Origin of the sequence: Escherichia sp. WS568 (assembly GCF_046486085.1) — a bacterium.
Taxonomy (GTDB): domain Bacteria; phylum Pseudomonadota; class Gammaproteobacteria; order Enterobacterales; family Enterobacteriaceae; genus Escherichia; species Escherichia coli.
The window spans coordinates 230687-287075 of record NZ_JBJQMC010000001.1 but is presented as its reverse complement, the minus strand read 5'-3'; the positions used below and the strand labels follow the sequence as shown (position 1 = coordinate 287075).

The window sequence follows — 56389 nt, the reverse complement described above, 5'->3', positions numbered from 1 at the left end:
AAACATTCCACTTTCGCTGCTTTATTATTTTCAATAACCTGCAAAATAGTCATCTCTTCCGGCACCACAAACTCTTTACCGGAACGGGCAAGCACCAGGGTAAATGCATCGCCGGTTTTGTCTTCAATCGCAAATTGTTCAAAGTGCATCGTATCGACGGCGATGTCCAGACGCGCAGCTTCACTTCTTACCGCCTCATTTAGCGCCTCGGGGCCACAGGTATAAACATGTGTGCCAGGTTCGATATCCGTCAATAATCGCGCTAATTCCAGTCGTGTTCCGGTTGATGAGTGATGAAAATGAACTTTCTCAGCCTGCGGATGCTGGACTAGCTCATCACGAAATGCGCAACTTTCTGGATTTCGTGAGCAGTAATGTAACTGCCAGTCGACGTCGCTGTATTGCATCTCTGCCAGGTGCGACAGGAAAGGGGTGATACCAATGCCTCCCGCGATAAACAGATGCTTTCTGGCCGAGGGAATTAGCGCAAACAGGTTATTAGGCGTTGAAATCGTTAACCGATCGCCCACTTTTACCTGCTGATGCAAAAAGCGGGAACCGCCGCGCGAGTTTTCCTCCAGCCGAACGGCAATCTGATAACAAGAGGTGTCATGCGGCGAACTCAGTAGTGAATACGCATTGCTGTACTCGTTATCACCATCGCTCATCTGCACAATGACGTGACTTCCTCCGGTAAACGCAGGTAATGGTTTGCCATCGGTTGCCACCAGCGTGAAGCGTTTCACCTGTTCGGTAAGCGGTTCAATTTGGTTCACCTGTACTTCAAACATTTGATAGTCTGACATTGCTGTACTCCATCAAAAATCAGCCCAGCGGCGGAAAATACCGCCGCTGATGTCATTAGTCCTTAAACACCTGCGCCAGCAGATTATGGAAATGGGCGATACCATGTTCGGAAATTCCGCTACCGCTACTGTCGGCCATGATGCGCCCCTGACCACGATAGCCACGCGATTTCAGCCCTTTCTGTACGCTTTCAACCAGACGTAAATCTTCCGGACGGAACACATCGCGATACCACTCAATCAGCGATTTTTGCTCGTCGGTTAACTCTTCATTGGTGAAGTAAATATCGTAGTTTTGCAGGGTAGTTTCAGAATCCACTGGGAATTCATAAATGGCCGTCATCATCCCTTTGATTGGGGTGACGTTCAGCATCGTGCACGGCCACAGCCAGAAACCGTGGAATGCCGCATCCGTGCCCTCTTCGAATTTGAAAGACTGTTCGGACGGTTTGGCGAAACCGTATTGCAGCGTCCAGTTACCGTGCATGGTGTGCCAGTAACGATCAACCTGTACGGAGTCGGAGAAACCTGGATGCGCCGGACCACAGTGATAGCACTCGAGATAGTTATCGACAATGTTCTTCCAGTTGGCAGGCGTGCGGGTGGTAAAGCGGGCCGCCAGTTTCAGGTCGTGGACTTCCGGGCAGGCTTCCAGCACTTTCGCCCCCAGACCGGGTAACTGATCTTCTACGCTGGTGGCGTTAGGGTCCATGTTGATGAAGACGAATCCGGCATATTCTTCCAGACGCACCGGAACCAGTTGCGCTTTGTCGCTATCGAAATTGGCGACGTTTTCGCAGTTACGTGCATGGGCCAGGTTGCCATCGAGTTTGAATGCCCATGCGTGATATGGGCAGGTAATCACATTTTTCGCTTTTCCTTCACCGCTCAACAACTGATGACCACGGTGCGGACACACGTTATAGAACGCGCGCAAAACCTTATCACGACCGCGTACCAGCACAATGCTTTCGCCAATGATCTCACGCGTCACATAATCATTGGCATTCGCCAGTTCGCTGCTGTGAGCGACGCAAATCCAGCTTTTGGCGAAGACGCTCTCTTTTTCGTGTTCAAAGGCGTTCTGATCGGTATAAAAACGGGCAGGAATGGTCCACGCCTCTTGCGGGTTAGCGCAAAAATTTTCGGGTAGTACAAAGTCAGGGCTCAGATTGCTCATAGGGATACCTTTATCGTTAGGATGATGGCGCTCAGTTGTCGCCTTTGAATACGGTTCCCGCAGGGAGCACTGGTGTTTTTTCCAGGGCTTCAACCGGTGTCTGCGGGAGATAATATTCAACTTGATGAGCCGGAATGTCGGCGTAATCCTGTTTCAGCCAGCGAATAAATCCGCCGACTTTCACCAGTAAAATGACGAGGAACGGAAGGGCTGTGAGTACGACGGTGGTTTTCATCGTTTCCAGCGACGCGCCAGTGAAAAGAATTGAAAGCGGGATCAGGGTAATTACCACGCACCAGAAAAGACGCAGCCCACGGTCAGGATCGTCACCTTCCTGGAGATTACGCGTACTGGTCGCCGCCATGGTGTAGGCCACTGCATCCATATGCGAGGCAAGGAAAATAATCATCACGCCCAGGTATGCGGCGAGGAACAATTTACCGGCTGGCAACGACATCAGAACTTGCTGCACAGCTGTCTCGCCGCCCAGTGTTTCCAGCACCTGTGGGACGTTGATTACGCCATTGATAAACTGGTGAATGGCATAGCTTTCCATTACGCCGAAGAAGAACCAGCAACCGACGGTGCTGCCGAGGATCAGTCCCCAGATAACTTCTTTAATCTTACGACCGCGGGAAACGCGGGTGACAAACATTGCTACGCCAGGGGTGTATGAGATCCACCACAGCCAGTAGAAAACGGTCCAGTTGCGGGTAAATGAACCATCGCCAAGCGGATCGGTGAATAAGCTCATTTGCAGGAAGTTTTGCGTGGTCAGGCCGATGGCATTGATGATGCTGTTGGTAATAAATTCGGTTGGGCCGACAATGAGCACCAGTAATGGCAGCAGGAACGCGCCCCAGCCAACCATTTTGCTCAGACGTTGCAAACCGTTGTTGATACCAATCCATGAGCTTAGGCAAAAAATGCCGCCGGAAAGCAGGATCACAAATGCCTGCACGGTGAAATTATCGGGTAAACCGGTCAGCGCGGAAAGCCCACGGGTAAAGGTTGCTGCGGTGACAACAAGGGAAATGGTCAGTGCGCCGACAGTGGCGATCAGGAACATCAAATCGACCAGTTTTCCCCACGGGCCTTGCGGGCGAACGCCGGTAATCGCGGCAATAATGCCGGAAAGACTCAGACCTTTGTTTTTCCGCACATGAAAGTGATAAGCCATGATTAATGAGGCCAGCGTATAAGTTGCCCAGGCGCTGATGCCCCAGTGGAAGAAGGAGTAAGGGACGCTAAATTCGAGTGCCTGTTGTGAACGCGGTGCGATATTTAATCCAGGTGTTTGATAATAATAGGCCCATTCAGCAACCCCCCAATAAAGCGTAGAAGAACCTAAACCGGCACAAATAAACATAAACAGCCAGGAGAGCGTGCTGTATTCCGGTTTTCCTTCGCCAAGACGAATATTGCCGTATTTACTGGTGGCTAAATAAATCACCAGTCCCATTGCCAGCAAAACCAATACCTGTACGGCGGAACCTAACGTACGCGTAACAAAAGTGTATATAGCGTTGGCCGCGTCGGCCGATTGTTGTGGGAAAAGGCTTAATGCAGCTGCGATGAAAAGAATGGCCACCAGACTGATGCTTATCAGCGGCACATCTTTTTTCTTAACATTGCTCATCATGAGTCATCTCCTGGGCATAAAAGCCCGTCTCTGGCTTTTGCCAGTTGTAATTATTTGCAGGGTAATGAGTTGTATGTCGTGATTAACAAATTGATTATTTGCATGTTACATAAATTAAACAATTAAGAATACGGAAAGCCATAAAACACGAAACGGAAACAATAAAAGGTGAAATGACGCAGGTTATTTACTGCAAAGAACGAATAAAAAAACCGCGTCAGTGACGCGGTTCAAATAAACTGGTTTGACCTTAACGCAAAATAATTTTGCAAATCGCGTCGGCAACCTGTGGCGTGGTGGCATTGCCTTTCATATCAGGTGTTTTCGGCCCGTGAGCAATCACTTCTTCAATCGCGGCCAGAATACCGTTATGCGCTTGCTGGAAACGCTCATCGCCATTGCCGAGAAAATCGAGCATCATTGCACCGGCCCAAATTGTGGCGATAGGGTTAGCAATGTTTTTCCCGTAGATATCCGGCGCGGAACCGTGGACTGGCTCGAAGAGCGACGGGAAAGTGCGTTCCGGATTCAGGTTGGCGGATGGGGCAATGCCAATGGTGCCGGTGCAGGCCGGGCCAAGATCGGAAAGGATATCGCCAAACAAATTGGACGCCACCACCACATCGAAGCGTTCCGGCTGCATCACAAAACGCGCGCAGAGAATATCAATATGCTGCTTGTCCCAGCAGATCTCCGGGTAATTCTCGGCCATTGCTTCCACTCGCTCATCCCAGTACGGCATGCTGATGGCTAAACCGTTCGATTTAGTTGCAGAAGTTAGCGTCTTACGTGGGCGGCTTTGTGCAAGTTCAAAGGCATAACGCAAAATGCGATCGACACCACGACGCGTAAATACCGATTCCTGAATGACGACTTCATGCTCTGTACCTTCATTCACTCTACCGCCGAGCGAGGAATATTCTCCTTCGGTGTTTTCCCTGACCACGTAAAAATCGATGTCGCCAGGCTGTTTTCCCGCCAGCGGGCAGGGAACGCCAGGAAAGAGACGAACCGGGCGCAGGTTGACGTACTGGTCGAACTCACGACGAAATTTCAGCAGCGAACCCCACAACGAAATATGGTCCGGAACGGTATCCGGCCAGCCGACGGCACCAAAATAGATGGCGTCGAAACGGCTAAGTTGCTCATGCCAGTCGTCCGGCATCATTTTACCGTGATGGCTGTAATACTCGCAGCTCGCCCACTCCATTTGCTCAAAACTCAAGGCGAAGCCCCAGCGCTCAGCGGCAGCCTTTAACACGCGAATCCCTTCAGGAAGGACTTCTTTGCCAATCCCGTCTCCCGGGATCGCAGCAATACGGATCGTTTTCATCATTGGGTTCTCACTTCCTGACCATCAAAATTGACAACATCACCATCCTATAATTGACTGAAAAGGAATTAATCCCTGTAACTGGTGAAACATAAAACACGAATCATGAATAATTTACCGCTGCTGAACGATTTGCGCGTCTTTATGCTGGTGGCTCGCCGGGCTGGTTTTGCCGCCGTGGCAGAAGAATTGGGCGTTTCTCCGGCGTTCGTCAGCAAGCGCATCGCCTTGCTGGAGCAAACGCTAAACGTGGTGTTGTTACACCGCACCACCCGCCGCGTCACCATTACCGAAGAAGGAGAGCGGATTTATGAATGGGCGCAGCGGATTTTGCAGGATGTCGGTCAGATGATGGACGAACTTTCTGACGTGCGTCAGGTGCCACAGGGGATGCTGCGTATTATCAGCAGCTTTGGTTTTGGACGACAGGTGGTGGCTCCGGCGTTATCAGCGCTGGCGAAGGCGTATCCGCAACTGGAATTACGTTTTGATGTGGAAGACCGGTTGGTCGATTTGGTCAATGAAGGTGTCGATCTCGATATTCGCATTGGCGATGATATCGCCCCTAATTTAATCGCCCGCAAACTGGCGACCAATTATCGCATTCTCTGCGCGTCACCGGAATTTATTGCGCAACATGGCGCGCCGAAACATTTAACCGATCTTTCTGCATTGCCGTGCCTGGTCATTAAAGAGCGCGATCATCCTTTTGGTGTCTGGCAATTACGCAATAAAGAAGGCCACCATGCGATTAAAGTTACCGGCCCACTGTCGTCTAATCATGGAGAAATTGTCCATCAGTGGTGTCTCGATGGGCAGGGGATTGCTCTGCGCTCCTGGTGGGATGTTAGCGAAAACATTGCCAGTGGTCATTTAGTGCAAGTGCTACCGGAATATTACCAGCCAGCGAACGTCTGGGCCGTTTATGTTTCAAGGCTGGCGACGTCAGCGAAAGTGCGGATAACGGTAGAATTTTTACGCCAGTATTTTGCCGAGCACTACCCGAATTTTTCACTGGAGCATGCCTGATTAATGATTCAATTATCGCGTTGATATCGGGTTAAAACCTGATTTTCTCCTTTCTAAGCAGCTACAGATTGGTTAGCATATTCACCTTTAATCGCGCATGATCGAAAGATAATTAAAGAGGTTAATGTGTTCGCTGAATACGGGGTTCTGAATTACTGGACCTATCTGGTTGGGGCCATTTTTATTGTGTTGGTGCCAGGGCCAAATACCCTGTTTGTACTCAAAAATAGCGTCAGTAGCGGTATGAAAGGCGGTTATCTTGCGGCCTGTGGTGTATTTATTGGCGATGCGGTATTGATGTTTCTGGCATGGGCTGGAGTGGCGACATTAATTAAGACCACCCCGATATTATTCAACATTGTACGTTATCTTGGTGCGTTTTATTTGCTCTATCTGGGGAGTAAAATTCTCTACGCGACCCTGAAGGGTAAAAATAACGAGGCCAAATCCGATGAGCCTCAATACGGTGCCATTTTTAAACGCGCGTTAATTTTGAGCCTGACTAATCCGAAAGCCATTTTGTTCTATGTGTCGTTTTTCGTACAGTTTATCGATGTTAATGCCCCACATACGGGAATTTCATTCTTTATTCTGGCGACGACGCTGGAACTGGTGAGTTTCTGCTATTTGAGCTTCCTGATTATTTCTGGTGCTTTTGTCACACAGTACATACGTACCAAAAAGAAACTGGCTAAAGTGGGCAACTCACTGATTGGTTTGATGTTCGTGGGTTTCGCCGCCCGACTGGCGACGCTGCAATCCTGATGCTTTCAGCCCGCGTTGTCGCGGGCTTCCCATCTGTAATCCTCCCTGATTTTTCTCTGATACGGTGCTAAATAGTAACCAATAAATGGTATTTAAAATGCAAATTATCAGGCGTACCCTGAAACGGCTGAAATAAACCGTTTTCAGCGCATTCACCGAAGGAGGGAAAAGGATGCTGCAAATCCCACAGAATTATATTCATACGCGCTCAACGCCTTTCTGGAATAAACAAACTGCGCCTGCCGGAATATTCGAACGTCATCTTGATAAAGGAACGCGCCCGGGGGTTTACCCACGCCTTTCCGTTATGCATGGGGCGGTCAAATATCTCGGCTACGCTGATGAACACAGTACAGAGCCTGATCAAGTGATCCTTATCGAAGCGGGGCAGTTTGCGGTGTTCCCTCCAGAAAAGTGGCACAACATTGAAGCCATGACTGACGATACTTATTTCAACATTGACTTCTTCGTTGCCCCTGAAGTCCTGATGGAAGGTGCGCAACAACGGAAAGTCATTCATAACGGGAAATGAATCATGGGCAAAGCAACGTATACCGTGACCGTCACCAATAACAGCAATGGCGTTTCTGTCGATTATGAAACAGAGACGCCGATGACTTTGCTGGTGCCAGAAGTGGCGGCTGAAGTGATAAAAGATCTGGTGAATACCGTGCGTTCTTATGACACGGAAAACGAACATGATGTTTGTGGTTGGTAATTATCACTGATCGTTGATGGCGCAATTTCTGCGCCATCGCAAAAAAATCCTCCGTGATGCTCGTCACAAATCTTGCCCTCCCGATGTTGTGCTATGCTTTTTATCAGCGACTAACCCGCTAATGCAAAACAGATAAGTGAGGAAACAATGGGCATTCTGTCATGGATTATTTTTGGGCTTATTGCCGGTATTCTGGCGAAGTGGATCATGCCAGGTAAAGATGGTGGTGGATTCTTTATGACTATCCTGCTGGGGATAGTCGGTGCCGTAGTCGGCGGATGGATCAGCACGCTGTTTGGCTTTGGTAAAGTCGATGGCTTCAATTTTGGCAGCTTCGTGGTTGCCGTTATTGGCGCGATTGTCGTGCTGTTTATCTACAGAAAGATTAAAAGTTAACGCGTAAATTGCACAAAGGCTGCACACAGGCAGCCTTTGCTATTTTCTAGATGTGACGTTACCACCATCCCAGCTCAGTGCCGAGTACGACAATAATCGCCACACCCATCATAATAATCGTTGTTTTTTTCATCTTTATGCTCCCGGGGCAGCATAGCCGCCAATAAAAAACCATGCTAAAAATACGACCGCTGTAATAAAGATTACAACCGGAAAAATAATACCGATTCGCATGTTATCACCAATCAAAAGGATGTGAATACGCCTCAGGAATGTAGCGCTGGATGCGCGACAAAAGGTGTTTTCTGTTTGTGTTTTTTCTCCTGATACATCGCGATATCGGCAGCATGCAGGGCACTGTCTGCATCGGTCGTTTCAGGATCGACTTCTACTATGCCAAGACTGGCACCGGGATAATACAAATCAACATCACCTAAGTGATATTCTCCACGTATTTGCTGTTGAATACGTTCTCGCAGCGACGAAATATCCGTATTCTCGTTGTTCAGTGAAACAACCAAAAACTCATCACCGCCGAGACGACCAATAACTTCGCCATTTTGCTGGAGCGTATTAAGGCGCTCGCCAACCTGAATGAGAAACAGATCGCCACTATTATGACCAAAACGATCGTTGATTAATTTGAAGTTATCCAGGTCGATAAACGCGATCATTATCTTATGGTTAAGATGCCGGGCGAGAGAAAACAGCGTCGTCAGATTTTCAAAAATCGCCCGCCGATTCGGTAGCCCGGTTAACGAGTCGGTATACGATTGCGCTATCAGTGCGGCATTGGCTTCGCGCAGCTGTTCTACCAGCGCCTCTTTTTGAATATATTGTGCAATCAGTCCGGCGAATAACTGCAAAACCTGTTCCGCGCGTTCACTCCACTGGCGCTTCTCACTGCTGGCGGCGCAAAGCGTGCCATAGAATGATCCATCCGGTAAGTGAATTGGCGTGCTCAGAAATGTGGTGATGCCAAGATTGCGTGCCGCAATACAGTCGCCCCAACGGTCGGGGACTTCATCGCTGAAAAAGCAGTTTTCATCAATGGCGCGTTTGCATAACGAATAATCCCACGAGACGGTAAAATTCTCCGGGATGTGCATTTTCTGGCTGTTACGGGCAAACATTATATGCTGCAGGCGCGCTTCGACATCCACTTTGGTCAGGTAGGTTGATTCCATATCAGTGACCATTTCCAGCATCTCCAGAAGCTGTCGGACCAGGCTTTCCAGTGACTGTTCTTTGGCAAGGGATTGCGAGACGCGGGCGATAATCTGATCTGACACGAAACAACTCCAGGATACGGCGGGTAAATGCTGATTATTTAATCTTTGCAGGCATGATAAAACATCATCAACAAAGATGAAACAAGGCGTAATATGATTTGAGTGAATGTAATAAAAATAGTGCTGCAAAACAAAACGATACCGCGATACTCTAAGCCTGGATAAATATGTGAGATCAATAAATGAAAATTATCAGTTTTGTTCTGCCTTGCTTGCTGGTTCTGGCTGGTTGTTCAACCTCTTCTCAGCCAGAAGCACCTAAACCGCCGCAGATTGGTATGGCAAATCCGGCGTCGGTCTATTGCCAGCAGAAGGGCGGGACGCTCATTCCAGTGCAGACAGCGCAAGGGGTCAGCAACAATTGCAAATTACCGGGCGGTGAAACGATTGATGAATGGGCATTGTGGCGACGGGATCATCCGGCTGGTGAAAAATAACCGCCGGATGCTGTACTAAAATCATAAGCTACGTAGCCAGTCGGCCAGCACCAGCGCATGGTTCTGCGTGGTGTTTTTTGCTGAGTAGAGCAGGGTCAGCGGCTGTTTTTTGGCGATGTTTGCCAGCCGCTTTCCTTCTTGCTCGTGTTGCGCCAGTTCTGCAAGATATTGCTCGCGAAAGGTTGCAAAATCGACGACTTCGCCGTGAAAGGCTTTGCGCAGTTCCGTTGACGGCGTGATTTCTTTATCCCACTCATCAAGGGCTAAATCGGTTTTTTTGATACCGCGCGGCCAGAGGCGGTCGACCAGTACGCGATAACCATCGCTCTGTTCAGCCGGATCATAAACGCGTTTGCACTGAATATTCATCGTGTTTGTTCTCCCTTTCACGCATGATTTGTCACGTCACTATAGCACCGGATATTAGCGAATTTCTTTGTCTCTCCCGGCGCAAAGTCCGAAAATCGCCATCAGTAGTGAAAGTATTGCAACACCCATCAGTGGTACGGACCAGTCACCGTTAGCATCGTGTATTTTACCCATCAGCGGCGGCCCACAGGCTGCCAGCAAATACCCGACGGATTGTGCCATCCCCGAGAGTGCCGCCGCCTGATGCGCAGAACTTGCCCGCAGACCAATGAACGTCAACCCCAGTATCATTGTTGCGCCGGAACCAAAACCGAAAAGCAGAGTCCAGGTGATCGCGTGTGCTGGCATAAAGCAGAGCCCAACCGCGCCCACTGCGCACATCAAGGCAACGAACGCTGCAATACCACGCTGATCTTTCACATGATGTAAGAAAAGTGGGATCAGCAAACCGGGAGCTGCTGTGGCTAGTTGCAGCAAACCATGCAGTGAACCCGCCTGTGCTTCGCTATAGCCGTGACTGATGAGGATCGCCGGAAGCCAGCCAATAATCACGTAATAGACGAGTGAGTTGATCCCAAGAAACAATGTTACCTGCCAGGCAAGCGGCGAACGCCAGATACCCCGAGTATGTAAGGCGCGTGAGGTACTCAAATTTGCATGTTGTTGACTTCGCCACTGTGGCAGCCATAAAAAAAGAGCCAGCAGAGGAAAACACATCAGCATGAGCAACGCGCCTCGCCAGCCAAAACCGTTCAAAGCCAGCGGCACTACCATAGCCGATCCCAGTGCCGCCGCAGCTCCCATTGTCAGGGAATATGCGCCGGTAAGTCTGGCGACGGAATGAGGGAAATCGCGTTTAATTAATCCTGGCAGTAAGACATTACCTAATGCAATCCCACCGCCAATGACCGCTGTACCGCCAAATAATAAGTAAGGCGAAGGGAGAGAGCGAATTGCGATACCTGCACAGATCAAAAGTAACGCGGCAAACAGGCTACGTTCCATACCAAAACGTCGCGCCACCGGGGCGGCCAAAGGTGAGATTAGCGCAAAGGCCAATAATGGCAGGGTGGTCAATAAGCCGGTTTGCGCTGTCGTCAGCGAGTAAGCGGAACGAATCGTATCCAGTAACGGTGCTGCGCCGGTAAAGGTGACGCGTAATGTTGTGGCAATCATCAGAATACCAGCGATAAGGACAATCCTGTTTTTGCCGCTTAATGAAGTTGAACAGGTCATATGCTTCTCATTGTTACAAACGAGGCTGTACCTTACCGTTTTTATTGTTATGTTGAATCAAGCTAAAATGACAAATTATCGCTAAATTCGGACAAAATGATGCACAGGTTGAATCTCAATGGCTATGAACCCGACCGACACCATGAGGCCGCGGTCGCATTTTGTATTCACGCCGGAACGGATGAGTTAACCAGTCCTGTACATCAGCACCGCAAAGGGCAGTTGATACTGGCGCTACATGGTGCAATTACCTGTACGGTGGAAAATGCTTTGTGGATGGTGCCGCCACAATATGCGGTTTGGATACCGGGCGGGGTGAAACATAGCAATCAAGTGACAGCTAACGCTGAACTCTGTTTTCTGTTTATCGAGCCCAGCGCAGTGACAATGCCGACAACATGTTGCACATTGAAAATATCGCCCTTATGCCGGGAATTAATTTTAACCCTGGCAAACAGGACGACGACTCAGCGTGCTGAGCCGATGACCCGCAGATTAATTCAGGTCCTGTTTGATGAACTCCCTCAGCAGCCACAACAACAGCTGCACCTGCCCGTTTCTTCTCATCCTAAAATCCGCACGATGGTGGAGATGATGGCGAAAGAGCCCGTCGAGTGGGGCTCATTGGGGCAATGGGCTGGCTTTTTTGCGATGAGTGAACGCAATCTTGCCCGGCTGATAGTGAAAGAGACGGGGTTGAGTTTTCGCCAGTGGCGTCAGCAGTTACAGCTGATTATGGCGCTTCAGGGATTAGTGAAAGGCGATACTGTACAGAAAGTTGCTCATACGCTGGGGTATGATTCAACAACGGCCTTTATTACTATGTTTAAGAAAGGCCTGGGGCAAACGCCAGGCCGATATATTGCGGGATTAACTACTGTTTCCCCACAATCAGCGAAACCAGACCCGCGGCAATAAGCGGGCCAACCGGTACGCCGCGAAACAGCGCCACGCCTAAAACAGTGCCCACCAGCAGCCCGGCGACCAGTTGCGGCTGGCTGCCCATTAACGTCACGCCGCGCCCCCCCAGCCAGGAGACAATAACGCCGACTGCAATTGCCACCAGCGATTTCCAGTTCAGAAATGAGTGAATCAGGGTTGAGGGCGGTAGCGTCCCGCTGGCGATGGGAGCCATAACGCCAATCGTCAGAATGATTATCCCGATACTTAGCCCCTGTTTTTCAATCCACGGGAAAAAGGTGCTTAACGGTGTGACGCGGACAATGATCAACACCAGAATTGAAACGGCGACAGTGGTGTTATGACTGATAAAGCCCAGCGCAGCTAACCCGAGCAGGATCAGCAAAGTGACATCAAACATCGTGGTTTCCTTGCCAAAAAATAATAAGCCTGCTTACTTTACGCTTGCTGCAGGCAGGAAGTAGAAAATCTTTACGTTTTTTGCATAAAAAATCAGACGAACTGTCATCAAACTGCCATTTGTGTACGTTAACAATAACGTGAAAACAGCTATCTCCCGGGGGCATACTATGAACGATCAAATGTTCGTCGAGACACTGATTATCACGTCATCGTTTTTTGCCATTGCTGCTGTGCTGGTTTTGTCCGTTCTGCTTATTGAACGGACAGGCTAGTTACGCAGTGCGGCGGAAATTGACCAGTTCTGGTTGCGCAATACGCAAATAATCCGCGGTTTTCAAAATAACGGATTTATCCAGCATGCCTGCATTGAAGGCGATTTCATCAAATCGTTCGAAGAGTAGGGGGTCGGCAACCAGTTTGAGTTTTGGATGGAAGCTGAAAGGGGGGATCGCGCCGAAGACACAGCCTGTGAGTTCATCGACTTCCGCTGGGCTGGCCAACGAAGCGCGTAATCCGCCTATATGGCTGGCGAGTTGGCTCAGATCGGCCTGTTGATCGGCAGCGAGGATCGCCAGAACATGTTGATTTACGCCATTGCCTTTGACTTTACATACCAGTGCCTTAGCCCCCTGGCCTAAAGCGGTGCCACGAATTTCTGACACCGCTTCACATTTACCTACCGCTTCATGGGTAACGACGCGGAAGTTAGCACCTTCTTGCGATAATAAAGCGATTAACCGCTGATGCGTCACGCTTCCTTTAGCCATTTCAGTCATTTCATGCTCCTGAGATTACAAGCAAACAACTACAGAAGGTTATCATGAACGGCTGTTTTTGTTCTGCTTATTGACATATAAACGCTCATCGGAAGCTTTATACGCATCATGTAACGTATCGTTTTCTTTCATCGCGTAAATACCGGAAGAGAAGCCGATCTCTTTCTGCGGCGCGATATGTTGCAGACGTTTTTCGATACGTTCAGGCAGTTGTGCTGCAATTTGCGGTGTCGAATCGACAAGAATGATGCAGAATTCATCGCCACCGAGTCGGATGGCATAATCACTTTTACGAATCGATTGTTTAATCGCCTGAGCTAATAACGTAATCGCTAAATCCCCCTCCTGATGACCAAGGGTGTCATTTATTTGCTTTAACTTGTCCATGTCAATTGCAATAAACATCACCGAAGAACCGGATTGCACCAGTTTCTGCAACCGCTGCTCCAGTTCAGGGGTTAAAATTTTGCGATTATAGAGTCCAGTCATCGCATCACTAATATTTTCTCGCGACACATTTTGGTATAAACGGAAGTGCATCCGCACCATATTCAGCAAAATTAACGCCGTCAAAATCCAGAACAGAACGCTTTTCCACGAAGACGTGATAAAGTAAAGAATATCAATGGATAACGAGACACGAATGCCGCCCGGTAAGTCATGGACGTAACTGACATACTGGAACAGATTATCTTCGCTCTGGTTGATGATAATGTCGCGCCCCGAATCGGTATCAGTTAGCGTGACATTGAGAAAACGCCAGAGGAGAGGGCGGTCATGAGTGTAAAAGATATTCCGCAGATTGTTTTTGTTAATATCCAGCAGCACAATCCCTTTTAGCTGCCCTGCGACATATACCGGCGTCAGCAAACTCATCACGTTCTGTTTAGTACGCTGATCCTGGTAAATGCTCGATAATACGGTACGCCCGGTAAATACCTTTTCAATATCTTTGCGATCGATGCCAATACTTCCTGACTGCAGGAAGGACCAGTTATTCATCGCAAAGTACTCAACATTAACCGGCTCATAAAAATAGACATAGCGGTCATTGAGATCGAGATAATAGTGAAATTTCTCTTCGGCCATCCCAAGACCTGAACCGTAATCATCCTGGTGGCGGTTGCCTTCCACTGCCTGATCAAAAGCGGGTAATAGTGCAGCAGCTTCCACAATTGTGTCGCAGTCAGTGGATGCGGTTTGTAGTGTGCCGCGTAAGCCAGGGTATTTATGGGCAGTCAGGTTTAAGCCATGGGTATTATTGGCAGACTCAAAAGCCTCGCAGATGGCTCGCCGCTGTTCTGGCGACACTTCCGACTGCTCAGCAGCGAGAGCGCGCATCACATGCGCGGCAATACTCTGATTCTGATACTTATCATAAAGAAAGGAGGAGTCTGCTCTCTGCACGATATAGCGCAGATAGGCACTCATTGCTCTGTCACTGGCGACAAGTTCAAAAATAAGGAAGGAAGATGTCAGCACAATGACACTTGCGGCGATAAAATGCCGGAGCATTCTATGGTGCAATTTCATGATAAATGGCACTCCTTCGGTTAGTGAAACGAGAAAACCAGATAAAGTTCGATTGCGGCCTGGCACAGGGGCGCTAATTATACTCATCTCTGCGCCGCTGGGGAGGGGAAATTTAGGGGTAATAGTAATAAATTGTATGCAAAAGCCACGCAAAAAGCATGGCTCTGAATATTTTTGCACTTAAATATGATGAATAATCACTTTGTTGCCCCCCTCGCTTTTCGCTTCGCGTAAGGCTTTATCTGCTTCCGTCATGACAAGCGAGATATTATGCGTGTCACCCGTTGAAAAAACCGTGCCAATACTGATGGTCATTTGTTCAGGAACATCATATCTGTTACTAAAGCCGGTCAGGAGTTCGACATTTTTACGCATACGTTCCGCAATGATTTTTGCCTGGGCACTATTGAGTTCGGTAAATAGCAAGCCAAACACCTCACCCTCCAGTCGCGCTAAAATATCATCGGGGCGGATGCTTTGCTGGATAATATCGACAATTGATACCAGCACTTTATCACCCACACGATGTCCCCATTGGGCATTGATGCGTTTGAACTGATTAATATCAACCAGCATGACACAAAAGTCCTTAACAACAGGTCGCGACAATAATGACTCTACGCTGTTGAAAAAGTAGCGCCGATTATAAATATTGGTCAGCACATCATGAACTGCCAGTTTGCTGGAGAGTTGCAGTTCCTGAAAAATGTTATAAATCAGAAAAGACACAACAAACAGTTTACTGGAAACTTCAATCCCGCGACTGATATACCAGATGGTGTAATTATACTCATCCAGAGTCAGTAGAAGTAAGTTGCAGCATAGCGATGCCAGACATAATAATGCTATTAACGGCCATAGTTCGCTGGCTAATCGTGTACGCATGATAATAAAGAACAGTAAAAATGCCCACAAACAAACCAATATTTTTGTATAGTTGATTCCCCAGGTCGCAGTATGGTTGTCCGGACAGTAATCGACGACATACAAAGAATAGTCAGCGTTATAACTACTCAGATTGTGTGCCAGAAGGGGAAAAACTAAAAAAGGAATCAGCGCCAGCAACAGAATGCCAGTTTTTTTCTTATTGTTGTCAAGGATGTTGTCTTTCCCATAACAAAAGAGCGCCAGCGAGGTTAAACAAATGAAACTGAGTTGGCGGAAAATATAGAAAATAGAAACATCATTCGACTTTGTCTGGATCAGTGTACTGCCGTTGATTGGTTTATGGATAATTACAATGGTTTCAACTAAATAGATAAGGCCACTTAAAAATGCAAGGCTTAAAATGAGTGTTGGTAAAATTTGTTTGTTAGTGAAATACTTCATTAACATGAAAAGAAAAATGACGGCGTTAAGGAAAAACAAAGCCACAACAACCATCAGGTAATTCATCTGTGGGATGAGTTTTACATTCGTGTTTTCGTTATATAAAGTAGTAATGCAAAATAAAATTAACGTCAGCAATAAGCTGAAAACAAAAAAGCCTTGAGCTTTTAATTTTTGTGTACCCATAGAAGCCATAAAAAGGAGAGCAATGTGAGTGCTGGATTTTATTGATGGCAGAGATATATAGTTTTGACCAGGATCAATTTTCGTTGACGATAAAAAATAATTAAAGAATAACCCCAGGGAAATACGTGTTGACCGAATCATTTTTCCGAATGATTGTTTTCTGGAACTAAATTGTGTAAAGGTTATGCTGTCATATTTAAAGCGATTGTAAGCTAATGTATGTAATAAATGAGATAATTTACAGTGAGCTAAAAATCAGCCAGGCGATAATGACCCGGCTGACAGTTTTAGTCTTTAGCTGTTGCATTTTGTTTATGAAACAGTTCACGGAACACCGGATAAATATCATCCTGGTCGCGGATATGCTGCATCGCAAAGTTGTCGAAAGTAGATTGCAGATGCTCATATTCTCGCCACAGTGTCTGATGCGCGCGACGTGTAATTTCGATATAGCTGTAATAACGAACGACGGGTAATATTTTTTTCGCCAGAATTTCATGGCAAAGCGGAGAGTCATCGGCCCAGTTATCGCCGTCTGATGCTTGGGCTGCGTAAATATTCCACTGTGCCGGGTTATAACGCTCTTTCACTACCTCATCCATCAGTTTCAGGGCGCTGGAAACAATGGTGCCGCCAGTTTCCTGCGAGTAGAAAAACTCATGTTCATCGACTTCTTTCGCCTGAGTATGGTGGCGGATGTAAACGACTTCCACGTTCTTATACGTTCTGCTAAGGAACAGATACAGCAGAATATAAAAACGCTTAGCCATATCTTTAGTGGACTGATCCATTGAACCCGAAACGTCCATCAGGCAAAACATCACTGCCTGGCTGGAGGGATCGGGCCGTTTTTCGTAGTTCTTGTAACGTAAATCGAAGGTGTCAATGAAAGGGACGCGTTCAATTTTGGCACGTAATTCTGCAATTTCTTTGCGCAGACGTTCCTCTTCCAGCAGTTGCGCAGGTTCACTGTTGCTGATGATGGCCAAATGCTCTTCCAGCGCATGAAGTTCCCGCCGCTTGCCCGCCGTCATGGCTGTGCGTCGTGCCAGTGAGTTCTGCAATGAACGCACAACGCTGATATTGGCCGGAACGCCGTTAGCGGTATAACCCGCACGATGCGTTTTATATTCGGTCAGCTGGCGTTGTTGGTTTTGTTTCAGATTCGGTAAGGCCAGATCTTCAAAGAGCAGATCAAGATACTCATCTTTCGAAATCTGAAAGACAAATTCATCCTGACCTTCACCATCCTGGCTGGCCTGGCCCTGACCACTGCCGGAACCTCCGCCGCCACCCTGGGGACGTTCAATTCGGTCGTTCTGGACGAAATGGTCATTGCCCGGATGCACGCGGTGGCGCAGACCGCCACGCCCCTGATGAAACATCGGTTCGCTAATATCTTCCGTGGGAATGGATACGGACTCGCCGCTGTCGACGTCAGTCACCGAACGCTTATTAATGGCCTCGGAGATCGACTGTTTAATTTGCGCTTTATAACGGCGTAAAAAACGCTGGCGATTCACCATGCTTTTGTTTTTGCCGTTCAGACGCCGGTCAATAAACCAGGTCATATGCCCCCCGTACTACATTTGCCAACGGTATGCTACGCCTGTGTTGCCGCTTCTCTGGCCCACGGTTCGCTGTCGTTGTAGGCCCGGTAGCATGTGTACCGGGCCAGGGTTGTTAAGACGATTTACGTACGCGCAAATACCATTCGCACAGTAAACGCACCTGTTTACGGGTGTAGCCTTTTTCCATCATACGGTCGACAAAGTCGTCATGTTTCTTCTGCTCGTCGGTTGACGTTTTGGCGTTAAACGAAATAACCGGCAACAGCTCCTCGGTATTGGAGAACATTTTCTTCTCAATAACCGTGCGCAGTTTTTCATAGCTGGTCCAGTTCGGATTGCGTCCGCTGTTATTCGCTCTGGCGCGCAGTACGAAGTTAACAATCTCGTTGCGGAAATCTTTTGGATTACTGATCCCCGCCGGTTTCTCGATTTTCTCCAGCTCGGCGTTAAGAGACTCGCGGTCAAACAACTGCCCGGTATCCGGATCGCGATACTCCTGATCCTGAATCCAGAAATCCGCGTAGGTAACATAACGGTCGAAAATGTTTTGCCCATATTCGGAATAGGATTCAAGGTAGGCCGTCTGGATCTCTTTGCCGATAAACTCGGCATATTTCGGGATCAGATAACCTTTCAGGAACTCCAGATAGCGTTCTGCCTGCTCTTGTGGGAACTGCTCGCGCTCGATCTGCTGTTCCAGGACGTAGAACAGATGGACCGGGTTTGCCGCCACTTCTACATGATCGAAGTTGAACACGCGGGAGAGGATCTTAAACGCAAAACGCGTCGACAGACCGTTCATCCCTTCATCGACACCGGCGTAGTCACGATATTCCTGATACGACTTGGCTTTGGGATCAGTGTCTTTCAAACTTTCACCATCATAAACCCGCATCTTTGAATAAATGCTGGAGTTTTCTGGCTCTTTCAGACGCGAAAGAATAGAAAAACGTGACAGCGTTTCCAGCGTGCCAGGGGCGCAGGGGGCGTGAGTCAATTCACTGTGATTAAGCAATTTCTCGTAGATTTTGATCTCTTCGGAAATGCGCAAGCAATACGGCACCTTCACGATGTAAACACGGTCGAGGAAGGCTTCGTTGTTTTTGTTATTACGGAAAGTGACCCATTCGGATTCGTTCGAGTGCGCGAGAATAATCCCGTTGAACGGCAGGGCGGAGATACCTTCCGTCCCGTTGTAGTTACCTTCCTGGGTGGCGGTTAACAAGGGATGCAGCACTTTTATCGGTGCTTTAAACATCTCGACAAATTCCATGATCCCCTGATTGGCGCGGCACAGCGCACCGGAATAGCCGTAGGCGTCCGGGTCATTCTGCGCGTAGTGTTCGAGTTTACGAATATCGACTTTCCCTACCAGGGCGGAGATGTCCTGGTTGTTCTCATCACCGGGTTCCGTTTTGGCGATAGCAATTTGTTGCAGAATTGACGGCCAGACCTTCACTACCCGGAACTTAGTGATATCGCCACCAAATTCATGCAGGCGTTTTGCCGCCCACGGCGACATGATGGTGCCGAGATAACGGCGAGGAATGCCATACTCTTTTTCCAGAATCTGCGCATCTTCCTGCGGATTGAAAAGACAGAACGGATGATCGTTGACCGGGCTCCGCTCACCGTTAGCGCTTAATACATAGATCGGCACGAGCTGCATTAATGATTTCAGTCGTTCAGCAAGCGATGATTTACCCCCACCCACAGGCCCCAGCAGATACAGGATTTGTTTCTTCTCTTCCAGCCCCTGAGCCGCGTGTTTCAGATAAGAGACAATCTGTTCAATCGCGTCTTCCATGCCGTAAAACTCTTCAAACGCCGGATAACGTGCAATGACCCGGTTAGAAAAGAGTCGAGAAAGTCTGGGTTCCTGGGCTGTATCGACCATGACAGGCTCACCAATAGCCATCAATAGCCGCTCAGCCGCGTTGGCATAAGCACTGCGATCTTGCCGACAAGTGGTAAGAAACTCCTGCAGTGTGAACTCTTCGTCCTTGGCAGCTTCATATCGCTGGCGATAGTGATCGAATATATTCATGGTATGCCGTCCTTTCGTTTTTTAGCACAGGTTAAGAGCCGTTCATATGAATAGTAGAGGCTCCCGGAAGAGGTAAACTGAACGACGTCTCTTGCTAAAACACAGCAACTCTCATGCCATTTTATCGACGATGAGAACAACGTGCCCGGTGATACACCTTCAAAATTAAGCGTAGATGGCAAATGGAAAACTTGCCTGCACGGCTTTCTTAATTTCAATGGCATATCAACAACTCATCCATAAATTTTGCATAATTAATGTAAAGACCAGGCTTGCCGGTAACGCTAAATTCATTTGGCTGTAAGCGTGGTGTCATCTGCGTCAGGAAAATTAAACAGTTACTTTAAAAAATGAAAACGTAAAAAGGTTGGGTTTCGATGTATTGACGGGTAAACTTTGTCGCCCGCTAAACATTTGTTTAAGGAATGATTAATTGTGACCAAACTCAAACTTCTGGCACTTGGAGTGCTTATCGCAACGTCTGCAGGCGTAGCGCACGCTGAAGGTAAATTTTCCCTGGGCGCAGGCGTAGGTGTCGTTGAACACCCATATAAAGATTACGATACCGATGTTTACCCAGTACCGGTAATCAACTATGAAGGCGATAACTTCTGGTTCCGTGGCTTAGGTGGTGGTTACTACCTGTGGAATGACGCAACGGACAAACTTTCAATTACCGCTTACTGGTCGCCGCTTTACTTCAAAGCTAAAGACAGTGGCGATCACCAAATGCGTCACCTGGATGACCGTAAGAGCACCATGATGGCTGGTCTGTCTTATGCTCACTTTACCCAGTACGGTTACCTGCGTACCACCCTGGCTGGCGATACCCTGGATAACAGCAACGGCATTGTCTGGGATATGGCCTGGTTGTATCGTTACACCAACGGCGGCCTGACCGTGACTCCGGGTATTGGTGTGCAGTGGAACAGCGAAAACCAGAACGAATACTATTATGGCGTATCGCGCAAAGAGTCCGCTCGCAGCGGTCTGCGTGGCTATAACCCGAACGACAGCTGGAGCCCTTACCTGGAGCTGAGCGCCAGCTACAACTTCCTCGGCGACTGGAGTGTTTACGGTACCGCGCGCTACACCCGTCTGTCTGATGAAGTTACTGACAGCCCAATGGTGGATAAATCCTGGACTGGCCTGATTTCTACCGGGATCACCTACAAATTCTGATAATGCATCTTTCCAGGGCATTTTGTGCATAAAAACAGGGCGTCATGCCCTGTTTTGCATTACGGTGGTGCAATACCTGGGAGGAAGCAATGCAACAAAAAATGATTCAATTTAGTGGCGATGTCTCACTGCCAGCCATAGGGCAGGGAACATGGTATATGGGCGAAGATGCCAGTCAGCGTAAAACAGAAGTTGCTGCACTACGCGCGGGCATTGAACTCGGTTTAACCCTCATTGATACCGCCGAAATGTATGCCGATGGCGGTGCCGAAATGGTGGTTGGGGAAGCATTAACCGGCCTGCGTGAGAACGTCTTTCTCGTCTCTAAAGTCTATCCGTGGAATGCTGGCGGGCAAAAAGCGATAAATGCATGCGAAGCCAGTTTACGCCGTCTCAATACTGATTATCTCGATCTCTACTTATTACACTGGTCTGGCAGTTTCGCTTTTGAAGAGACTGTCGCAGCGATGGAAAAATTGATCGCCCAGGGAAAAATCCGCCGCTGGGGCGTTTCTAACCTTGATTATGCCGATATGCAGGAACTCTGGCAGCTGCCGGGGGGGAATCAGTGTGCCACTAATCAGGTGCTTTACCATCTCGGTTCACGAGGGATTGAGTACGATCTACTTCCCTGGTGCCAGCAACAGCAGATGCCGGTGATGGCTTACAGTCCGTTAGCCCAGGCCGGGCGGTTGCGCAATGGGCTGTTAAAAAACGCGGTAGTCAACGAAATTGCACATGCTCACAATATCAGCGCGGCACAAGTATTGTTGGCGTGGGTGATCAGTCATCAGGGTGTGATGGCGATTCCAAAAGCGGCCACGATTGCCCATGTCCAACAAAATGCGGCTGTGCTTGAGGTCGAACTTTCATCAGCGGAATTAGCTATGCTGGATAAGGCATATCCGGCACCAAAAGGAAAAACTGCGCTGGATATGGTGTGATGTTGATACGTGCCGGATGCATCGCACCCGGCACACAACATTAACGCAAATTAACGTTTCGCAACGCGAATGGATTGCGCCAGATGTGCAGGTTTCTCTTTGGTGACTTTTTGCGTTTCTGAGGCGTAAGCTGTTTCTACACAAACAAAGGTCTTGTAGCCATCATCCGGCATATCGCCCATGCTAACTGAAAGCGCCGGTCCTGGGTTCCAGCCTACAACGTTCAGATGATGCTGGTGGCCTACGGCGATAATACGATTCAGCGCTTCGTCATTAATTACGCTGCAATCTTGCGGATTCAGATACACGCGATCGGTACGGTCAGGGAAGGTCTGAATACCGTCGGTCAGTACATCTTCTTTCGCGTCATTCACTTTATCAATGAAGCGATCGCCCAGTCCACTGACGCTTACCTTAGTGATATCACCCACGTTAAAGTAGGTATGCAGGGCAGAGGTGGTTTCAAATTCGCCGTGTGCTTCAAGATCGATTTCACAGGCTTTACCCACGCGGAAATGCGCTAATAGCGTAAAGTCGTGTAGCCAGAATTTTTTCGTCTCTTCGCTTTGTGTCAATTCAAAAGTCAGCGCTACGCCATCAGCATCTTCACGATGTGATTTCAGCGTCCACGGCAGGTTGCGGGCAAAACCGTGCGCAGGCAGACCTTGTTGTGCAGCCGGACCAAACCACGGCCAGCAAACCGGTACGCCACCGCGAATAGCGACGCCATTTTTGAACGGTGTGTTATTGCTCAACCACAGAACTTCTTCTTCACCCGCAGGTTTCCATGAGAGAAGGTGTGCGCCCTGTAATGCAAAAGAGGCTTTTACCTGGGGATGATCGACCACAATGAGGTCCAGTTCATCCAGTTTACGACGGGAGAGGACAGGGGAGATTTGTTCGATGACCGGAAGGGCAAAAATTTTCTTAATCATGACGCAGTCCTTTAACTTCATTTTATCAGGTAAAAAAAAGAGCGACCGAAGTCGCTCTTTTTAGATCACAGTGTCATCTCAACTTATTTGGAGATGTGAGCGATCAGGTCCAGAACTTTGTTGGAGTAACCGGTTTCGTTGTCGTACCAGGATACCAGTTTCACGAAGTTGTCGTTCAGAGCGATACCAGCTTTAGCATCGAACACGGAAGTGCAAACTTCGCCGTTGAAATCGGTAGATACTACGTCATCTTCGGTGTAGCCCAGAACGCCTTTCATTTCGCCTTCAGCAGCAGCTTTAACGGCAGCTTTGATCTGCTCGTAAGTTGCAGCTTTTTCCAGACGAACGGTCAGGTCAACTACGGATACGTTCGGGGTCGGAACGCGGAACGCCATACCAGTCAGTTTGCCATTCAGTTCTGGCAGTACTTTACCTACAGCTTTAGCAGCACCGGTAGAGGACGGGATGATGTTCTGGGAAGCACCGCGGCCGCCGCGCCAGTCTTTGTGAGACGGGCCATCAACGGTTTTCTGAGTAGCGGTAGTAGCGTGAACGGTGGTCATCAGACCTTCGATGATGCCGAAGTTATCGTTGATAACTTTAGCCAGCGGAGCCAGGCAGTTGGTGGTGCAGGAAGCGTTGGAAACGATGTCCTGACCAGCATATTTGTCGAAGTTAGCGCCTTTAACGAACATCGGAGTGTTGTCTTTAGACGGACCAGTCATAACCACTTTCTTCGCACCAGCGGTGATGTGTTTACGAGCAGTTTCGTCAGTCAGGAACAGACCAGTTGCTTCAGCGACAACGTCAACACCAACTTCGTCCCATTTCAGGTTAGCCGGATCACGTTCAGCGGTAACACGGATTTTTTTACCGTTAACGATCAGATGACCGTCTTTCACTTCAACGGTACCGTCGAAACGGCCGTGAGTGGAGTCATATTTCAGCATGTATGCCATGTAATCAGCGTCTAACAGGTCGTTGATTGCAACGATCTCGATGTCAGAACGTTTCTGAGCAGCACGGAAAACAATGCGACCGATACGGCCAAAACCGTTGATACCTACTTTGATAGTCATATATTCCACCAGCTATTTGTTAGTGAATAAAAGGTTGCCTGTAAAATTACAAAAACCTTACGCAGCGTCAAGCGGAATCGTGTCAATCATTGCGACAAATCAATCCTGTGCCTAAGCATTACGCGACTGACTCGCCTCACTCTTCCTTTGGGCTTGAGACCACATGGGGTCGGCGTCCCGAATTTTAAAGGGCAATTACGATAAAAATGTGATTTTCATCACGATTTAGGTGCAGCCATTTCGTCGAGATCAAGTTTAGGACAAAATTTTGCCAGTTGGTGTTAATGTTTTGTTAGAATCAGTCACGTAATGTGAGCACGATTAAAGTGAGATGTGAGCAAATGGCTAATAAACCTTCGGCAGAAGAACTGAAAAAAAATTTGTCCGAGATGCAGTTCTACGTGACGCAGAATCATGGGACAGAGCCGCCATTTACGGGTCGTTTACTGCATAACAAGCGTGACGGCGTATATCACTGTTTGATCTGCGATGCCCCGCTGTTTCATTCCCAAACCAAGTATGATTCCGGCTGTGGCTGGCCCAGTTTCTACGAACCGGTGAGTGAAGAATCCATTCGTTATATCAAAGACTTGTCACATGGAATGCAGCGCATAGAAATTCGTTGCGGTAACTGTGATGCCCATCTGGGGCATGTCTTCCCCGACGGGCCGCAGCCAACGGGCGAACGTTATTGTGTTAACTCTGCCTCTTTACGCTTTACCGATGGCGAAAACGGCGAAGAAATCAACGGTTGAAAAAACGATTCAGCAACTTATTCCACAGGAGCGGAAAAATTATGAATCTTGATGACATTATCAACAGCATGACGCCTGAGGTATACCAGCGTTTGTCGACCGCCGTTGAATTGGGGAAATGGCCTGATGGCGTTGCGTTGACCGAGGAACAAAAAGAGAACTGCCTGCAACTGGTGATGCTGTGGCAAGCCCGCCATAATACCGAAGCACAGCATATGACAATTGACACAAATGGTCAGATGGTCATGAAGAGCAAACAACAGTTAAAAGAAGATTTTGGTATCTCAGCAAAGCCAATTGCCATGTTTAAGTAAGTGGTTTGTCCCCTTTTTGCCGCGGTTATAAAGGGGATAGCCAACAATAACCCCACGACTCATCTCAATTATCTCGTCACGACCAGGCAAAGCCCCAGTCCGGTCTCTTGCAGTCGCGTTCACGCCTGAATGACTTCTCCTGAACTTAAGTCTCAGACCTATTTGGCCGGTAATCCCTCTCAAATTTGCTCATTTTGCGTTCCGCCTTCCATCAACCTGTAACAGCTCCAGCCATTTTCTGCGTAATTGTGATCTGAGTTGTAAAACGCAGATCATTATCTGTGTTTTACAGATTTAATGTTGACCTCAAAAATCATGTGGGTAAGTATGATGACCATCTAAGCAAAACAAAACACAGAGGATGACGCAATGAAAGCACTGGCTCGGTTTGGCAAAGCCTTTGGCGGCTACAAGATGATCGATGTGCCACAACCCATTTGTGGCCCGGAAGATGTCGTGATTGAAATTAAAGCCGCGGCAATCTGCGGCGCAGACATGAAGCACTACAATGTCGATAGCGGTTCTGATGAGTTTAACTCTATCCGCGGCCATGAGTTCGCAGGTTGTATTGCGCAGGTTGGTGAAAAAGTCAAAGACTGGAAAGTGGGGCAACGCGTCGTGTCAGATAACAGCGGTCACGTCTGCGGCGTTTGTCCGGCCTGTGAACAAGGTGATTTTCTGTGTTGTACAGAAAAAGTAAACCTTGGTCTGGATAACAATACCTGGGGCGGTGGTTTTTCCAAATATTGTCTGGTTCCTGGTGAAATTCTCAAAATTCATCGTCATGCGTTGTGGGAAATCCCTGATGGTGTTGATTATGAGGACGCAGCCGTACTTGACCCTATCTGCAATGCCTACAAATCCATCGCGCAGCAATCGAAATTCCTCCCTGGTCAGGATGTAGTCGTCATCGGCACTGGCCCACTCGGACTGTTCTCCGTACAAATGGCGCGGATTATGGGGGCGGTAAATATCGTCGTCGTTGGTCTACAAGAAGATGTGGCGGTCCGCTTCCCGGTTGCAAAAGAACTGGGTGCGACGGCAGTAGTAAATGGTTCTACCGAAGATGTGGTGGCACGCTGCCAGCAAATTTGTGGCAAAGACAATCTGGGGCTGGTGATTGAATGCTCCGGTGCCAATATCGCATTGAAACAAGCCATCGAAATGCTCCGCCCGAATGGGGAAGTGGTACGCGTTGGAATGGGCTTCAAACCTCTTGATTTCTCGATTAATGACATTACCGCCTGGAACAAAAGCATCATTGGGCATATGGCCTATGACTCCACCTCATGGCGTAACGCTATCAGGCTATTAGCCAGCGGCGCTATCAAAGTCAAACCGATGATCACGCATCGTATCGGCCTGTCGCAATGGCGCGAAGGGTTTGATGCGATGGTCGATAAAACCGCAATCAAAGTGATCATGACTTACGACTTTGATGAATAACTACTCTCCTGAAGGAGCGTTATCGCATGGAACAGATAACAAAACCGCATTGTGGTGCTCGGCTGGATCGCTTACCGGATTGCCGCTGGCATTCGTCAATGTTTGCTATCGTCGCGTTTGGCTTGCTTGTCTGCTGGAGTAATGCCGTTGGTGGCTTGATCCTCGCGCAGCTGAAAGCGTTGGGCTGGACAGATAATTCCACCACTGCCACATTCTCAGCAATCACGACCGCCGGAATGTTTCTCGGTGCGCTGGTTGGCGGCATCATCGGTGACAAAACCGGTCGCAGAAATGCGTTCATCCTCTATGAGGCCATTCATATTGCCTCGATGGTGGTCGGTGCTTTTTCACCGAATATGGATTTCCTTATTGCCTGCCGTTTTGTGATGGGCGTTGGGCTGGGAGCTTTACTGGTGACGCTGTTTGCTGGTTTCACCGAATATATGCCCGGTAGAAATCGCGGAACGTGGTCCAGTCGGGTTTCTTTTATTGGCAACTGGTCATATCCGCTCTGTTCATTGATTGCGATGGGACTCACGCCGCTGATTAGTGCAGAGTGGAACTGGCGAGTACAACTGCTTATCCCTGCAATATTGTCGCTTATCGCTACGGCGCTGGCCTGGCGCTACTTTCCTGAATCCCCGCGCTGGCTGGAATCGCGCGGACGGTATCAGGAAGCCGAGAAAGTCATGCGGAGTATAGAAGAAGGCGTCATACGCCAGACGGGAAAACCTTTGCCGCCCGTGGTTATTGCTGATGACGGTAAAGCGCCACAAGCGGTGCCGTATTCAGCCTTACTGACAGGAGTATTACTGAAACGCGTGATATTAGGTTCTTGTGTGCTGATTGCCATGAACGTTGTGCAGTACACACTAATTAACTGGTTGCCAACAATATTCATGACCCAGGGGATTAATTTAAAAGACTCGATTGTTTTAAATACCATGAGTATGTTTGGTGCGCCATTTGGTATATTTATTGCCATGCTGGTGATGGATAAAATTCCGCGTAAAACAATGGGTGTGGGGCTATTAATCCTGATTGCGGTGCTCGGATATATCTATTCACTGCAAACCAGTATGTTGCTCATAACGCTGATTGGTTTCTTCCTGATTACTTTCGTCTATATGTACGTTTGCTATGCCTCGGCAGTGTATGTCCCTGAGATCTGGCCGACAGAGGCAAAATTACGTGGCTCCGGTCTGGCGAATGCAGTAGGGCGAATCAGTGGTATTGCCGCACCTTATGCCGTTGCAGTGCTGCTCAGTAGTTATGGCGTAACGGGAGTCTTTATTCTTCTGGGGGCGGTTTCAATTATTGTCGCAATTGCTATCGCCACCATTGGAATTGAAACCAAAGGTGTCTCCGTTGAAAGTTTAAGTATTGATGCAGTAGTCAATAAATAATACTGGTGGATTCAAAATGAAAAATTCAAAAGCAATATTGCAGGTGCCGGGCACAATGAAAATTATTTCAGCAGAAATGCCTGTGCCTAAAGAAGATGAAGTTTTGATTAAAGTAGAATATGTCGGTATTTGTGGTTCAGATGTACATGGTTTTGAATCAGGCCCGTTTATTCCGCCTAAAGACCCAAATCAAGAAATTGGCCTGGGTCATGAATGCGCCGGGACGGTTGTGGCTGTGGGAAGCCGCGTGCGCAAATTTAAACCGGGGGATCGGGTAAATATCGAACCTGGCGTTCCTTGCGGTCACTGTCGTTACTGTCTGGAAGGCAAATATAACATTTGCCCGGACGTTGATTTTATGGCGACACAACCCAACTACCGCGGCGCATTAACGCACTATCTGTGTCATCCGGAGAGCTTTACTTACAAACTGCCAGACAATATGGACACGATGGAAGGGGCGCTGGTGGAGCCTGCCGCAGTCGGGATGCATGCCGCGATGCTGGCAGATGTTAAACCGGGTAAGAAGATAATTATTCTGGGAGCAGGTTGTATTGGTTTGATGACGTTGCAAGCGTGCAAATGCCTGGGAGCTACGGATATTGCCGTCGTTGATGTGCTGGAAAAACGTCTGACAATGGCGGAACAGCTCGGCGCGACAGTGGTTATTAACGGCGCAAAAGAAGACACTATTGCACGCTGTCAGCAATTTACCGAAGAAATGGGCGCAGATATTGTTTTCGAAACAGCAGGTTCTGCGGTCACCGTTAAACAGGCACCTTATCTGGTAATGCGCGGCGGTAAAATTATGATTGTTGGTACTGTACCGGGCGATTCGGCAATCAATTTCCTCAAAATCAATCGCGAAGTCACTATCCAGACGGTATTCCGCTATGCCAATCGTTATCCGGTCACGATTGAAGCTATTTCTTCAGGGCGATTCGATGTGAAATCGATGGTGACGCATATTTACGATTATCGGGATGTACAACAGGCATTTGAAGAGTCAGTTAACAACAAACGCGACATTATTAAAGGCGTTATTAAAATTAGCGATTAATTAATACGGGAGAACAGAATATGCTCGCAGATATCAGATATTGGGAAAACGATGCCACAAATAAACATTATGCAATTGCCCATTTTAACGTATGGAATGCAGAAATGTTGATGGGCGTTATCGACGCAGCCGAAGAAGCGAAATCACCGGTTATTATTTCTTTTGGTACAGGTTTTGTCGGGAACACCTCATTTGAAGATTTCTCTCACATGATGGTATCAATGGCAAAAAAAGCAACGGTGCCGGTAATAACTCATTGGGATCATGGTCGGAGTATGGAAATTATTCATAACGCCTGGACTCATGGTATGAATTCATTAATGCGTGATGCTTCCGCATTTGATTTCGAAGAAAATATTCGTTTAACCAAAGAGGCTGTTGATTTCTTCCATCCGCTGGGTATTCCGGTAGAGGCGGAATTAGGGCATGTCGGTAATGAAACCGTTTATGAGGAAGCGCTGGCGGGCTATCACTATACCGATCCTGACCAGGCGGCTGAATTTGTTGAACGTACGGGCTGTGACTCATTGGCTGTCGCCATCGGCAACCAGCATGGGGTTTATACGTCAGAGCCACAATTGAACTTTGAGGTCGTCAAACGCGTACGCGATGCTGTTTCTGTTCCGCTGGTTTTGCACGGCGCATCGGGGATCAGTGATGCCGACATTAAAACTGCAATTTCGTTGGGTATTGCGAAAATCAACATTCATACGGAGCTCTGTCAGGCCGCAATGGTAGCAGTGAAAGAAAACCAGGATCAGCCTTTCCTGCATTTAGAACGTGAAGTACGTAAAGCTGTAAAAGAACGGGCATTGGAAAAAATTAAACTGTTCGGTTCTGATGGCAAAGCGGAATAATGATATGGATAATCTCGACGTTATTTGTATAGGTGCCGCTATTGTTGATATTCCATTGCAACCGGTCAGTAAAAATATCTTTGATGTGGATTCTTATCCTCTTGAAAGAATCGCAATGACCACCGGGGGTGATGCAATAAATGAAGCAACAATTATTTCTCGTCTGGGCCATCGCACAGCATTAATGAGTCGTATTGGTAAAGATGCCGCCGGGCAATTTATTCTCGACCATTGCCGCAAAGAGAATATTGATATTCAAAGCCTGAAGCAGGACGTCAGCATAGATACCTCAATTAACGTTGGACTGGTGACGGAGGATGGCGAGCGGACGTTTGTCACAAACCGTAACGGCAGTCTGTGGAAATTGAATATTGACGATGTTGATTTTTCGCGGTTTTCTCAGGCGAAATTATTATCTCTGGCCAGTATTTTCAACAGTCCTCTATTGGATGGTAAAGCGCTAACAGAAATTTTTACGCAAGCTAAAGCCCGGCAGATGATTATCTGTGCCGATATGATCAAACCGCGGTTGAATGAAACGCTGGATGATATTTGCGAAGCATTGAGTTATGTCGATTATCTGTTTCCTAATTTTGCCGAGGCAAAATTACTCACCGGGAAAGAGACACTGGATGAAATTGCTGACTGCTTTCTTGCGTGCGGCGTAAAAACGGTGGTGATTAAAACGGGTAAAGACGGCTGCTTTATCAAGCGTGGTGACATGACGATGAAGGTGCCGGCGGTCGCAGGAATAACCGCCATCGACACTATTGGCGCAGGCGATAACTTTGCTTCTGGCTTTATAGCGGCTCTGTTAGAAGGCAAAAATCTGCGTGAATGCGCACGCTTTGCCAATGCAACGGCGGCTATCTCTGTTTTGAGCGTCGGTGCCACCACCGGTGTAAAAAACAGAAAACTGGTCGAACAATTGCTGGAAGAATACGAAGGATAATGAAGGCAAATGAAAAAGATACCTTTAGGCACAACGGATATTACGCTTTCGCGAATGGGGTTGGGGACATGGGCCATTGGCGGCGGTCCTGCATGGAATGGCGATCTCGATCGGCAAATATGTATTGATACGATTCTTGAAGCCCATCGTTGTGGCATTAATCTGATTGATACTGCGCCAGGATATAACTTTGGCAATAGTGAAGTTATCGTCGGTCAGGCGTTAAAAAAACTGCCCCGTGAACAGGTTGTAGTAGAAACCAAATGCGGCATTGTCTGGGAACGAAAAGGGAGTTTATTCAACAAAGTGGGCGATCGGCAGTTGTATAAAAACCTTTCCCCGGAATCTATCCGCGAAGAGGTAGAAGCCAGCTTGCAACGTCTGGATATTGATTACATCGATATCTACATGACGCACTGGCAGTCGGTGCCGCCATTTTTTACGCCGATAGCTGAAACTGTCGCAGTGCTCAATGAGTTAAAGGCCGAAGGAAAAATTCGCGCTATAGGCGCTGCTAACGTCGATGCTGACCATATCCGCGAGTATCTGCAATATGGTGAACTGGATATTATTCAGGCGAAATACAGTATCCTCGACCGGGCATTGGAAAGCGAACTGCTGCCGCTATGTCGTGATAATGGCATTGTGGTACAGGTTTATTCCCCGCTAGAGCAGGGATTGTTGACCGGTACCATCACGCGTGATTACGTTCCGGGCGGCGCTCGGGCAAATAAAGTCTGGTTCCAGCGTGAAAACATGCTGAAAGTGATTGATATGCTTGAACAGTGGCAGCCACTCTGTGCTCGTTATCAGTGCACAATTCCCACTCTGGCACTGGCGTGGATATTAAAACAGAGTGATTTAATCTCCATTCTTAGTGGGGCTACTGCACCGGAACAGGTACGTGAAAATGTCGCGGCACTGAATATCAACTTATCGGATGCAGACGCAACATTGATGAGGGAAATGGCAGAGGCCCTGGAGCGTTAAATACTCAACACGATTCACCTCTGTTTCTGTGAAAACTGTAATGAAAATCTGTGATTCAAACAGGTTATTTTGAAAGTAAACATCGGTTATGCGATAATCGCGCTAATGTGATGTAAAAAGATACAGGGGTGTAATCGTGGCGGCAAAAGACAGGATTCAGGCAATTAAGCAAATGGTTGCCAACGATAAAAAGGTGACAGTCTCAAATTTGAGTGGGATTTTTCAGGTAACCGAAGAAACCATTCGCCGCGATCTTGAGAAGCTGGAAGATGAAGGCTTTTTGACCAGAACCTATGGTGGTGCTGTTTTAAATACAGCGATGTTGACGGAGAATATCCATTTTTATAAGCGCGCTTCATCGTTTTATGAAGAGAAGCAGCTTATTGCACGCAAGGCACTACCCTTTGTCGACAATAAAACCACCATGGCAGCCGATTCCAGTAGTACCGTAATGGAATTGCTCAAATTGTTACAGGACCGTAGTGACCTGACGTTGCTAACCAACTCGGCGGAAGCGATTCATGTTCTGGCTCAGTCAGAAATTAAAGTCGTTTCAACGGGTGGGGAACTAAACAAAAATACACTTTCCCTGCAAGGAAGAATTACTAAAGAGATCATCAGCCGCTACCATGTCGATATCATGGTAATGAGTTGTAAAGGTCTTGATATTAACAGCGGCGCGCTGGACTCTAACGAAGCGGAAGCTGAAATCAAAAAGACAATGATCCGTCAGGCGACAGAAGTTGCGTTATTGGTTGATCACTCTAAGTTTGATCGCAAAGCTTTTGTCCAGTTAGCTGACTTTAGTCATATTAATTACATAATAACTGATAAATCACCGGGTGCAGAGTGGATAGCATTTTGCAAAGACAATAATATCCAGCTGGTGTGGTAATTTTAGCACACGTTGTCAATATTATTTGTTCCTGCGCCTGGAAATAAAATGATGATAAAGATGCGGCAAGTGAATTTGCCGCAATTGCTACCTTTTTAGCAAATCCGAGGCACCTAATGGAACAATATGATCAAATTGGCGCAAGACTGGACCGCTTGCCTTTGGCCCGGTTTCATTATCGTATATTTGGTATTATAAGCTTTAGTCTGTTATTAACGGGTTTTTTGAGTTATTCAGGCAATGTTGTTTTAGCAAAGCTGGTAAGCAATGGATGGTCAAATAATTTCCTCAATGCCGCCTTTACCTCGGCATTAATGTTTGGTTATTTCATCGGCTCTCTTACCGGTGGGTTCATCGGTGATTATTTTGGGCGGCGCAGGGCTTTTCGCATAAATCTTCTCATCGTCGGTATTGCGGCAACAGGGGCCGCTTTTGTCCCTGATATGTACTGGCTCATCTTCTTTCGCTTCCTGATGGGCACAGGAATGGGGGCGCTGATTATGGTTGGCTATGCCTCATTTACGGAGTTTATCCCCGCGACGGTGCGTGGAAAATGGTCCGCGCGGCTCTCATTTGTTGGTAACTGGTCGCCCATGCTGTCTGCGGCGATAGGCGTGGTGGTTATCGCTTTTTTTAGTTGGCGGATAATGTTTCTGCTGGGCGGTATTGGCATACTGTTAGCCTGGTTTCTCTCAGGTAAATACTTTATTGAGTCGCCACGATGGCTGGCAGGGAAAGGGCAAATCGCAGGTGCAGAAAGCCAACTTCGTGAAGTAGAGCAGCAAATTGAAAGAGAGAAGAGTATTCGTTTACCCCCGCTTACTTTGAACCAGAGCAACAGCAAGGTTAAGGTAATCAAGGGTACCTTCTGGCTCCTGTTTAAAGGGGAAATGTTACGACGTACATTAGTCGCGATTACTGTGTTAATTGCAATGAACATTTCGCTTTATACCATCACCGTATGGATACCGACCATATTTGTTAACTCCGGCATTGATGTTGATAAATCAATATTAATGACCGCTGTTATTATGATTGGCGCTCCGGTAGGGATATTTATTGCGGCATTAATTATTGATCATTTTCCTCGTCGATTATTTGGCTCTGCCTTACTTATTATTATTGCTGTGTTAGGCTATATCTATTCAATTCAAACTACAGAGTGGGCGATTTTAATCTATGGCCTGGTGATGATCTTCTTTTTATACATGTATGTGTGCTTCGCGTCGGCGGTTTATATCCCGGAACTTTGGCCAACGCATTTACGCCTGCGTGGTTCGGGTTTCGTTAATGCCGTCGGACGGATCGTCGCAGTCTTCACGCCCTATGGCGTTGCGGCATTATTAACACATTATGGGTCGATTACGGTGTTTATGGTGCTTGGTGTCATGTTAGTGCTCTGTGCGCTGGTTCTCTCCATTTTTGGCATCGAAACGCGGAAGGTGTCGCTGGAAGAGATTTCTGAGGTGAATTAAATCTTTCGTTGATGGCATCAATTGCCAGATGTACCACTGACGTGTTTTATCTGGCCTACAATGCCAGTACAGAATTGTAGGCCAGCGTAAAATTACTCCTGCGTTTCTTCCCAGTCTGCCAGCGTATATAGCGTTGCCCCAGCTGCTGACATTTCCATAAACGCGTGCGCACTGTCCTGTGGCTGGATATTTACGCCACGACAACCATCGGTAATCACGTTCACCTTATAGCCTAACTGTAACGCGTCCAGCACGGTAAACTTCACGCAATAGTCAGTAGCCAGGCCCATAATGATCAATTCATCGATTTCATGATCGCGTAACCAGTCATCGAGCGCAGTTTTCTGCCGACGGCCGTTATCAAAAAAGGCACTGTAACTGTCAACTAAAGGATTTTCGCCTTTATGGAACACCGCTGCGATCGCTTTTTGCTTCAGTAACGGATGTAATTGTGCACCTTCACTGTTCTGCACACAGTGATCGGGCCAGAAGGTTTGTGGCAAACCGTCGAGTTGGCCTGGCGTATAAGGCTCTACACCGTGCTGACTGGCAAAACTGCCGTGATTCGCCGGATGCCAGTCCTGACTGGCGATAACCGCTTCACCGCGCGACTGGCACCAGTCAATCAGGCGGTTAGCGACATCCACCGTACTGTCACCTTCCGGCACGGCGAGCGCGCCACCAGCACAGAAATCATTTTGTAAATCGACCAGTAACAGGGCGCGAGGGGGCATTGCAGTCTCCTTAATCATCCGGCGTCAGTTCGCCACGCAGGTTTTGGCTCATGGCCTTGCGAATGGTTTCAGTATCCAGTTCCTGGCTAAGCAGGTAATGCAGTTTGGTTAGTGTGGCTTCTACAGTCATATCTGCACCGCCAATGACGCCGGCATGGGCGAGGGCGTTACCGGTGGCATAACCCCCCATGTTCACTTTACCGGACATACATTGTGTCAGGTTGACTACCACAATTCCGCGATCGCTGGCTTCTTGTAATTCTTGCAGGAAGGCTTTGTTTTGTGGCGCATTACCCACGCCATATGAGCGCAGAATCAATGCTTTCACCGGTTGGCGCAGAAAATTGCGCACGACGTCAGCAGAAATCCCCGGATAAATCGTCACTACGCCAATCGGTTGTGGGGTGATTGGATGAACGATCAATTCCCCTTCACCGTGCGGGGCGGGTGGCGTATTCAAACGACGAATATGGATACCTGCTTCCAGTAACGGAGGAAGGTTTGGAGAGGCAAACGCATCAAAACCATCGGCATGGGCTTTGGTGGTACGGTTGCCACGATAAAGTCGATTATTAAAAAAGAGAGTTACTTCGTTGATAGGATAATTCGCCGCAACGTACAACGCATTCAGCAGATTAATTTGTCCGTCAGAGCGTAACTCAGCTAGCGGGATTTGTGACCCTGTCACAATAACCGGTTTACCGAGATTCTCGAGCATGAACGACAGTGCAGAGGCGGTATACGCCATCGTGTCGGTGCCGTGCAGAATGACAAAACCATCATAGTCGTCATAATGCGCTTTAATATCTTCAGCAATATGCTGCCAGTCTTCTGGCGTCATATCTGAAGAGTCCATCAGCGGCGTATATTCATGAATGGTGAAATCTGGCATCTCCGGGCGATGGAATTCCGGCATCAGCGCCAGTTGGCGCTGTAGATGACCTGACACCGGAATATAACCCTGCTCGGAACGCTGCATCCCGATGGTCCCGCCCGTGTAGGCGACGTAAATTGATTTCTTTTGCATGATATTGATATGAATGATATCGAAAGAGCAAAAGTATATACGTGAGGCAGGGGGAGCGCACCTGATACTATGCGGATAAGGAAATATGGGGCGAGACAGCGGGAAGAGGATTCGTCGACGTAAAAAGTAATGTGGCCGACGATCTGTCGGCCACTTAGTACATGACTTAACGCACGTTGGCGCAGGTCAGGCAAAACGCATAACGGTTTTGTGGGTCGTTAAACGCGGCCAGCTTGTCGTTTTCACTTTTAACGGTAGAGGCTACCGAGGCCAGCGGTGCAGGTAACATGGCCTGGAACGCATCTGGCAACATTGCCCGGACAGAACCAGACATGTTGTCCATCACTTTGTCGAAGAAGGTCGGTTCATCAACGTAGTATTCCAGATGCCACTGTTTCACTTTTGCCAGCTCTGCTGCTTTGGCGACCGCATCATCGAAATCCCCGAGACTATCGACCAGCCCGTTAGCTTTTGCATCCTGGCCGGTCCAGACGTGGCCCTGGGCGATTTTATCAATCTGCTCTGGCGTTGAATGACGCGCATCAGCAACCAGCGTGATAAAGCGTTTATAGCCATTCTCAATGCTTAACTGCATCATCTGCTGTGCTTCCGGCGGCAGTGCCCTGGTGATAGAAACATCCGCCAGCGGTGAAGTTGAGACACCATCAGTATGAACACCAATCGAATCCAGACTATTTTCTACGGTGGTGATCACGCCGAAGATACCGATAGAACCGGTCAGGGTGCTGGGGTTAGCCACAATGTAATTAGCTGGTGTGGAAATCCAGTAACCACCAGATGCCGCCATACCGCCCATCGACACAACCACAGGCTTACCCGCTGCCCGGGCTGCTGCCAGTTCAGCGCGAATCACTTCAGACGCAGTAACGCTGCCGCCGGGACTATTAACACGCAGAACAATCGCTTTCACTTTCGGGTCAAGGCGAGCGTCGCGGATTTGTGCCGCAGTGGTATCACCGCCAACATTCCCCTGAGTTTCCTCGCCATCCATAATTGCGCCATTAGCGAAGACGACTCCGATGCTGTCACCGGTATCTGCCGGCGTTTTCAATGCGTAATCGTAATAACTGATGGCGCGATAATTTTTATCAGTCTTACTCCAGCCGAACTCTTTGGTCAGAGCTTTTTCGATTTCGGCACTCGATGCCAGTGCATCGACCAGCTTGTTTTCCAGCGCATATTTCGCGGTATCGCCACCGGTTTTGGTTAAACCCTCAAGCAACCCTTGCGCGCCAGGGAATACCTGCTGAGCAGGGATCTGCCGGTTAGCGGCAACAGTATTCAGATAGTTTTGCCACAGCTCACCAATCCAGCGGCTGTCAGCTTCGCGGGCTGCCGGTGACATATCATCACGAATAAACGGTTCAACGGCAGATTTATACGTACCCACGCGGAACACATGGGTGGAAACTTTCAGCTTATCCAGTAACGATTTGTAGTACAGACCGTTGGTGGCAAAACCGTGCAGATCCACCACGCCTTGCGGTGACAGCCAAATTTTATTGGCGAAACTGGCGAGATAATATTGCCCCTGGCTGTAGTTCTCGCCAACGGCATAAACCGGTTTCCCGCTGTCACGAAACTCTTTCAGGGCTTTGCCGATGTACTGCATAGACGGCTGGTCGCCGCCTGCGAAGTTTTTCAGATCCATCACGATACCGGTGATATTGCGGTCGTCCTTCGCCTGGCGAATGGTGTTGACGATATCAAACAGTGAGTTTTCCTGCAGACGATCGGAACTGGCACCAAGCAGCTGGCGGCTTAATTTACTAAACCGCTGAGAACTGTCGGGTTTATCGACGATCACACCAGAAATGTCCAGCAGCAGTGCGCCACGACTGGCCGTTTCTTTCGAATCACCACCACTGACCTGCATCCAGATCCCCACACCAACCAGCACGAGAAAAATAAAGAACAGGTTAAGTACCATTTCACGGACGAAATTCAGCAGACGCCACGTCCATTTAAAAAATCCGGCAATAAATCGCCAAAGGGTTCGCATGTATTCTCCCAACTTAAGGTCACACCTTTTTCAGGCGCAATAGATGTGGTTATCGTAATGACCCAACCGGCACTTGTCAGCAGGAATTGCGGACTGGGCTGTAACAAAATCCACTCTCGTGTTAATTTTGTGAATAAATATCATGACAGGAGTTAATCAAATGGATGCACTCGAACTATTGATCAATCGCCGTAGCGCCTCCCGCCTGGCTGAACCCGCGCCAACGGGTGAACAACTGCAAAACATCCTGCGTGCGGGTATGCGTGCGCCGGACCATAAGTCCATGCAACCGTGGCATTTCTTTGTGATTGAAGGGGAAGGGCGCGAGCGTTTCAGCGCCGTACTGGAGCAGGGGGCGATTGCTGCCGGTAGTGATAACAAAGCCATCGACAAAGCGCGTAATGCGCCGTTCCGCGCACCGCTCATCATAACGGTGGTGGCAAAATGCGAAGAGAATCATAAAGTCCCGCGCTGGGAACAGGAAATGTCTGCGGGATGCGCGGTCATGGCGATGCAAATGGCAGCAGTTGCCCAGGGGTTTGGCGGCATCTGGCGCAGTGGTGCATTAACTGAAAGTCCGGTAGTGCGTGAAGCATTCGGTTGCCGTGAGCAGGATAAAATTGTCGGTTTTCTCTACCTCGGTACGCCGCAGTTGAAAGCATCTACGTCGATAAACGTCCCGGACCCGACGCCGTTTGTGACTTATTTCTGATAATTGTCGCGAAACTGTCTGGATTGTGAGCAAAGGCGCAGGAATTCAGACACTCTCACTTATCACTTCATGGAATGAGGGTTACCATACCCGGATTGCATTGACAGGAGATGTCCATGAGCGAGAACTCGATTCGTTTGACCCAATACAGCCACGGCGCTGGTTGCGGCTGTAAAATTTCCCCAAAAGTGTTGGAAACCATCCTGCACAGTGAGCAGGCGAAGTTTGTTGATCCGAATTTGCTTGTGGGTAATGAAACCCGCGACGATGCGGCGGTGTACGATCTGGGCAATGGCACCAGCGTTATCAGTACCACCGACTTCTTTATGCCGATCGTTGATAATCCTTTCGATTTTGGCCGCATTGCGGCGACTAACGCCATCAGCGATATCTTCGCAATGGGCGGCAAACCGATTATGGCGATTGCGATCCTCGGCTGGCCGATTAACAAACTTTCCCCGGAAATTGCCCGCGAAGTGACCGAAGGTGGACGCTATGCATGCCGTCAGGCGGGTATTGCGCTGGCTGGCGGTCACTCCATCGATGCGCCGGAGCCGATTTTTGGTCTGGCGGTAACGGGGATCGTACCGACCGAGCGGGTGAAGAAAAACAGTACCGCACAAGCCGGATGCAAACTGTTCCTGACGAAACCGCTGGGGATTGGCGTTCTTACCACGGCTGAGAAAAAATCACTGCTTAAACCAGAACATCAGGGATTGGCGACGGAAGTGATGTGCCGGATGAACATCGCAGGCGCGTCCTTTGCCAACATCGAAGGCGTAAAAGCGATGACAGACGTTACGGGTTTTGGTTTGCTGGGGCATTTAAGCGAAATGTGTCAGGGCGCAGGTGTGCAGGCGCGCGTCGACTATGACGCGATCCCGAAATTGCCTGGGGTTGAAGAGTACATTAAGTTGGGCGCAGTGCCTGGCGGCACCGAACGTAACTTTGCCAGCTACGGTCATCTGATGGGTGAAATGCCGCGTGAAGTGCGCGATCTGCTGTGCGATCCGCAAACTTCTGGCGGTTTGCTGCTGGCGGTCATTCCGGAAGCAGAAAATGAGGTCAAAGCTACAGCCGCCGAGTTTGGCATTGAACTGACGGCGATTGGCAAACTGGTGCCAGCGCGCGGCGGTCGTGCCATGGTTGAGATCCGTTAATTCAATGCGGTTGTTTATTGCCGAAAAACCGAGTCTGGCGCGCGCCATTGCTGATGTCCTGCCTAAACCGCACCGGAAAGGCGATGGCTTTATCGAGTGCGGTAATGGTCAGGTGGTGACCTGGTGTATCGGTCACCTGCTTGAGCAGGCGCAGCCAGACGCCTACGACAGCCGCTATGCGCGCTGGAATCTTGCGGATTTGCCAATTGTCCCGGAAAAGTGGCAATTACAGCCCCGACCCTCCGTGACTAAACAACTTAATGTCATCAAACGCTTCCTGCATGAAGCCAGCGAAATCGTTCACGCCGGAGACCCGGATCGCGAAGGGCAACTGCTGGTGGATGAAGTGCTGGACTACCTGCAACTGGCACCGGAAAAGCGCCAGCAGGTACAGCGTTGTTTGATAAACGACCTGAACCCGCAGGCGGTTGAGCGGGCGATCGATCGTCTTCGCTCCAATAGCGAGTTTGTACCGCTGTGCGTTTCTGCACTGGCGCGAGCCCGAGCTGACTGGCTGTACGGCATCAATATGACCCGCGCTTACACCATTCTCGGTCGCAATGCCGGTTATCAGGGCGTACTTTCCGTGGGACGCGTGCAGACGCCCGTACTCGGACTGGTGGTGCGCCGCGACGAAGAGATTGAAAACTTCGTGGCGAAAGATTTCTTTGAAGTCAAAGCACATATCGTGACACCTGCCGATGAGCGGTTTACCGCTATCTGGCAACCGAGCGAAGCGTGTGAACCGTACCAGGATGAAGAAGGGCGCTTGTTACATCGTCCACTGGCGGAGCATGTGGTTAACCGCATTAGTGGTCAACCAGCTATTGTCACCAGCTATAACGATAAACGGGAATCAGAATCCGCGCCGCTTCCTTTTTCGCTTTCGGCGTTGCAGATTGAAGCGGCTAAACGTTTTGGTCTGAGCGCGCAGAACGTGCTTGATATCTGCCAGAAGCTGTACGAAACGCACAAGCTAATCACTTATCCGCGTTCCGATTGCCGCTATTTGCCAGAAGAACATTTTGCCGGACGCCACGCGGTGATGAATGCTATCAGCGTTCATGCACCGGATCTGTTGCCGCAGCCAGTGGTAGATCCAGATATACGCAACCGCTGTTGGGATGACAAAAAGGTCGATGCGCACCACGCCATCATTCCGACCGCACGGAGTTCTGCGATCAACCTGACGGAGAACGAAGCGAAGGTCTATAACCTGATTGCCCGTCAGTACTTGATGCAGTTCTGCCCGGATGCGGTGTTCCGCAAGTGTGTTATCGAACTGGACATTGCCAAAGGCAAATTTGTCGCTAAAGCCCGTTTTCTTGCTGAAGCAGGCTGGCGCACGCTGTTAGGCAGCAAAGAGCGCGATGAAGAAAACGACGGCATGCCGCTGCCTGTGGTGGCGAAAGGCGATGAATTGTTGTGCGAAAAAGGTGAAGTGGTAGAGCGGCAAACCCAGCCGCCGCGCCATTTTACCGATGCAACACTGCTTTCGGCGATGACCGGGATCGCACGCTTTGTGCAGGACAAAGATCTGAAAAAGATCCTTCGTGCGACCGATGGTCTGGGGACAGAAGCAACCCGTGCCGGGATTATTGAACTGTTGTTCAAGCGTGGTTTCCTGACCAAAAAAGGGCGCTATATCCACTCCACCGACGCCGGAAAAGCGCTATTCCATTCGCTGCCAGAAATGGCGACGCGACCGGACATGACCGCGCACTGGGAATCGGTGCTGACGCAAATCAGTGAAAAGCAGTGTCGCTATCAGGACTTTATGCAGCCGCTGGTGGGGACATTGTACCAGTTGATTGATCAGGCAAAGCGCACGTCGGTAAGGCAGTTTCGGGGAATAATGGCTCCCGGCGGTGGAGAAGGGAAGAAAAAGGATTCGCCACGCAAGAGAGCGCCGAAAAAAAGCCCGTCATCAGAAGAGGCGGGCAATGGAGTGATAATATAAAGGTTCTTTCAACCATCTGATACTGAAGATTTTTATGGCCGGATAAGGCGTTTGCGCTGTATCCGGCACAATTGTCTTAAATCACGCCCTGGCTTAACATCGCATCCGCAACCTTCACAAAACCGGCAATGTTCGCGCCCTGCACGTAGTTGGTTTGCTCACCTTCACCACCATGCTCAACACAGGCATGGTGGATATCCAGCATGATGTGATGCAAACGTGCGTCAACTTTCTCGGCTTTCCAGCCCAGGCGCGCAGCGTTTTGCGCCATTTCCAGGCCCGATGTTGCTACACCGCCAGCATTAGCCGCTTTACCCGGTGCAAACAGTACGCCTGCCTGTTGGAACAGTTCAGTCGCTTCGATGGTGGTCGGCATATTTGCCCCTTCGGCGACGGCTTTAACGCCATTGGCGATAAGCTGATGCGCGGCGTCAACATCCAGTTCGTTCTGGGTGGCGCAAGGCAGGGCGATATCAACCGGTACAGACCACGGTTGTTGGCCTTCGAGATAGACCAGACCAAATTCTTTGGCGTAATCTGCCACTCGACCATCGCGGCTGGCTTTGATTTCGATAAGACGTGCCAGTTTCTCTTTCGTGAATCCGCTTTCATCAACTACAGTGCCACTGGAGTCTGACGCAGTGATCACACGAGCACCAAATTCCATCGCTTTTTCGATAGCGTACTGGGCGACGTTGCCGGAGCCAGAAACGGAAACGCGCATTCCTTCAAAACCCATACCGTGGCGTTTTAGCATTGCTTCTGTGAAATAAACCAGACCGTATCCGGTAGCTTCCGGGCGAATAAGACTGCCGCCAAATGAAAGGCCCTTACCGGTGAAGACGCAGGCGGTATTGTTGGAGAGCTTTTTCATCATCCCCGCCATAAAGCCGACTTCACGACCACCAACCCCGATATCACCTGCCGGAACGTCGGTATCCGCGCCCAGGTGGCGATACAGTTCAGTCATCAGCGCCTGGCAAAAACGCATCACTTCACCTTCGCTTTTTCCTTTCGGATCGAAATCGCTGCCGCCTTTACCACCGCCCATCGGCAGAGTAGTCAGGGCATTTTTGAAGGTTTGTTCGAAGCCGAGGAATTTGAGAATGGAAAGGTTAACTGACGGATGGAAGCGCATACCGCCTTTGTACGGGCCGATGGCAGAACTGAACTGCACACGCCATGCACGGTTGACCTGTACCTGGTTGCGATCATCAACCCATACCACGCGAAACTGGATCACGCGCTCCGGTTCAACCAGACGCTCCAGTAATGACATCTGGCGATATTTTGGATTTTGTTCAAGAAAAGGCCAGAGTGTGGTCATTACTTCACGAACGGCTTGCGCGAACTCGGTTTGATTCGGGTCGCGCTTTTGGACATGGTTGAGGAATGACTCCAGAGAATATGTCTGATCCATAGATATAAAACCCTTATATATTAATACGATTGTGCTTATGTTGTTTATGTCATGTGCTTTTGCAGTTTTCGACTATACCATCAAGAATGTGACGGTAAGCAAGAAAAAAATGACCCAGGAAAGCAAATTAATAACGAGAGTAATCTCATAACCAAATGCGATAACTCAGACGCTAAAGTTTTGCCACCCGGCTACCGTTATCAGTAGCAGAGACAATAACGTTAAGGAGTTCCCTGTGAGTCGAGCATTGTTCGCCGTAGTATTAGCATTTCCATTAATTGCACTGGCTAACCCGCATTATCATCCGGACGTGGAGGTAAACGTACCGCCAGAAGTGTTCAGTTCAGGCGGGCAGTCAGCGCAGCCCTGTACTCAGTGCTGCGTTTATCAGGATCAAAATTATTCTGAAGGGGCGGTAATTAAAGCCGAAGGAATACTGCTGCAATGCCAGCGTGATGACAAAACCCTTAGCACTAATCCGCTGGTCTGGCGGCGCGTAAAGCCATAAACGCCTCTAATAGTGGAATGTCAGCAGGGGCCAGCGGATATTGCAGCGCCTCTTCAGGTGAGCACCAGACCAGCGCCTGATGTTCATGTGCCTGTAACGTCCCGTGGAAGTCGGGTACGTGCCAGGCATGAAGATGGATAATCCGCCCCGAAACTTCTCGCTGATGGCTGGCAACATATTCACCCACAGCTGCTTCGATGCCCAGTTCTTCGCGTAACTCACGCACCAGCGCCTGCCGCTGGCTTTCATCCGGCTCGACTTTACCACCGGCAAACTCCCATAATCCCGCCTGATCGCTATGGGCGGGGCGTTGCGCGAGTAAAATTTTGCCATCACGTTCGATGATGGCGGCAACAACTTCAATCATTTTCATAAATTACACACGGGCAGATAAGCGAAAAATGCCATAATATCCGCACTGTTGCTCAATCAGAAAGGCTTTATATTTAAGGAGTGCCTGTGCTAGACCGCCATCTTCATCCCCGGATTAAACCGTTGTTGCATCAGTGCGTGCGGGTTCTTGATAAACCGGGCATTACGCCAGATGGTTTAACATTAGTGGGATTTGCCATCGGCGTGCTGGCACTGCCTTTTCTGGCGCTGGGCTGGTATCTGGCGGCGCTAGTCGCCATTTTGTTGAACAGGCTGCTTGATGGTCTGGACGGTGCGCTGGCGCGGCGCAGAGGGCTTACCGACGCGGGCGGCTTTCTCGATATTTCTCTCGATTTTCTCTTTTACGCGCTGGTGCCGTTTGGTTTTATTCTTGCTGCACCGGAGCAAAATGCGCTGGCAGGCGGCTGGCTGCTGTTTGCGTTTATCGGCACGGGCAGCAGTTTTCTCGCTTTTGCTGCGCTGGCGGCGAAACATCAGATTGATAATCCTGGTTATGCGCATAAATCGTTTTATTATCTGGGCGGGTTAACCGAAGGCAGCGAGACGATTTTGCTGTTTGTTCTGAGTTGCCTCTTTCCGGCCTGTTTTCCGTGGTTTGCGTGGGTATTTGGTGCGTTGTGCTGGATGACGACCTTTACGCGGGTGTGGAGTGGGTATCTGACGCTGAAGTCGCTCCAGCGTCAGTAATTGCAATGTTATTTGCTGCTGTCCGGGCCGCGTTCACCGGTTGCTACCGGATTTTTTGGATCGCTGCTCCATTCGTACCAGCCGCCGTCGTAAACGGAGACGTTATTCCAGCCCATTGCTCGTGCGTACATAAAGGTTTCGGACGCGCGCCAGCCGGTGCCGCAGTAGAATGAAACTTGCTGATCTGGTCTGATATTCCATGCTTTCCACATAGCCGTAATATCATCGGCGCTGCGCATGGTGCCATCCGGGTTATGGAAATCTTCCATATGCGTCGAGTCGCTACCAGCGTGTCCCCAACGTGCTCCGGCTATTTCACCTTTTGGTTTAATATAGCTGTAACCACTGGTCGTACCGATAAACTCCGGCCACGAACGAATACTCACCAGCGAGGCGTCCTGGCGATGCAGCAGTCCACGCGCCTGTTCCATATCAAGCATCAGTTGCGGTTGTGCCGGGATCTTCACGCCGAAATCCGGTTCCGTTTTCACTTTCGGTGGCGTTCCGCGCTCAACGGGCAGTCCCGCGTCGGACCAGGTTTGCCAGCCGCCGTCCAGCAGGCGGACATCTTTCACGCCAGCGTAGAGCATAATTTGTGCCACACGCGCTGCAGCGTATACGTCACGCCCGTACAGAATGACCGTGGTGTCATGGCGAATGCCGTGTTTTGCCAGCATCGCTTTCAGTTGTTCATCAGAAACTTTGTTCCACAGCGGTTCGCTTTCCACTTCGTTGGTATCGATGTAGTCAGCGCCGGGAATATGGCTGATAAGGTAAAGCTTAGGAGCGCCCCAGGCCGCTTCAATGACTTTCCAGTCACCGGCAGGTTTCGCCGTAACCTCTTTACCTTGTTGCAGGTCGTGCAGCCATTGCGGATAAACCAGCTGCTCAAAATGCGGCAGTTTTTGCAGACGGGAAGGTTCGCTTAGCGCGTCACTCAGAATGGAGATATGCGTAAAACCTGCTTTTTGCAGTCGCGTTTTGACGGCGTCGACATCTTTGTCATTACCGTACAGCGCCACCGGAGCATCGGCTTTCAGGTTATGTTGCTTGATCCACGCGTTGAGCTGTTCGGTGCTCATTTTGTCGAGCCAGCTGGCAGAGAGGTTTAAGGCGGCAGGTTCATGACCAGAAGGGCCATTTAAGGTTTGTGGCCAGCCGTTATAAAACGCGCTGGGGCGAGTATCTATCGCTTTGCCATTTTGTTGTTGAAGCTGGTCAAGTGTAAGAGGCTTCGCCAGTTCAGCGGCCCACGAAGAAGCGCAAGCCAGCCCTAAAGCCATTGCCAGCGCGGTCATTTGAGAAACACGTTTCATCGAAAATCCCGACATTGTAGTTTTGAGTGCGCCATTCTGAACTGACGCATTGAGAAAAACTTTGCGTTATCGCAGTTTGTTGTAATTTTCTGACCACTGCGCCATATCCAGAACAGAACTATCAGCAGGAACATCCTGGAGATCGTGCGTTACCTGAACGACGGGGATCGCCTGGGCGCGAACTTCGCTGAACACCCAATGGCGAAAATTATCGCGCAGGGCCACATCAAGACGGCTGAATGGCTCATCCAGTAGCAACGCTTTTGGCTGAGCGAGAAGGGCGCGTAGCAGAGCAACGCGCGCTCGCTGACCGCCAGACAAAGTGGCAGGATCCTGATGGAAAGCTCCGTCAAGGCCTGAACGCTCAAGTGCATCATTCACGGCATTACGTCGGGCATTACCCTTAAGTGTCGCCGGTAGCGCCAGCAGTAAATTTTGCCCGACGCTGAACTGATCAAATAACAGTGCATCCTGGAAAAGAATGCCAATCTGACGCTGTGCGGTGGGTAGCATGTCAATCCGTTGCTCATTAAGCCATAGCTCCCCTGTACAAGAAAACTGTCCGGCCAGCGCACCAATCATCCATGAAAACAGAGTGGATTTTCCACAGCCAGACGGCCCCATTAACGTGACAATGTCACCTTTATCCACCGTAAAGTTAACGTTTGTCAGCAAGCGGCTTTCTGGTAAACGTAGCGAAACATCTTTCACGCAGAGCATTAGCGGAGTCCTTGTCTGACATAACCTACCCATTTTGCGACTAACGCGGTCAGGGCAAAAATAATAAGCGGTAATAGCAGTTGCCATAAAGCCTGGGCGGCAAGAATACCGTTGCTGCCGCCGCTGCTTAATGCCACCGCCTCAGTGGTGAGCGTCGGAAAACGCCCCGCGCCCAGCCACAGCGTCGGCATAAACTGCGCAATACTGACTGAAAATCCCACCGCGAAGGCAATCAGCGTAGGGCGTAGCATAAGCGGACATTTCACGTAAAAGAAGATTTTGGACCGCGACCAGCCCAGTGTTTGCGCAATCAAAATTAACCGTGAATCAATGCGCTGCCAGGCGGGTTGCAGGATAAACAGCATCCACGGCACTACCCACAGCAGATGCCCCCAGACCACCGCCGTCCAGCTTCCATCCAGGTTCAGCCATAGCGCCAGCGTGTACTGGCCCGCCACCAGTGGCAGAGCGGGTAATAAAATGGGCAACCATAGCCACAACCGGCGGCGTTGTAGCCCCCATTCCAGCCACAGCAGTAACAGGAGCAAAGCGATGAATGTCGCCACCAGCCCCATTGTCAGGCTGTTGATGAGCGCTTCACTATTGATCGTCGACTGATCCGCGAGGATCGCCAGCAGAACCACACACAGCACACCGGTCAAGGGTAAAAAAATCGCCAGCGTAATGCCTGGTAGTAAAGGTGTGGCAGGCTTACGAACGCCATCTACGCGGGGAATAGTACGCCGCCAGTTACGCCATAGCAGATAGCCCAGCAAAACGTAGGCGGCGAGTAACAGCAGCAGCAGCAGGCTGGCGAGTGCGCCTTTCGTTTGTTGATCGGCGTCGCCCTGAGTTAACCACTGCCAGCTAATTACCGCCAGCGTCGGGGGATTACCTGGCCCAAGAATAATCGCCACATCCACGACCGACAGCGACCAGGCGACAATCGCCAGCATCGCCATTGCCAGTGCAGGTGCGACGGAGGGCAACAACAGCCAGTTCAGGCATTGCCAGCGGCTGTAGCCCAGCGAATCCAGCACAATGAGTTGCTGCAACAGCCGTTTTTCGCTCAATACTGCCGCTAAGATCCACAGCAGAAATGCGCTTTCTTTCACCGCCAGGGTGAGGCCCAGCCCAATACCCAATTTGTCCATTGGCGGAGTGAAATATGGGAAATAGTCATAAAGCAGCCCTCCGTCAGCAAAGAGCAGAAGGGCGCTGGAGGCAAAAGCCACATGGGGAATGGCGAGCAGCCACGGCAGACGGGCGCACATACGCTGCCATTTCGGCCCAGGCCACAGCGCCACAATCACCAGCAAGGCAATCAACAACGCCCCGACCGCCGCGATGGTTGTCGACACCAGCGTTGCCAGTAATGCCTGCGGTAACTGTGGATCGGCAAATAACGCCTGCCAGTGTGTCAACGACAAAGCAGGCGATATCAGCGTGAGAGTTGCCGGGATCAGCGGTGCATAAATCACCGCCACCATCGCCCACAGCAAAAAGATTAATGCGTACCGTAACGGTGTAGCCATTCTTGTTCCAGCGCATTTACCCAACCTGCGTGCGGTTCAGCCAGTACCGGCGGCAGATCCTGCGGCATTCTCGATTGCAATGTTTCGCGCTGCCCGTCAGGCAGTTTTTGCGGATCGAGAACAGAAGGATCGCCCCAGACAGCGGGATCTGCTTTACGCAGTTGCGCATCGGGTGAGAGCAAGAAATTGGCAACTACCTTCGCCGCAGCACTGGCATTCGCGTTGGCAGGAATGGTGAGGAAATGGACGTTGCCAATCATCCCCTCGCGAAAACCAAAACTGTAACTGCTTGCAGGCAAATCGCCGCTGGCGATTTTTTGCTGCGCATGTGCAGGGTTAAAGGTCAGCGACAGGCGCAATGTGTTAGCTTTCAGCAGAGCATCCATCCGCGCGGGCGAAGGCGGGAAATCCTTTCCTTCGCGCCACAAATACGGATGCAGTGCATCAAGATATTGCCACAAGGGCGCAGTGACGCGGGCGAAAGTCGCATCGTCCGGCGCTTCTTTTAATGCTGTGGGATCTGGCGTTAGCATAATCAGCAACTGTTCAAGAAACGCCGTGCCGGTAAAGTCCGGTGGGCGCGGATAGGTAACCGTGCCGGGATTGGCTTTAGCAAACTCCAGTAAGGCTTGCGGCGTTTGTGGTGGCTGCGGCGTAACATCGCGGCGGGCGATAAACGTCAGTTGCGCGCCCCCCCAGGGCGATTCAGCCCCTTCTGTAGGCACTGAAAAATCTTCCCGCACCGGCAGCTGTGTGTCGACATAGCGCCAGTTGGGCAGAGTCTCCGCCCAGCCCGTTTGTAATAAATTGGCCTCTTTTAAGGTGCGGAAGTTTTCGCCGTTCACCCAGAGCAGATCCACCGAGCCGCCCGTTTTACGTCCGGCAACAGCTTCGGTCTGAATGCGCTTTACCGCGTCTGCGGCATCCGCCAGACGAACAATCTTCAGGTTTATAGCGTAATAGGTTTTCATCTCGCCGCTAACCCAGTCGAGATAGCGGTTAATTGCGGTATCGCCGCCCCAGGCGTTAAACCAGACGGTTTGTCCTTTGGCCTCATTTTTTATTTCCTGCCAGTCACTGGCATGTGTTGCCAAAGAAAACAGCGATAACAATCCCAGCAACCACCCACAATGGCGCATCATCTCTCCTTAAGAACGTTTTTCAGGAATACGGCACAGCCCCTGAGCGGGAATGTCCATGGCAGAATTAAAACGGGCTGACAGATTTTGCAGGCCGATCAATGCCGTCAGTTCGGTGAGTGCCTGAGCGTCAAAATGGGTAGCCAGTCGGGTACGCAGGGCATCATCGACCGTTGGCGGTGTGACGCTTGCGGCTTCGGCGTACTCCAGCGCCAGCCGTTCTTCATCGCTAAAGAGCGGGCTTTGCCGCCAGTCAGCCACTGCCAGCAGTTTATCGGTGCTGCCGGTACGCTCGGCGACTTTCATACTGGTGATATCCACGCAAAACTCACACAGGCACATTTGCGCAATGCGCGCGCTGACAAGCGATCGCACTACCGGATCGAGCGGTGAGCGTTTGCGCTCCAGCCAGCCGACAAACATCGACACCAGATAAAAGATAAACGGGATCCGCCCCCACCAGCGAATGGGGCTTAGCACCTCGCCGTAATGGCGACGATGCAGCCACGCCTGCGGACGTAAAATGAAAGGAATTTTGCTAAGCGGCGGTAAACCCATCAGGCATTCCTCTTCTGGCGCTCAAGCCATATTTTCTTCGCCATAAAAATCACCACGGTCAGGGCAAACAGAATAAACAGTCCGGTGACAAACCAGAAAGTACCGCCTGTTAACATGCTGCCCGCCCAGGAATAAACAATAGTTGCCGGTAACTGACCAAGCCCGGTGGCGATAAAAAACGAGCGAAAACGTATTGAAGTCAAACCGGCAGCATAGCTGATTGGATCGAAAGGGACAAAAGGCAATAACCGACATACCAGGATGGTGTGTTTGCCGTAGCGAGTGAAAAAGCCGTCCATACTGTCAAGTACGGTTTTGCCGGTTAATTTTTCCACCACTTCGCGGCCCATCACTCTGGCGATAAAAAAGCACAGCGCCGCGCCGGCCATCGAACTGGTCCACGACAGTAAGCCGCCCCAGAACGCGCCAAACAGCGACGCATTGGCAAAGGTGATCAAAAACGCAGGTAGCGGTGCAGCAATGGCCTGTAAAATCATCAACAAGAACGAGACAACTGCCGCTAGTGCGCCGTAAGACTGAATAAAGCGTTCTATACCCTGTTGGTCCACGGCGGCAAACGCCGCAACGCTGCGATTGATAAACTCATGGACGCCGGGAAGCAGCGCCCATGCCAGCAGCATAGCGAACAACAGGATGATGAGGGTTATACGGTAGTACCAGATTTTTCGCGATTGCATCTTCATCATCCTTTATCCTGGCTTTATTCGGTGATTTTAAAGGTAACCGTTGCCAGCGTGTTATCCGCCGGGAGAACCGAGGCATTGCCTTTAAATTTAACTTCACCGCGTTTTTCAACCGCACCATAAGTGTATGTTGCATTGCTGACGATGCCGACCGGGCAGCTATCCAGACACACCAGGCAGCCCGTTTTCTTCTCTTCTGCTGCCGTTAAATTACCGCCAAAGCGCATGTCCAGTTTCTTGCCATTACTGTCAACAATCACTTCATCGAAGGAATACGCTTTTGCCGCCCCTTGCCAGTTGACCGAAATTTCCAGTTTGCTGCCTGTGACATGAGTCGTTTCTTTATTATCCATCGTCATGTTTTCGCCCGGTGTACCACCTGCCTCTTTCAGGGCTTCATAAAATGCTTTCGGGGTCGCATAACCCATAAACAGCGATTTATGTCCGTTGGAGCCATCTTTAAACACAATACCGTGACGAGTGTCGTCGGTGAGGAAACGACCATTAATTTGCACCAGCATGGTTACCGTATGGTTATTGGCATCGACACGCAGCGGTTGGCTGTTCGAAAGTCCGTCGTATTCCACTTTTGCCGCCGCATTCTCTTTTTGATCGCAGCCGCTAAGCCCAGCAACAGCCAGTAAGCAGAGTGCAGTCAGTCCTTTTTTCCATGACACTGAATAATGTTGCAACATCGTTCTATCCTTCATTTTTTGGGTGAGTAAGTGGGCTGCGGCGAGAAGCAGACAGATCCACATGTTTGTGTCGGGCGTAGAGTTTTGCGAGCTGGACGAGAATAAACAGCGCCAGGCCCGCCAGACAGAGTTGTAAAATAAAGCGCAGCGTAATGCCTTCATTGGCGAGATCGCTTGCCATCACGGTATAAATAACAATACCGGGCAGAGTCGTGAGTGCTGAAATAAGGGTATAAGGCCAGAAGGCGATTGTGGTTAATCCGTAAGCGTAATTTTGAATATTGTAAGGAAACAACGGGATTAAGCGGGTCAGAATAAGAAAATTAATACCGTTACGCGCAATGCCTTTTTCAATGGCCTTAAAAGTATGGCTATGGCCCACATATTTCAGCAGTAAATCACGCCCCAGCCAGCGCGCCAGCAGGAATGAGCACGAGGAGGCCAGCGTGGCGGCAATTAATGAGAGTAGTGTCCCTAAGAACGGGCCAAAAACTATTCCTCCAGCGATCACCAGTATGCTTCCTGGTAACAGAAAGAGGGTGGCAATGATGAATAACAAAATATAGAGGCTATAACCGAACAATCCGCTCTGGCGGATGAGTGTTTGTAAGTGAGGTAAATCGGTGAGCAGATCGAATAAACCGAAAGCGTGGATAGCGTAAATGAGCAGCGCAAAAATAAGACAGGCAAAAAGAAATTTACGCTCAGCGTTCATCGTGGAGTTTCCTATATCAAACTTGATAATAGAGAAGTGGTCAGACAACTAAAAACGCAGTGACGGTATAATAAAGGGCGGCAGGCAACAAATCATTACTGACAGTTTGTTGATTTTTCTCAAGGTTAATTCTCCTGACCCAGTTTGAGCCAGGAGAACAGCTAAATTAGCGGCGGAAGGTCGCCCAGACGGGGGCGTGATCGGACGGTTTTTCCATGCTGCGGATTTCATAGTCGATGCCGGTTTCTACGCAACATTCTGCCAGCGGTTGGCTGGCGAGAAGCAGGTCGATACGCAGACCGCGATTATCGTCAAAACCTTTTGAGCGGTAATCAAACCATGAGAAACGATCGGCTGTTTGCGGATTCGCATGGCGGAAGGTATCGACCAACCCCCAGCTCATCAGTCTCTCCATCCATTCGCGTTCTTCCGGAAGGAAAGAGCATTTTCCGGTACGCAGCCAGCGCTTACGGTTCTCTTCGCCAATGCCAATATCCAGGTCGCCAGGACTGATATTCATATCGCCCATAATCAGCACCGGATTTTCACGCTTGAGTTCGGTTTCCAGGTAGTTTTGCAGATTCTGATAAAACTGCGCCTTCGCAGGGAATTTTATCGGATGGTCGCGGCTTTCACCCTGCGGGAAGTAACCGTTGATCACGGTGACATTGCCCAGCGGTGAGGGGATTTCCGCCATAATAATCCGCCGTTGCGCCTCTTCGTCGTCACCGGGAAAGCCGCGACGCACGGCAATCGGCGTCTCTTTGGTCAGCAGCGCCACGCCATAATGGCCTTTCTGCCCGTGATAAAACACGTTGTAGCCGAGCTTCGCCACCTCTTCGAGCGGAAACATATCGTCATGAACTTTTGTCTCCTGCAGGCCAATCACATCCGGTTGGTGCTTTTCGACGATGGCTTCAAGCTGGTGAGGTCTGGCGCGCAGGCCGTTGATATTAAAAGAGACAAATTTCATAGTCGCTGCCATTTATTCAGATAAAGAGTGCGTGGATGGTAGCAGAATTTCGCTTTGCTTACCGCCTGTTGTTAAGTGATTTGATCGATGGTTGTTAATGATGTCAACGATGGCGCAAAAAATGCCCGCTTTTGGTGCGCGTTGCGTCAGAATGGCGCAGTAATTTCCAGTAAATTTCGTCAATGATCACAATTCCAGAATTATATTTTACTTCTGCATAACATTGCGTTTTTTATTCTTTTTATTCACCCACATCGCAAACGTATTCACTTTATATGCACTTTAAATGCATATGGTTTGGTTATAACTGCTTGATTTCCAGTTAGCCTCCGCCGTTTATGCACTTTTATCACTGGCTGGCACGAACCCTGCAATCTACATTTACAGCGCAAACATTACTTATTATTAACATATAAATAACGAATTATTTACTGTAGAGGTCGCTATGTCTCAGCCAATTACGCGTGAAAACTTTGATGAATGGATGATACCTGTTTACGCTCCGGCACCGTTTATACCGGTACGTGGCGAAGGTTCGCGCTTGTGGGATCAGCAGGGGAAAGAGTATATCGACTTCGCGGGTGGCATTGCGGTGAACGCGCTGGGCCATGCGCATCCGGAACTGCGTGAGGCGCTGAACGAACAGGCGAGTAAGTTCTGGCATACCGGCAACGGTTACACCAACGAGCCGGTACTGCGACTGGCGAAAAAATTGATCGACGCCACGTTTGCCGATCGCGTCTTCTTTTGTAACTCCGGTGCGGAAGCCAACGAAGCGGCGCTAAAACTGGCGCGTAAATTCGCTCACGACCGCTACGGCAGCCATAAGAGCGGCATCGTGGCGTTCAAAAATGCGTTTCATGGTCGCACGCTGTTTACTGTCAGTGCGGGTGGGCAGCCAGCCTATTCACAGGATTTTGCGCCACTGCCGCCGGATATTCATCATGCTGCATATAACGATATTAACTCTGCCAGTGCGCTGATTGACGACGCCACCTGTGCGGTGATTGTCGAACCCATCCAGGGGGAAGGCGGTGTGGTGCCAGCCAGCAACGCATTTTTACAAGGTCTGCGTGAATTGTGTGACCGCCACAATGCGTTGCTGATCTTTGATGAAGTACAAACCGGTGTCGGGCGCACCGGGGAACTGTATGCCTATATGCACTACGGCGTGACGCCTGATCTGTTAACTACCGCCAAAGCGCTGGGCGGCGGTTTCCCGGTTGGTGCGTTGTTGGCAACCGAAGAGTGCGCCAGCGTGATGACCGTTGGCACTCACGGCACCACCTATGGCGGCAATCCGCTGGCCTCGGCGGTGGCAGGCAAAGTGCTGGATCTCATCAACACGCCAGAGATGCTTAACGGGGTTAAACAGCGTCACGACTGGTTTGTTGAGCGTCTAAATTCCATTAATCACCACTACGGTTTGTTCAGTGAAGTTCGCGGCTTAGGTTTGTTGATTGGTTGCGTGTTGAATGCCGATTACGCCGGGCAAGCGAAACAGATCTCTCAGGAAGCGGCGAAAGCAGGCGTGATGGTACTGATTGCGGGTGGCAACGTGGTGCGTTTTGCGCCTGCGCTCAATGTCAGCGAAGAAGAGGTGACGACCGGACTGGATCGCTTTGCAGCTGCTTGCGAACACTTTGTTAGCCGAGGTTCATCATGATGGTCATCCGTCCCGTTGAGCGCTCAGATGTCTCGGCGCTGATGCAGCTTGCCAGCAAAACGGGCGGCGGCCTGACGTCGCTTCCCGCCAATGAAGCCACGCTTTCGGCGCGTATCGAAAGGGCAATCAAAACCTGGCAAGGCGAACTGCCCAAAAGTGAGCAGGGCTATGTGTTCGTGCTGGAAGATAGTGAGACAGGCACTGTGGCGGGGATTTGCGCCATTGAGGTGGCGGTTGGGCTGAACGATCCCTGGTACAACTATCGTGTCGGCACGCTGGTTCACGCCTCAAAAGAGCTGAATGTCTATAATGCATTGCCGACGCTGTTTCTCAGTAACGATCACACCGGCAGCAGCGAGCTGTGCACGCTGTTTCTCGACCCGGACTGGCGCAAAGAGGGCAACGGCTATTTGCTGTCGAAATCGCGCTTTATGTTTATGGCGGCTTTTCGCGACAAGTTTAATGACAAAGTGGTTGCTGAAATGCGCGGGGTGATTGACGAACATGGCTATTCACCGTTCTGGCAAAGCCTCGGTAAGTGCTTCTTTTCGATGGATTTTAGCCGCGCCGATTTTCTCTGCGGCACCGGGCAAAAGGCATTTATTGCAGAACTGATGCCGAAACATCCGATCTATACCCACTTTTTATCTCAGGAAGCCCAGGACGTCATCGGTCAGGTACATCCGCAAACCGCGCCTGCCCGTGCGGTACTGGAGAAAGAAGGTTTTCGCTACCGTAATTATATCGACATCTTCGACGGTGGGCCGACGCTTGAGTGTGACATCGACCGCGTGCGCGCCATCCGTAAAAGTCGGCTGGTGGAAGTGGCAGAAGGGCAGCCTGCGCAGGGCGATTTTCCGGCCTGCCTGGTCGCCAATGAAAATTATCACCATTTCCGCGTGGTGCTGGTGCGTACCGATCCGGCAACCGAGCGTTTGATTTTAACCGCCGCACAACTGGATGCCCTCAAATGCCACGCAGGGGATCGCGTTCGTCTGGTGCGCCTGTGCGCAGAGGAGAAAACAGCATGACTTTATGGATTAACGGTGACTGGATAACGGGCCAGGGCGCATCGCGTGTGAAGCGTAATCCGGTATCGGGCGAGGTGTTATGGCAGGGCAATGATGCCGATGCCGCTCAGGTCGGGCTGGCTTGTCGGGCTGCCCGTGCGGCGTTTCCGCGTTGGGCGCGGCTCTCCTTTGGCGATCGTCAGGTAAGAGTTGAACGCTTTGCCGCACTGCTGGAAAGCAATAAAGCCGAATTAACCGCGATTATTGCCAGAGAAACGGGTAAGCCGCGCTGGGAAGCGGCAACTGAAGTGACGGCGATGATCAATAAAATCGCGATATCAATTAAGGCGTATCACGTTCGTACCGGCGAGCAGCGTAGCGAAATGCCGGACGGCGCGGCAAGCCTGCGCCATCGTCCACACGGCGTGCTGGCGGTGTTTGGGCCGTATAATTTCCCCGGTCATTTACCGAACGGA

59 protein-coding genes (2 of these 59 cut by a window edge) are annotated in these 56389 nt (G+C 49.7%); 28 read left to right on the top strand and 31 right to left on the bottom strand.

All coding sequences use genetic code 11. The annotated features are described in order from the left end of the window. The 4 genes from yeaX to dmlA form a co-directional block, all read right to left on the bottom strand. On the bottom strand, positions 1 to 806 hold the 5' portion of the coding sequence (gene yeaX, locus ACJHWR_RS01410) for a carnitine monooxygenase reductase subunit YeaX (protein ID WP_001286987.1). Its footprint begins 160 nt before the window's first position; the window shows 806 of its 966 coding nt (coding positions 1-806); its start codon is at positions 804 to 806; its stop codon lies off the left edge, out of view. Positions 807 to 861: 55 nt separating this feature from the next. Continuing rightward, positions 862 to 1986, bottom strand: coding sequence for a carnitine monooxygenase, oxygenase subunit YeaW (gene yeaW / locus ACJHWR_RS01405; RefSeq protein ID WP_000067834.1), 1125 nt, complete (start codon positions 1984 to 1986; stop codon positions 862 to 864). 31 nt (positions 1987 to 2017) lie between these two features. Then, positions 2018 to 3628: a BCCT family transporter YeaV gene (gene yeaV / locus ACJHWR_RS01400; RefSeq protein WP_000987528.1), complete on the bottom strand. Its 1611-nt coding sequence runs from the start codon at positions 3626 to 3628 to the stop codon at positions 2018 to 2020. Between the two features lie 250 nt (positions 3629 to 3878). Further along, complete coding sequence (gene dmlA, locus ACJHWR_RS01395; protein ID WP_000978305.1) at positions 3879 to 4964, bottom strand: multifunctional D-malate/3-isopropylmalate/tartarate dehydrogenase; 1086 nt, start codon at positions 4962 to 4964, stop codon at positions 3879 to 3881. A 102-nt stretch (positions 4965 to 5066) separates the two neighbouring features. Here dmlA and dmlR point away from each other — a divergent pair, with 102 nt between their 5' ends. From dmlR to ACJHWR_RS01370, 5 genes are all read left to right on the top strand, one after another. Next, complete coding sequence (dmlR, locus tag ACJHWR_RS01390; RefSeq protein ID WP_001061578.1) at positions 5067 to 5990, top strand: DNA-binding transcriptional regulator DmlR; 924 nt, start codon at positions 5067 to 5069, stop codon at positions 5988 to 5990. 126 nt (positions 5991 to 6116) lie between these two features. Continuing rightward, positions 6117 to 6755 carry a leucine efflux protein LeuE gene (leuE, locus tag ACJHWR_RS01385; RefSeq protein WP_000457202.1) on the top strand — a complete coding sequence of 213 codons (639 nt, stop codon included), beginning with the start codon at positions 6117 to 6119 and terminating at the stop codon, positions 6753 to 6755. A 172-nt stretch (positions 6756 to 6927) separates the two neighbouring features. Continuing rightward, positions 6928 to 7287: a DUF1971 domain-containing protein YeaR gene (gene yeaR, locus ACJHWR_RS01380; protein WP_000939322.1), complete on the top strand. Its 360-nt coding sequence runs from the start codon at positions 6928 to 6930 to the stop codon at positions 7285 to 7287. 3 nt (positions 7288 to 7290) lie between these two features. Next, on the top strand, positions 7291 to 7473 hold the full coding sequence (locus ACJHWR_RS01375) for a DUF1869 domain-containing protein (protein ID WP_000513737.1): 183 nt from the start codon (positions 7291 to 7293) through the stop codon (positions 7471 to 7473). Between the two features lie 147 nt (positions 7474 to 7620). Beyond that, positions 7621 to 7869 carry a GlsB/YeaQ/YmgE family stress response membrane protein gene (locus ACJHWR_RS01370; RefSeq protein ID WP_000512153.1) on the top strand — a complete coding sequence of 83 codons (249 nt, stop codon included), beginning with the start codon at positions 7621 to 7623 and terminating at the stop codon, positions 7867 to 7869. Positions 7870 to 7927: 58 nt separating this feature from the next. On the opposite strand, the gene yoaJ is transcribed toward ACJHWR_RS01370, so the two are convergent. The 3 genes from yoaJ to dgcP are packed head-to-tail and all read right to left on the bottom strand — an operon-like array spanning position 7928 to position 9161. Then, a complete protein-coding gene (gene yoaJ / locus ACJHWR_RS01365) occupies positions 7928 to 8002 on the bottom strand; it encodes a protein YoaJ (protein WP_001386836.1) in 75 nt (24 codons plus the stop codon). Between the two features lie 2 nt (positions 8003 to 8004). After that, the gene (locus ACJHWR_RS01360) at positions 8005 to 8103 is read right to left on the bottom strand and encodes a YoaK family small membrane protein (RefSeq protein WP_001219350.1); all 99 of its coding nucleotides are present in this window, start codon (positions 8101 to 8103) and stop codon (positions 8005 to 8007) included. A gap of 32 nt (positions 8104 to 8135) precedes the next feature. Next, positions 8136 to 9161, bottom strand: a complete 1026-nt coding sequence (dgcP, locus tag ACJHWR_RS01355) for a diguanylate cyclase DgcP (protein ID WP_012311583.1) — start codon at positions 9159 to 9161, stop codon at positions 8136 to 8138. Positions 9162 to 9343: 182 nt separating this feature from the next. Between dgcP and yoaF the strand changes: the two genes are divergently transcribed. Then, positions 9344 to 9598, top strand: coding sequence for a DUF333 domain-containing lipoprotein YoaF (gene yoaF, locus ACJHWR_RS01350; protein ID WP_000691937.1), 255 nt, complete (start codon positions 9344 to 9346; stop codon positions 9596 to 9598). Between the two features lie 21 nt (positions 9599 to 9619). Here the strand turns inward: yoaF and ACJHWR_RS01345 are convergent, their stop codons facing one another. After that, positions 9620 to 9967: a DUF488 domain-containing protein gene (locus ACJHWR_RS01345; protein WP_001317878.1), complete on the bottom strand. Its 348-nt coding sequence runs from the start codon at positions 9965 to 9967 to the stop codon at positions 9620 to 9622. Positions 9968 to 10021: 54 nt separating this feature from the next. Then, entirely contained in the window at positions 10022 to 11203 is a 1182-nt protein-coding gene (gene nimT / locus ACJHWR_RS01340; protein ID WP_000128502.1) for a 2-nitroimidazole transporter, read from the bottom strand. Positions 11204 to 11299: 96 nt separating this feature from the next. Between nimT and nimR the strand changes: the two genes are divergently transcribed. Continuing rightward, positions 11300 to 12121, top strand: a complete 822-nt coding sequence (nimR, locus tag ACJHWR_RS01335) for a DNA-binding transcriptional regulator NimR (protein WP_000972263.1) — start codon at positions 11300 to 11302, stop codon at positions 12119 to 12121. Here nimR and ACJHWR_RS01330 read toward each other — a convergent pair. Continuing rightward, positions 12078 to 12524 carry a DUF441 domain-containing protein gene (locus ACJHWR_RS01330; protein WP_000460707.1) on the bottom strand — a complete coding sequence of 149 codons (447 nt, stop codon included), beginning with the start codon at positions 12522 to 12524 and terminating at the stop codon, positions 12078 to 12080. The genes nimR and ACJHWR_RS01330 overlap by 44 nt on opposite strands. 169 nt (positions 12525 to 12693) lie before the next feature. On the opposite strand from ACJHWR_RS01330, the gene yoaI reads away from it, so the two are divergent. Further along, complete coding sequence (yoaI, locus tag ACJHWR_RS01325) at positions 12694 to 12798, top strand: small membrane protein YoaI (protein ID WP_000999628.1); 105 nt, start codon at positions 12694 to 12696, stop codon at positions 12796 to 12798. Here yoaI and yeaK read toward each other — a convergent pair whose 3' ends face one another. The 5 genes from yeaK to yeaG all read right to left on the bottom strand — a co-directional run bounded on the left by yeaK (position 12799) and on the right by yeaG (position 19968). Further along, complete coding sequence (gene yeaK, locus ACJHWR_RS01320; RefSeq protein WP_000138051.1) at positions 12799 to 13302, bottom strand: mischarged aminoacyl-tRNA deacylase; 504 nt, start codon at positions 13300 to 13302, stop codon at positions 12799 to 12801. Between the two features lie 42 nt (positions 13303 to 13344). Further along, positions 13345 to 14835, bottom strand: a complete 1491-nt coding sequence (dgcJ, locus tag ACJHWR_RS01315) for a diguanylate cyclase DgcJ (RefSeq protein ID WP_000766137.1) — start codon at positions 14833 to 14835, stop codon at positions 13345 to 13347. A 180-nt stretch (positions 14836 to 15015) separates the two neighbouring features. Beyond that, positions 15016 to 16491: a GGDEF domain-containing protein gene (locus tag ACJHWR_RS01310; protein ID WP_000621397.1), complete on the bottom strand. Its 1476-nt coding sequence runs from the start codon at positions 16489 to 16491 to the stop codon at positions 15016 to 15018. Between the two features lie 146 nt (positions 16492 to 16637). Beyond that, on the bottom strand, positions 16638 to 17921 hold the full coding sequence (locus ACJHWR_RS01305; RefSeq protein ID WP_000219675.1) for a YeaH/YhbH family protein: 1284 nt from the start codon (positions 17919 to 17921) through the stop codon (positions 16638 to 16640). A 112-nt stretch (positions 17922 to 18033) separates the two neighbouring features. Next, complete coding sequence (yeaG, locus tag ACJHWR_RS01300; protein WP_001019882.1) at positions 18034 to 19968, bottom strand: protein kinase YeaG; 1935 nt, start codon at positions 19966 to 19968, stop codon at positions 18034 to 18036. A 435-nt stretch (positions 19969 to 20403) separates the two neighbouring features. Here yeaG and mipA point away from each other — a divergent pair, with 435 nt between their 5' ends. Together mipA and yeaE are read left to right on the top strand one after the other, a co-directional pair. Then, a complete protein-coding gene (gene mipA / locus ACJHWR_RS01295) occupies positions 20404 to 21150 on the top strand; it encodes a scaffolding protein MipA (protein ID WP_000163771.1) in 747 nt (248 codons plus the stop codon). Between the two features lie 89 nt (positions 21151 to 21239). Continuing rightward, complete coding sequence (gene yeaE, locus ACJHWR_RS01290) at positions 21240 to 22094, top strand: methylglyoxal reductase YeaE (RefSeq protein ID WP_012311901.1); 855 nt, start codon at positions 21240 to 21242, stop codon at positions 22092 to 22094. A 50-nt stretch (positions 22095 to 22144) separates the two neighbouring features. Here yeaE and ACJHWR_RS01285 read toward each other — a convergent pair whose 3' ends face one another. Together ACJHWR_RS01285 and gapA are read right to left on the bottom strand one after the other, a co-directional pair. Next, on the bottom strand, positions 22145 to 23029 hold the full coding sequence (locus ACJHWR_RS01285) for a D-hexose-6-phosphate mutarotase (RefSeq protein WP_012311737.1): 885 nt from the start codon (positions 23027 to 23029) through the stop codon (positions 22145 to 22147). A gap of 83 nt (positions 23030 to 23112) precedes the next feature. Then, positions 23113 to 24108, bottom strand: coding sequence for a glyceraldehyde-3-phosphate dehydrogenase (gene gapA, locus ACJHWR_RS01280; RefSeq protein ID WP_000153502.1), 996 nt, complete (start codon positions 24106 to 24108; stop codon positions 23113 to 23115). A gap of 341 nt (positions 24109 to 24449) precedes the next feature. Between gapA and msrB the strand changes: the two genes are divergently transcribed. The 10 genes from msrB (at position 24450) to ACJHWR_RS01230 (ending at position 34258) form a co-directional block, all read left to right on the top strand. Continuing rightward, on the top strand, positions 24450 to 24863 hold the full coding sequence (msrB, locus tag ACJHWR_RS01275; RefSeq protein ID WP_001284618.1) for a peptide-methionine (R)-S-oxide reductase MsrB: 414 nt from the start codon (positions 24450 to 24452) through the stop codon (positions 24861 to 24863). A gap of 41 nt (positions 24864 to 24904) precedes the next feature. Next, positions 24905 to 25177: a YeaC family protein gene (locus ACJHWR_RS01270; protein WP_001046790.1), complete on the top strand. Its 273-nt coding sequence runs from the start codon at positions 24905 to 24907 to the stop codon at positions 25175 to 25177. 369 nt (positions 25178 to 25546) lie between these two features. Then, positions 25547 to 26623, top strand: a complete 1077-nt coding sequence (locus ACJHWR_RS01265; protein ID WP_000645203.1) for a zinc-binding dehydrogenase — start codon at positions 25547 to 25549, stop codon at positions 26621 to 26623. 26 nt (positions 26624 to 26649) lie between these two features. Continuing rightward, complete coding sequence (locus tag ACJHWR_RS01260) at positions 26650 to 28029, top strand: MFS transporter (RefSeq protein WP_000435293.1); 1380 nt, start codon at positions 26650 to 26652, stop codon at positions 28027 to 28029. A 16-nt stretch (positions 28030 to 28045) separates the two neighbouring features. Further along, on the top strand, positions 28046 to 29089 hold the full coding sequence (locus tag ACJHWR_RS01255) for an NAD(P)-dependent alcohol dehydrogenase (protein WP_000798132.1): 1044 nt from the start codon (positions 28046 to 28048) through the stop codon (positions 29087 to 29089). A gap of 20 nt (positions 29090 to 29109) precedes the next feature. Next, positions 29110 to 29946 carry a ketose-bisphosphate aldolase gene (locus tag ACJHWR_RS01250; RefSeq protein ID WP_000878882.1) on the top strand — a complete coding sequence of 279 codons (837 nt, stop codon included), beginning with the start codon at positions 29110 to 29112 and terminating at the stop codon, positions 29944 to 29946. 4 nt (positions 29947 to 29950) lie between these two features. After that, positions 29951 to 30898, top strand: coding sequence for a sugar kinase (locus tag ACJHWR_RS01245; protein ID WP_001306163.1), 948 nt, complete (start codon positions 29951 to 29953; stop codon positions 30896 to 30898). A 9-nt stretch (positions 30899 to 30907) separates the two neighbouring features. Continuing rightward, on the top strand, positions 30908 to 31888 hold the full coding sequence (gene ydjG / locus ACJHWR_RS01240; RefSeq protein ID WP_000723714.1) for an NADH-dependent methylglyoxal reductase: 981 nt from the start codon (positions 30908 to 30910) through the stop codon (positions 31886 to 31888). Positions 31889 to 32024: 136 nt separating this feature from the next. Next, positions 32025 to 32783: a DeoR/GlpR family DNA-binding transcription regulator gene (locus tag ACJHWR_RS01235; RefSeq protein WP_000719098.1), complete on the top strand. Its 759-nt coding sequence runs from the start codon at positions 32025 to 32027 to the stop codon at positions 32781 to 32783. A gap of 116 nt (positions 32784 to 32899) precedes the next feature. Next, positions 32900 to 34258, top strand: coding sequence for an MFS transporter (locus ACJHWR_RS01230; RefSeq protein ID WP_000438809.1), 1359 nt, complete (start codon positions 32900 to 32902; stop codon positions 34256 to 34258). Positions 34259 to 34350: 92 nt separating this feature from the next. On the opposite strand, the gene pncA is transcribed toward ACJHWR_RS01230, so the two are convergent. The 3 genes from pncA to sppA all read right to left on the bottom strand — a co-directional run bounded on the left by pncA (position 34351) and on the right by sppA (position 38042). Continuing rightward, positions 34351 to 34992: a bifunctional nicotinamidase/pyrazinamidase gene (pncA, locus tag ACJHWR_RS01225; RefSeq protein WP_001135070.1), complete on the bottom strand. Its 642-nt coding sequence runs from the start codon at positions 34990 to 34992 to the stop codon at positions 34351 to 34353. A gap of 10 nt (positions 34993 to 35002) precedes the next feature. Then, positions 35003 to 36019: an asparaginase gene (gene ansA / locus ACJHWR_RS01220; RefSeq protein ID WP_001170162.1), complete on the bottom strand. Its 1017-nt coding sequence runs from the start codon at positions 36017 to 36019 to the stop codon at positions 35003 to 35005. A 166-nt stretch (positions 36020 to 36185) separates the two neighbouring features. After that, the gene (gene sppA / locus ACJHWR_RS01215; protein WP_001259823.1) at positions 36186 to 38042 is read right to left on the bottom strand and encodes a signal peptide peptidase SppA; all 1857 of its coding nucleotides are present in this window, start codon (positions 38040 to 38042) and stop codon (positions 36186 to 36188) included. A gap of 160 nt (positions 38043 to 38202) precedes the next feature. Here sppA and ACJHWR_RS01210 point away from each other — a divergent pair, with 160 nt between their 5' ends. The 3 genes from ACJHWR_RS01210 to topB all read left to right on the top strand — a co-directional run bounded on the left by ACJHWR_RS01210 (position 38203) and on the right by topB (position 41874). Then, complete coding sequence (locus tag ACJHWR_RS01210) at positions 38203 to 38754, top strand: NAD(P)H nitroreductase (protein ID WP_000339292.1); 552 nt, start codon at positions 38203 to 38205, stop codon at positions 38752 to 38754. Positions 38755 to 38870: 116 nt separating this feature from the next. After that, complete coding sequence (selD, locus tag ACJHWR_RS01205) at positions 38871 to 39914, top strand: selenide, water dikinase SelD (protein WP_233336579.1); 1044 nt, start codon at positions 38871 to 38873, stop codon at positions 39912 to 39914. Between the two features lie 4 nt (positions 39915 to 39918). Beyond that, a complete protein-coding gene (gene topB / locus ACJHWR_RS01200) occupies positions 39919 to 41874 on the top strand; it encodes a DNA topoisomerase III (RefSeq protein WP_001235798.1) in 1956 nt (651 codons plus the stop codon). 76 nt (positions 41875 to 41950) lie between these two features. On the opposite strand, the gene gdhA is transcribed toward topB, so the two are convergent. Continuing rightward, entirely contained in the window at positions 41951 to 43294 is a 1344-nt protein-coding gene (gene gdhA, locus ACJHWR_RS01195) for an NADP-specific glutamate dehydrogenase (protein WP_000373044.1), read from the bottom strand. A gap of 235 nt (positions 43295 to 43529) precedes the next feature. On the opposite strand from gdhA, the gene ACJHWR_RS01190 reads away from it, so the two are divergent. Next, positions 43530 to 43802 (top strand): YnjH family protein, encoded by a 273-nt coding sequence (locus ACJHWR_RS01190; RefSeq protein ID WP_000085229.1) that lies wholly within the window; start codon positions 43530 to 43532, stop codon positions 43800 to 43802. On the opposite strand, the gene nudG is transcribed toward ACJHWR_RS01190, so the two are convergent. Beyond that, positions 43768 to 44175, bottom strand: coding sequence for a CTP pyrophosphohydrolase (nudG, locus tag ACJHWR_RS01185; protein ID WP_000781866.1), 408 nt, complete (start codon positions 44173 to 44175; stop codon positions 43768 to 43770). The genes ACJHWR_RS01190 and nudG overlap by 35 nt on opposite strands. Before the next feature lie 86 nt (positions 44176 to 44261). On the opposite strand from nudG, the gene ACJHWR_RS01180 reads away from it, so the two are divergent. After that, a complete protein-coding gene (locus ACJHWR_RS01180; RefSeq protein WP_001296118.1) occupies positions 44262 to 44882 on the top strand; it encodes a CDP-alcohol phosphatidyltransferase family protein in 621 nt (206 codons plus the stop codon). Positions 44883 to 44890: 8 nt separating this feature from the next. Here ACJHWR_RS01180 and ynjE read toward each other — a convergent pair whose 3' ends face one another. From ynjE to xthA, 9 genes are all read right to left on the bottom strand, one after another. Beyond that, positions 44891 to 46198, bottom strand: a complete 1308-nt coding sequence (gene ynjE / locus ACJHWR_RS01175; protein WP_012311983.1) for a thiosulfate sulfurtransferase YnjE — start codon at positions 46196 to 46198, stop codon at positions 44891 to 44893. 66 nt (positions 46199 to 46264) lie between these two features. Further along, entirely contained in the window at positions 46265 to 46918 is a 654-nt protein-coding gene (locus tag ACJHWR_RS01170) for an ATP-binding cassette domain-containing protein (RefSeq protein WP_012311831.1), read from the bottom strand. Continuing rightward, positions 46918 to 48453, bottom strand: coding sequence for an ABC transporter permease subunit (locus tag ACJHWR_RS01165; RefSeq protein WP_000224999.1), 1536 nt, complete (start codon positions 48451 to 48453; stop codon positions 46918 to 46920). Before ACJHWR_RS01165 ends, ACJHWR_RS01170 begins: the two co-directional genes overlap by 1 nt. Continuing rightward, positions 48426 to 49592 carry an ABC transporter substrate-binding protein gene (locus ACJHWR_RS01160; protein ID WP_001215370.1) on the bottom strand — a complete coding sequence of 389 codons (1167 nt, stop codon included), beginning with the start codon at positions 49590 to 49592 and terminating at the stop codon, positions 48426 to 48428. The genes ACJHWR_RS01165 and ACJHWR_RS01160 overlap by 28 nt, the downstream gene beginning before the upstream one ends. A 9-nt stretch (positions 49593 to 49601) precedes the next feature. Then, a complete protein-coding gene (locus ACJHWR_RS01155) occupies positions 49602 to 50150 on the bottom strand; it encodes a carboxymuconolactone decarboxylase family protein (protein ID WP_000524084.1) in 549 nt (182 codons plus the stop codon). Beyond that, the gene (locus ACJHWR_RS01150; RefSeq protein WP_000977128.1) at positions 50150 to 50857 is read right to left on the bottom strand and encodes a TVP38/TMEM64 family protein; all 708 of its coding nucleotides are present in this window, start codon (positions 50855 to 50857) and stop codon (positions 50150 to 50152) included. Before ACJHWR_RS01150 ends, ACJHWR_RS01155 begins: the two co-directional genes overlap by 1 nt. A gap of 14 nt (positions 50858 to 50871) precedes the next feature. Then, positions 50872 to 51549 carry a lipoprotein YdjY gene (gene ydjY / locus ACJHWR_RS01145; RefSeq protein WP_000939223.1) on the bottom strand — a complete coding sequence of 226 codons (678 nt, stop codon included), beginning with the start codon at positions 51547 to 51549 and terminating at the stop codon, positions 50872 to 50874. A gap of 4 nt (positions 51550 to 51553) precedes the next feature. Beyond that, entirely contained in the window at positions 51554 to 52264 is a 711-nt protein-coding gene (locus ACJHWR_RS01140) for a TVP38/TMEM64 family protein (RefSeq protein WP_012311952.1), read from the bottom strand. Between the two features lie 166 nt (positions 52265 to 52430). Next, positions 52431 to 53237: an exodeoxyribonuclease III gene (xthA, locus tag ACJHWR_RS01135; protein WP_000673927.1), complete on the bottom strand. Its 807-nt coding sequence runs from the start codon at positions 53235 to 53237 to the stop codon at positions 52431 to 52433. A 445-nt stretch (positions 53238 to 53682) separates the two neighbouring features. Here xthA and astC point away from each other — a divergent pair, with 445 nt between their 5' ends. The 3 genes in view from astC to astD are tightly spaced (each overlapping or abutting the next) and all read left to right on the top strand, a layout consistent with a single transcriptional unit that may run on beyond the window. Further along, the gene (astC, locus tag ACJHWR_RS01130; RefSeq protein ID WP_000081988.1) at positions 53683 to 54903 is read left to right on the top strand and encodes a succinylornithine/acetylornithine transaminase; all 1221 of its coding nucleotides are present in this window, start codon (positions 53683 to 53685) and stop codon (positions 54901 to 54903) included. Then, entirely contained in the window at positions 54900 to 55934 is a 1035-nt protein-coding gene (gene astA / locus ACJHWR_RS01125; protein ID WP_410226659.1) for an arginine N-succinyltransferase, read from the top strand. The genes astC and astA overlap by 4 nt, the downstream gene beginning before the upstream one ends. After that, positions 55931 to 56389 carry the beginning of a succinylglutamate-semialdehyde dehydrogenase gene (astD, locus tag ACJHWR_RS01120; RefSeq protein ID WP_000177225.1) on the top strand. 1020 nt of this gene lie beyond the right edge of the window, so the window shows 459 of its 1479 coding nt (coding positions 1-459); it begins with the start codon at positions 55931 to 55933; the stop codon falls past the right edge of the window. Before astA ends, astD begins: the two co-directional genes overlap by 4 nt.

What these genes read in the sequence shown, in the direction of transcription:
- yeaW (WP_000067834.1), bottom strand. Translation starts at nt 1,986, where the DNA reads ATGAGCAATCTGAGCCCTGACTTTGTACTACCCGAAAATTTTTGCGCT.
- yeaV (WP_000987528.1), bottom strand. Translation starts at nt 3,628, where the DNA reads ATGATGAGCAATGTTAAGAAAAAAGATGTGCCGCTGATAAGCATCAGT.
- dmlA (WP_000978305.1), bottom strand. Translation starts at nt 4,964, where the DNA reads ATGATGAAAACGATCCGTATTGCTGCGATCCCGGGAGACGGGATTGGC.
- dmlR (WP_001061578.1), top strand. Translation starts at nt 5,067, where the DNA reads ATGAATAATTTACCGCTGCTGAACGATTTGCGCGTCTTTATGCTGGTG.
- yeaR (WP_000939322.1), top strand. Translation starts at nt 6,928, where the DNA reads ATGCTGCAAATCCCACAGAATTATATTCATACGCGCTCAACGCCTTTC.
- ACJHWR_RS01375 (WP_000513737.1), top strand. Translation starts at nt 7,291, where the DNA reads ATGGGCAAAGCAACGTATACCGTGACCGTCACCAATAACAGCAATGGC.
- ACJHWR_RS01370 (WP_000512153.1), top strand. Translation starts at nt 7,621, where the DNA reads ATGGGCATTCTGTCATGGATTATTTTTGGGCTTATTGCCGGTATTCTG.
- ACJHWR_RS01360 (WP_001219350.1), bottom strand. Translation starts at nt 8,103, where the DNA reads ATGCGAATCGGTATTATTTTTCCGGTTGTAATCTTTATTACAGCGGTC.
- yoaF (WP_000691937.1), top strand. Translation starts at nt 9,344, where the DNA reads ATGAAAATTATCAGTTTTGTTCTGCCTTGCTTGCTGGTTCTGGCTGGT.
- ACJHWR_RS01345 (WP_001317878.1), bottom strand. Translation starts at nt 9,967, where the DNA reads ATGAATATTCAGTGCAAACGCGTTTATGATCCGGCTGAACAGAGCGAT.
- nimT (WP_000128502.1), bottom strand. Translation starts at nt 11,203, where the DNA reads ATGACCTGTTCAACTTCATTAAGCGGCAAAAACAGGATTGTCCTTATC.
- nimR (WP_000972263.1), top strand. Translation starts at nt 11,300, where the DNA reads ATGATGCACAGGTTGAATCTCAATGGCTATGAACCCGACCGACACCAT.
- ACJHWR_RS01330 (WP_000460707.1), bottom strand. Translation starts at nt 12,524, where the DNA reads ATGTTTGATGTCACTTTGCTGATCCTGCTCGGGTTAGCTGCGCTGGGC.
- yoaI (WP_000999628.1), top strand. Translation starts at nt 12,694, where the DNA reads ATGAACGATCAAATGTTCGTCGAGACACTGATTATCACGTCATCGTTT.
- yeaK (WP_000138051.1), bottom strand. Translation starts at nt 13,302, where the DNA reads ATGACTGAAATGGCTAAAGGAAGCGTGACGCATCAGCGGTTAATCGCT.
- dgcJ (WP_000766137.1), bottom strand. Translation starts at nt 14,835, where the DNA reads ATGAAATTGCACCATAGAATGCTCCGGCATTTTATCGCCGCAAGTGTC.
- ACJHWR_RS01310 (WP_000621397.1), bottom strand. Translation starts at nt 16,491, where the DNA reads ATGATTCGGTCAACACGTATTTCCCTGGGGTTATTCTTTAATTATTTT.
- ACJHWR_RS01305 (WP_000219675.1), bottom strand. Translation starts at nt 17,921, where the DNA reads ATGACCTGGTTTATTGACCGGCGTCTGAACGGCAAAAACAAAAGCATG.
- yeaG (WP_001019882.1), bottom strand. Translation starts at nt 19,968, where the DNA reads ATGAATATATTCGATCACTATCGCCAGCGATATGAAGCTGCCAAGGAC.
- yeaE (WP_012311901.1), top strand. Translation starts at nt 21,240, where the DNA reads ATGCAACAAAAAATGATTCAATTTAGTGGCGATGTCTCACTGCCAGCC.
- ACJHWR_RS01285 (WP_012311737.1), bottom strand. Translation starts at nt 23,029, where the DNA reads ATGATTAAGAAAATTTTTGCCCTTCCGGTCATCGAACAAATCTCCCCT.
- gapA (WP_000153502.1), bottom strand. Translation starts at nt 24,108, where the DNA reads ATGACTATCAAAGTAGGTATCAACGGTTTTGGCCGTATCGGTCGCATT.
- msrB (WP_001284618.1), top strand. Translation starts at nt 24,450, where the DNA reads ATGGCTAATAAACCTTCGGCAGAAGAACTGAAAAAAAATTTGTCCGAG.
- ACJHWR_RS01270 (WP_001046790.1), top strand. Translation starts at nt 24,905, where the DNA reads ATGAATCTTGATGACATTATCAACAGCATGACGCCTGAGGTATACCAG.
- ACJHWR_RS01265 (WP_000645203.1), top strand. Translation starts at nt 25,547, where the DNA reads ATGAAAGCACTGGCTCGGTTTGGCAAAGCCTTTGGCGGCTACAAGATG.
- ACJHWR_RS01260 (WP_000435293.1), top strand. Translation starts at nt 26,650, where the DNA reads ATGGAACAGATAACAAAACCGCATTGTGGTGCTCGGCTGGATCGCTTA.
- ACJHWR_RS01255 (WP_000798132.1), top strand. Translation starts at nt 28,046, where the DNA reads ATGAAAAATTCAAAAGCAATATTGCAGGTGCCGGGCACAATGAAAATT.
- ACJHWR_RS01250 (WP_000878882.1), top strand. Translation starts at nt 29,110, where the DNA reads ATGCTCGCAGATATCAGATATTGGGAAAACGATGCCACAAATAAACAT.
- ACJHWR_RS01245 (WP_001306163.1), top strand. Translation starts at nt 29,951, where the DNA reads ATGGATAATCTCGACGTTATTTGTATAGGTGCCGCTATTGTTGATATT.
- ydjG (WP_000723714.1), top strand. Translation starts at nt 30,908, where the DNA reads ATGAAAAAGATACCTTTAGGCACAACGGATATTACGCTTTCGCGAATG.
- ACJHWR_RS01230 (WP_000438809.1), top strand. Translation starts at nt 32,900, where the DNA reads ATGGAACAATATGATCAAATTGGCGCAAGACTGGACCGCTTGCCTTTG.
- pncA (WP_001135070.1), bottom strand. Translation starts at nt 34,992, where the DNA reads ATGCCCCCTCGCGCCCTGTTACTGGTCGATTTACAAAATGATTTCTGT.
- ansA (WP_001170162.1), bottom strand. Translation starts at nt 36,019, where the DNA reads ATGCAAAAGAAATCAATTTACGTCGCCTACACGGGCGGGACCATCGGG.
- sppA (WP_001259823.1), bottom strand. Translation starts at nt 38,042, where the DNA reads ATGCGAACCCTTTGGCGATTTATTGCCGGATTTTTTAAATGGACGTGG.
- ACJHWR_RS01210 (WP_000339292.1), top strand. Translation starts at nt 38,203, where the DNA reads ATGGATGCACTCGAACTATTGATCAATCGCCGTAGCGCCTCCCGCCTG.
- selD (WP_233336579.1), top strand. Translation starts at nt 38,871, where the DNA reads ATGAGCGAGAACTCGATTCGTTTGACCCAATACAGCCACGGCGCTGGT.
- topB (WP_001235798.1), top strand. Translation starts at nt 39,919, where the DNA reads ATGCGGTTGTTTATTGCCGAAAAACCGAGTCTGGCGCGCGCCATTGCT.
- gdhA (WP_000373044.1), bottom strand. Translation starts at nt 43,294, where the DNA reads ATGGATCAGACATATTCTCTGGAGTCATTCCTCAACCATGTCCAAAAG.
- nudG (WP_000781866.1), bottom strand. Translation starts at nt 44,175, where the DNA reads ATGAAAATGATTGAAGTTGTTGCCGCCATCATCGAACGTGATGGCAAA.
- ynjE (WP_012311983.1), bottom strand. Translation starts at nt 46,198, where the DNA reads ATGAAACGTGTTTCTCAAATGACCGCGCTGGCAATGGCTTTAGGGCTG.
- ACJHWR_RS01170 (WP_012311831.1), bottom strand. Translation starts at nt 46,918, where the DNA reads ATGCTCTGCGTGAAAGATGTTTCGCTACGTTTACCAGAAAGCCGCTTG.
- ACJHWR_RS01165 (WP_000224999.1), bottom strand. Translation starts at nt 48,453, where the DNA reads ATGGCTACACCGTTACGGTACGCATTAATCTTTTTGCTGTGGGCGATG.
- ACJHWR_RS01160 (WP_001215370.1), bottom strand. Translation starts at nt 49,592, where the DNA reads ATGCGCCATTGTGGGTGGTTGCTGGGATTGTTATCGCTGTTTTCTTTG.
- ACJHWR_RS01155 (WP_000524084.1), bottom strand. Translation starts at nt 50,150, where the DNA reads ATGGGTTTACCGCCGCTTAGCAAAATTCCTTTCATTTTACGTCCGCAG.
- ACJHWR_RS01150 (WP_000977128.1), bottom strand. Translation starts at nt 50,857, where the DNA reads ATGATGAAGATGCAATCGCGAAAAATCTGGTACTACCGTATAACCCTC.
- ydjY (WP_000939223.1), bottom strand. Translation starts at nt 51,549, where the DNA reads ATGTTGCAACATTATTCAGTGTCATGGAAAAAAGGACTGACTGCACTC.
- ACJHWR_RS01140 (WP_012311952.1), bottom strand. Translation starts at nt 52,264, where the DNA reads ATGAACGCTGAGCGTAAATTTCTTTTTGCCTGTCTTATTTTTGCGCTG.
- xthA (WP_000673927.1), bottom strand. Translation starts at nt 53,237, where the DNA reads ATGAAATTTGTCTCTTTTAATATCAACGGCCTGCGCGCCAGACCTCAC.
- astC (WP_000081988.1), top strand. Translation starts at nt 53,683, where the DNA reads ATGTCTCAGCCAATTACGCGTGAAAACTTTGATGAATGGATGATACCT.
- astA (WP_410226659.1), top strand. Translation starts at nt 54,900, where the DNA reads ATGATGGTCATCCGTCCCGTTGAGCGCTCAGATGTCTCGGCGCTGATG.